Genomic DNA, 54,006 nt, shown 5'->3' with positions numbered 1-54,006 from the left:
TGGGTGGCGGCATCCAATTGCTGTGGCTCGCAGCAGCTCTCGTCATCATCGCCGTCTGCCTCGTGCTGGCCCGCCGTCTCTCCGGAACCGGCCGCGAACTTCCAGCCGTGGTCCTGTGCGGCCTGACCAGCACCGTCGTCTCCCCGTACAGCTGGATCCACCACTGGGTCTGGCTCGCGCCCCTGCTGATCTACCTGGCCCACCTGGCGAATCGCCACCGCTCCGTCCCCACCGTCGCGGGTCTGCTCTCCGTCTTTCTCGGCTGTTCAGGCGGTCTGTTCATCCTGTTCGGCGTCCATCGCGAGAGTGTCTTCGACTTCCCGAACCGGGGCCCTCTCGCCCTCTTCGACCACAATGCCTTTATCTGGCTCGCCCTGGTCCTGTTCGCTGTCACCGCCGTCGCTCTCCGGCGAAATACTCAGGCGGAGAGCCACGGGTCGGCATAGAGGTCGGCCGATGTCCTTCAGCGCGTGACGGATTCGCGTGCTTCCATCGCCGCGCCGGTCAGCTCGATCGAGCGCACCCGGTCGTCGACGTTCTGGGCGTGATGCGCCGTGATGAGTTCGTCGGCCTGGATGCCTGCCGCGAAATCCTCCAGGTACGCCACGACGTCGGCGGGTGTGCCGACGGCCGTGTACGTGGTCATCCTGGCCAGGTGACGGCCATTGGGCGAGGCCAGGAAGGCGTCGATCTCCTCGTCGGAGAAGTCCATGCCCGCCGCGCCGCGCTTGATGAACGCGCGGGTGCGCGCCCGGTAGGAGATGGTCTTCTGCTCCTCGGCCTGCGCGCGATCCTCGGCCGCGAACACATTGACCCCGGCCATGACATACGGCTCGGCCAGCTGCTCGGAGGGCCGGAATCGATCGCGGTATTCACGGACGGCCTCGTGCAGGGAGTCGGGCGCGAAGTGCGAGGCGAAGGCGTAGGGCAGGCCCAGGTGCGCGGCCAGCTGCGCGCCGAACAGCGACGACCCCAGAATGTAGAGCGGCACAACGCCTTCCGCGCGCGGGACGGCCTGAATGCCCGGAATCCGCGAGTTCCCGGTCAGGTACCCCTGCAACTCCAGCACGTCCTGCGGGAAGGTGTCCGCCGAGGACGGGTTACGCCGCAGCGCCCGCATGGTTTCCTGATCGCTGCCCGGCGCGCGACCCAGCCCCAGGTCGATGCGGCCCGGGTACAGCGATTCGAGGGTGCCGAACTGCTCGGCGATCACCAGCGGCGAGTGGTTCGGCAGCATGATTCCGCCCGCACCGAGCCGGATGGTCTCGGTATGCCCGGCCACGTGGCCGATGAGCACGCTGGTCGCGCTGGACGCGATCGACTTCATATTGTGGTGCTCGGCATACCAGACCCGCCGGTACCCACTGCGTTCCGCCGCCTGCGCCAGCGCAACGCTGTTCTGGAAGCTGTCACGCGCGGTCTGACCGGGCGCGATCACCGCCAGGTCGAGGAGGGACAGTGCGATGGGCATGCTGGCACCGGCTTTCGTGGATGTCGTGTTCTGGACGGCGGGCGCTGTTGTACCCGCACCCCAGTGATAATTCGATTGTCATCGAACTTATGCCCACGCCGCACCGAGCCGCCATCGGGCGACCGGTCGGCTACCGGAATTTCTCCACGTGCTCCGCGGCCCAGTCCCGGACATCCCGCGCCGGCCGCCCGGTGAGGTCGGCCACCGTCGTCGTGACCAGATCCGAGCGTGGCCGGAATTCGGCCATCGACAGCAGTGATTCGATCAGCCGCGCCGGCAGTCCGGCCCCGGTCATCGACTCCCGCGCTACCTCCAGCGGCAGTGCCTCGAACCGCAGCGAACGACCCAGCACCTCGCCGATCGCCGCGACCTGATCCGCCCGCCCGACCACCCGCGGCCCGGTCACCAGGTATTTCCGCCAGGTGTGCGAGTGGTCGGTGAGCAGTCGCGCCGCCACGGCCGCGATATCGCCCTCGTGCACCACCGCGCTCGCCGCGACCTCGGTACCGCGCACCACGTCACCGGCGCGAATCTGCCCCGCCCAGCCCAGCGCGTTGGAGGCGAGGGTGTCCGCGCGCAGTACGGTCCACGGCAGCCCCGAGGCCTCGATGAGCCCCTCCATCTCGGCATGCAACTGCGGAATCAGATCCGATTGCGGCCCTTGGTCGTTCACCGTCGTGGACGACAGATACACGACGCGCTGGGCGTGCCCGGCGAGCACCTTCAGCACCTGCGCCGCGCCCTCCGTCCCATGGAACGGCCACACCAGGAACACCGAGTCGACCCCGTCCGCGGCCGCGACCAGCGATTCCGGCTCGGCCAGATTTCCGCCCACCACCTCGACTCCGGGCGGCAGGCCGGCGGTTTCCGGATCGCGAGCCAGCGCTCGTGTCCAGACCCCCGCCGCGACCAGTTGGGCAACTACCTGCCGGCCGACGTTTCCCGTCGCACCCACCACGAGCACACTGTTCACGTCTTCGGAAACCCACCGTGACCGGGCCGAATTTCCTAAATGCCCGGATATATATGGTGGCTCGGATCACACCCGCCCTCATCGCCCCAGGTCGCGAAGATCAGGTCAGGTGACCCTTACTGGAACGTGGGATGGAATTCCGTCACACTGATGTTGTGAAAACCGTGGGTTTGCGGAACGCGGAACAGGCCGGGCACCAAAACGACGGTGCCCGGTCCGTTGTCGTGCCCGTGCCGGCGGGTGAGGGTCATACCCGGGAAGCTGTCATCAAGCTGCTGCTGGAGGAGGGCCCGATCACCGCGACCGCCATCGGCGAACGCCTGGGCCTGAGCCCGGCGGGCGTGCGCCGGCACCTGGACGCGCTCATCGAATCGGGCGAGGCCCGCGCGATGCGGTCGGCGCCGTGGCAGCAGAAGGGGCGTGGTCGTCCCGCCAAGCAGTTCCAGCTGACGGCCACCGGCCGTGGCCGCCTGGGGCATGCCTACGATGACCTCGCCGGAGCCGCCATGCGGCAGCTGCGGGAGATCGGCGGAGAGCAGGCCATCACCGAGTTCGCGCGCCAGCGGGTGGCGACCATCGTGTCCGGGGTCGGCGCGCTCGCCGAGCACACCCCGGCCGAGACCGAGGCCAAGGCGGAGGAGATCGCGGACGCGTTCACCGACGCCGGATTCGCGGCCTCGACCCGGAAAGTCGGTGCGGGCGTGCAGATCTGCCAGCACCACTGCCCGGTCTCGCATGTCGCCGAGGAGTTCCCGGAGCTGTGCGCGGCCGAACTCGAAGCCTTCCGGGAGATTCTCGGTACGCACGTGCAGCGCCTGGCGACCATCGCCAATGGCGACTGCGCCTGCACCACGCACGTCCCGCTCGTCGCAGTGCCCCCCATATCGAATACCGCCCAAAAGAATTCCGCATCGACCCCCGTTGCACAGCCCGCAACGACTTCTACAGATGACTCCGGAAGGAGTGCCGAATGACGACGACCACCGACCAGGTGCAGCCGCTGTCCCAGGAAGAGACCATCGCGTCCCTGGGCACGTACGAGTACGGCTGGGCCGACAAGGATGTCGCCGGTGCCAGTGCCAAGCGCGGCCTGTCCGAGGACGTCGTACGCGACATCTCGGCGAAGAAGAACGAGCCCGAATGGATGCTCGACTTCCGCCTCAAGGCACTGCGCATCTTCGACAAGAAGCCCATTCCGAGCTGGGGCTCCAACCTCGGGGGCATCGACTTCGACAACATCAAGTACTTCGTGCGCTCGAGCGAGAAGCAGGCCGCGTCCTGGGAAGAGCTGCCCGAGGACATCAAGAACACCTACGACAAGCTGGGCATCCCGGAGGCGGAGAAGCAGCGGCTGGTCGCGGGTGTCGCCGCGCAGTACGAGTCCGAGGTCGTCTACCACTCCATCCGTGAGGACCTGGAGAAGCAGGGCGTCATCTTCCTCGACACCGACACCGGTCTCAGGGAGCACCCGGAGATCTTCCAGAAGTACTTCGGCTCGGTCATTCCGTCGGGCGACAACAAGTTCTCCGCGCTGAATTCGGCGGTGTGGTCGGGTGGCTCGTTCATCTACGTGCCGCCGGGCGTGCAGGTGGACATCCCGCTGCAGGCGTACTTCCGCATCAACACCGAGAACATGGGTCAGTTCGAGCGGACGCTGATCATCGTCGACGAGGACGCCTACGTCCACTACGTCGAGGGCTGCACCGCGCCGATCTACTCCTCGGACTCGCTGCACTCCGCGGTGGTCGAGATCATCGTGAAGAAGGGCGGCCGCTGCCGCTACACCACCATCCAGAACTGGTCGAACAACGTCTACAACCTGGTGACCAAGCGCGCCAAGGCCGAGGCGGGCGCGACCATGGAGTGGGTCGACGGCAATATCGGCTCCAAGGTCACCATGAAGTACCCGGCCGTGTGGATGACCGGTGAGTATGCCAAGGGTGAGGTGCTCTCCATCGCGTTCGCCGGTCCGGACCAGCACCAGGACACCGGCGCGAAGATGCTGCACCTGGCGCCGCACACCTCCTCGACCATCATCTCCAAGTCGGTGGCGCGCGGCGGCGGTCGTGCCTCCTACCGCGGCCTGGTTCAGGTGAACAAGGGTGCGCACGGCTCGAAGTCGACTGTGAAGTGCGATGCGCTGCTGGTGGACAACATCTCTCGCTCCGATACCTACCCCTACGTCGACATCCGTGAGGACGACGTGACCATGGGCCACGAGGCCACGGTGTCGAAGGTGTCCGAGGACCAGCTGTTCTACCTGATGAGCCGCGGCCTCACCGAGGACGAGGCCATGGCCATGATCGTGCGCGGCTTCGTCGAGCCGATCGCCAAGGAGCTCCCGATGGAGTACGCCCTGGAGCTGAACCGCCTGATCGAACTGCAGATGGAAGGAGCCGTCGGCTGATGACGGTCGAGAATGTTGCCGTTGCTGCCGAGGGCCGTGTGCCCGCGATCAACAAGGGTGAGGTTTTTGCGTCCTTCGACGTGAACGCCTTCGAAGTGCCGTCCGCGCATGACGAGGTGTGGCGCTTCACCCCGTTGCGTCGCCTGCGTGGCCTGCACGACGGCACCGCCGTTCGCGACGGCCGGGCCGTCGTCGAGGCGAACGCTGTCGAGGGCGTGACGGTGGAGACCGTCGGCCGTGACGACGCTCGCCTCGGTGTCGCCGGTACCCCCACCGATCGCGTTGCCGCGCAGGCATACTCGGGTTTCGAGCACGCGACCATCGTGTCGATCGGTGCGGAAACCGAAGTGGCCGAACCGGTCGTCGTCACCATCACCGGTCCGGGTGAGGGCAAGACCGCCTACGGGCACACCCAGATCCGACTGGGCAACTTCGCCCACGCGAACGTGGTCGTCGATCAGCGCGGCAGCGGAACCTACGCGGAGAACGTGGAATTCGTGCTCGGCGACAGCGCCAAGCTGAATGTCATCGTCATCCAGGACTGGGCCGACGATGCCGTGCACGCGACCGCGCACCACGCCGAGCTGGGCCGGGACGCCACCCTGCGGCACACCAATGTCACCCTCGGTGGCGATCTGGTGCGTCTGACCGCTACCGTCCGCTACGACGGTCCGGGCGGCGACGCCGAACTGCTCGGCGTGTACTTCGCCGATGACGGCCAGCACTTCGAACAGCGCCTGCTGATCGATCACGGGGTGCCCCACTGCAAGTCGAACGTGCTGTACAAGGGTGCGCTGCAGGGCGATCCGTCCTCCAGCAAGCCGGACGCGCGCACCGTGTGGGTGGGCGACGTGCTCATTCGCGCGGCGGCCGAGGGCACCGACACCTACGAGGCCAACCGCAACCTGGTGCTCACCGATGGCGCGCGCGCCGACTCGGTGCCGAACCTGGAGATCGAGACCGGCGAGATCGTCGGCGCCGGACATGCCTCGGCCACTGGGCGTTTCGATGACGAGCAGCTGTTCTACCTGCGCTCGCGCGGTATCAGCGAGGAGGCGGCGCGGCGTCTGGTCGTGCGCGGCTTCTTCTTCGAGATCATTCAGAAGATCACGGTCCCCGAGGTCCGGGAGCGGCTCGAGGCGGCCATCGAGGCCGAGCTCGCCGCTGTCGGCGCCTGACACCAACTTCCCATCCCTGCAAAGGAATTCGAATTCGATGACCACCCTGGAAATCAAGGACCTGCACGTCGAGGTCGCCAACCCGGACCAGAACGCCGAGCCCATCAAGATCCTCAAGGGCGTCAACCTGACCGTGAAGTCCGGTGAGACCCACGCGATCATGGGCCCCAACGGCTCCGGCAAGTCGACCCTGTCCTACGCCATCGCCGGGCACCCCAAGTACACCGTCACCCAGGGCACCATCACCCTCGACGGCGAGAACGTGCTGGAGATGTCGGTCGACGAGCGTGCGCGTGCCGGTCTGTTCCTGGCCATGCAGTACCCGGTCGAGGTCCCGGGCGTCTCGGTCTCGAACTTCCTGCGCACCGCCGTCACCGCCGTCCGCGGCGAGGCCCCCAAGCTGCGCACCTGGGTGAAGGAAGTCAAGGAGGGCATGTCCGAGCTGGACATCGATCCGGCCTTCGGCGAGCGCTCGGTCAACGAGGGTTTTTCCGGCGGTGAGAAGAAGCGCCAGGAGATCCTGCAGCTGGGCCTGCTCAAGCCGAAGATCGCCATCCTCGACGAGACCGACTCGGGTCTGGACGTGGACGCGCTGCGGATTGTTTCCGAGGGTGTGAACCGTTACAAGGAACGGGAGACCGGCGGCATCCTGCTGATCACCCACTACACCCGCATTCTGCGCTACATCCAGCCGGACTTCGTTCACGTGTTCGTGAACGGCCGCATCGTGGCCGAGGGCGGCTCCGAGCTGGCCGAGGAACTCGACGCCAACGGCTACGTGCGCTTCACCTCATCCGCGGCGAGCCGCGAATCAGATTCTGTCGTAGGAGCCTAAATGACCAGCACCGTGGGGACTCTCGACATCGCCAGGATCCGGGCCGACTTCCCGATCCTGAGCCGGACCGTGCGCGACGGAAAACCGTTGGCGTACTTGGATTCCGGTGCGACGTCGCAACGTCCGCTGCAGGTGCTCGACGCCGAGCGGGAATTCCTGCTCGAACACAACGCGGCCGTGCATCGCAGCGCGCACCAGCTCGCCGAGGAGGCCAATGAGGCCTACGAGGCGGCGCGCGCGGCGATCGCGGCGTTCGTCGGCGTCGGCGCGGACGAGATCGTGTACACCAAGAACGCGACCGAGTCGCTGAACGTGGTGGCCTACGCCTTCTCCGACGACCGATTCCCGCACCGCGTCGGGCCCGGCGACGAGATCGTCATCACCGAGCTCGAACATCACGCGAATCTCGTGCCGTGGCAGGAGCTCGCGCGCCGGACGGGTGCGACGCTGAAGTGGTACGGCATCACCGCCGAGGGTCGCATCGACCTGGACTCGCTGGAGCTGTCGCCCGCCACCAAGGTGGTCGCCTTCACCCACCAGTCGAACGTGACCGGCGCGGTAGCGGATGTCGCCGAATTGGTGCGCCGCGCAAAGGAAGTCGGCGCGATCGTGGTGCTGGACGCCTGCCAGTCTGTGCCGCACATGCCGGTGGACTTCAAGGCGCTGGGCGTCGACTTCGCGGCCTTCTCCGGTCACAAGATGCTGGGCCCCTCGGGTGTCGGCATCCTGTACGGCCGCCGTGAGCTGCTCGAGGACACCCCGCCGTTCATCACCGGTGGTTCCATGATCGAGACCGTGTACATGGATCATTCGACCTTCGCCCCGCCGCCGCTGCGGTTCGAGGCGGGTTCGCAGATGATCTCGCAGGTCGTCGGATTGGGTGCGGCTGTCCGGTATCTGAGCGAAGTCGGCATGGAAGCCGTTGCGGCGCATGAGCACTCGCTCATCGGCGCGGCGCTCGAAGGTCTGGGCGAGATCGACGGCGTCCGCATCATCGGCCCGACCGAGAACGTGAACCGCGGCGGCGCGGTGTCGTTCCTGGTGGACGGTATTCACGCCCACGACGTCGGCCAGATCCTCGACGACCAGGGTGTCGCCGTCCGTGTGGGTCACCACTGCGCGTGGCCGCTGCACCGGCACTTCGGTATCGCCGCGACCGCGCGGGCCTCGTTCGCGGTGTACAACACCCTCGACGAGGTCGATCAGCTGGTGGCCGCGGTGCGGAAGGCCCAGAGCTTCTTCGGAGTTGCATAAGACATGCGCATGGAGCAGATGTACCAGGAAGTCATCCTGGACCACTACAAGCACCCGCACCACCGAGGGCTGCGCGAGCCCTTCGGCGCCGAGGTGCACCACGTCAACCCCACCTGCGGTGACGAGGTGACGCTGCGTGTGCACATCGACGACAACGGCGACGTCAAGGACGTGTCCTACGACGGCCAGGGTTGCTCGATCAGCCAGGCGTCCACCTCGGTGCTCACCGACCAGGTCATCGGCCTGCCGGTGCAGCAGGCGCTGAAGGTGGTCGAGGCGTTCGACGAGATGGTCACCGGCCGCGGCACCGTCGAGGGCGACGAAGAGGTGATCGGCGACGGCATCGCGTTCGTCGGCGTCGCCAAGTACCCCGCCCGCGTGAAGTGCGCGCTGCTGGGCTGGATGGCGTTCAAGGATGCCGTGGTACGGATAGCCTCGGCCGAGGAAGCCAAGAAGACGATGGGCAACGGGGAGTAGAGATGAGCGAAACCGACCAGCAGGCCAAGGAACTCACCCCGGAGGAGATCCAGCACCTGGAGGACATGGAGGAGGCGATGCGCGACGTCGTCGACCCCGAGCTCGGCATCAATGTCGTCGACCTGGGCCTGGTCTACGGCATGGCCTTCGAGGACGGCATCGCCAAACTCGACATGACCCTGACCTCCCCGGCCTGCCCGCTGACCGACGTCATCGAAGACCAGTCCCGCAACGCCCTCGTGCGCTCCGGCCTGGCCGAAGACCTCCAGATCAACTGGGTCTGGATGCCGCCGTGGGGCCCCGACAAGATCACCGACGACGGGCGCGAACAGCTGCGCGCCCTCGGCTTCACGGTCTAGCGGGACCAGCAATCCGCCGACGATGCGGGCCGATCCGATACGGATCGGCCCGCATCGTTGTTTTCGGCTGGAGTCCATATTCATTCGGCTGACCGGAACCACTGTGCGATAGTCGGATCCAGAAAGGAGTGATCCCTGACGAGGCAAAAGGCCTGTGTCCCGCCGCTGGCTTCGACCCGCCGCGCTACCGGGCCGGCCCCGGCCATCCGCCCGCCACATCACCGCCCGCCTCCGCGGTGCGGGCAGCATGGACGACTGAGTCGTCCGGCTACCGAGCCGTGACGCCGAACCGAAAGAACGGTCGGCCCACCGTATTACGGTGGGCCGACGTCTTCACTGGGGGAGGAAGCCTTGTCCTACGGAATCATGCCCCTGTGCCGTTGGCCTGGAAGGGATTCGGCGATTCGGTTCGCACGGCCCTGAATTCGTGGGCGACGCCCTTCCCGATCATTGGTCGAGGCCTCGGTCGAGGGGGTAGCGGTCGGCCAGGGCCGTGCGATCGTTGTAGAAGAAGTTGAGGACGAGATCGTCGGCGACTCGGAACAATTCGTCGCGACCCTCGACGGCGGCAACCCATTCCATGGGCAGGGCCTCGAGGCCGTGGATGGCGCCGATGAGGTTGCCTGCCACCGCGCCCGTGGAGTCGGAGTCGCCGGAGTGGTTGACCGACAGCAGGAGCCCGGTGCGGATGTCGCCGGTGCGGTAGGTGTGCAGTGCGCAGTACACGGCGATGGCCAGGCACTCCTCGGCGCACCACCCCGCGCCGATTTGCTCCAGCCGCTCCGGGTTGGGGTCACCCAGGTGCGCGGTGGTGAGGGCAGCGGCCAGCGCGGTGATCGTTTCCGCGCTCGCGGGCATCGGGGCGAGCCGGGAGATGGTGTCCTGCACCGCGATCGGAAGTTCGGTTCCGGACAGGACGCTGTCGATCAAGATGGCGAGGGCGCCCGCCGCGAGGTAGCCGGTCGGGTGGCCATGGGTTAGCTGAGCGCATCGCATGGCGGTATAGAACGCGCGGTCGGCGCCGAATCCGGCCAGCCCGAACGGCGCCGATCGCATCACGGTCCCGCACCCCTTCGACTTCGGATTCACCGGCCCCGGCTCCCCGAACTCCAACGGCGGCACGAACCCTTCGGCCTGGCGCCGCAGCCCGGTCAGGCAGGCATTGCCCGGAGACCGCATGGCATACAGGAATCGGTGCCCCGCCAGCCACCCGTCCACATCGGCCGCAGGTTTCTCCTGCTGTTGAGTATCCCGCCACCGCAGGTAGGCGCGGCGCAACACCGGCGCGGGGTCCGTACCCGGCGGGCAGCGCAGCAGGCCCTCGGCGGTGAACAGCGTCATCTGAGTGTCGTCGGTGATCTGCTGTGGCGCGGCCGGATCCGGGCCGGGCAGGAATCCGGTGACCCCCGCCGCCCCGTACCGCCCCCGGATCTGCTGCAGCGACAGAAACTCGATCGGCCACCCCAGCGCGTCCCCGATCGCCCCGCCCAGCAGCGCCCCGCGCACCCGGTCGAACAGCCTCTCGTGATCTTGCACGCCACCCACCCTATGCGCGTCGCCTGCAGAGCCGTCACGATGCGTCGTATCCATCGGGGGCAGGACCTGGCAACGGTGGCCTGGCAAGCACGTCTATCGCGCTCGTATCCCGCTGCCGGACAGCCTTTCCGAGTCTGTGGCCGTCGGATGTCCTGACCGACGGTAGTGTCGACTACGCCTGCCGCACCGTCCAGACCCTCGGCGCGAAGGCGTGGCCGCGCTTGTCCCGGCCGGTGTTGCCGCAGACCCGCCGCTACCGTGGAGGTCGGCGTGGGCGGCTCGCGGCTACGCGTCGGTGCGGAAGCGGAGGGGCCCATGGCATTACGCAGTGCGTTCACCGAGCTGCTCGGGGTGCGGTATCCGATCGTGTCGGCGCCGATGGGTGGGTCGGCCGGTGGGGCTCTCGCCGCAGCGGTGTCCGAAGGCGGCGGGCTCGGGATGGTCGGGGGCGGCCGTGGCGATGCCGAGTGGGTCGAGCGGGAGCTGCGGATTGTCAGTGAGCGGACCGAAAAACCTTGGGGGATAGGGTTTCTTGCCTGGGGTGCGTCCCGGTCGGTGGTGGAACTGGCGCTGACGTACCGGCCGCGGGCGATGATGCTGTCGTTCGGGGATCCGCGGCCCTTCGTCGAGGCGATCCGGGCGGCGGGCGCGGTCTTGATCGTCCAGGTGACCGATATGGCCGAGGCGGAGCAGGCGGTGGCCGTGGGGGCGGATGTGATTGTGGCGCAGGGGACCGAGGGTGGCGGGCATGGTGCGCGGCGGGGGCGTACGACATTGAGCTTCGTGCCGGCAGTGGTCGATCAGGTCTCGCCGGTTCCCGTGCTCGCGGCGGGCGGTATTGCCGATGGGCGGGGGCTTGCGGCCGCGTTGACCCTGGGGGCGGCGGGGGCTCTGATCGGTACGCGATTCCAGGCCAGCATCGAGACGCTGGCGGATCCCTTCGTCGGCAAGGCCATTATCGAGGGCCGGGGCGAGAACACCGAGCGCAGTAGCGTGCTGGACATCGTGCGCGATGCGAATTGGCCGCCGGAATACACCGCGCGCACGCTGCCGCACCCGATTCTCGACCAGTGGCGCGGACGCGAATCCGAGCTCATCGGTGATGAGGGTGCCCGGCGGGCGTACCGCGAGGCGGTGGCGAGCGGGGAGCTGCCGCCGACCCCGGTGTGGGCGAGCGAGGCGGTCGATCTCATCGACAGTGTGCAACCGGCGGCCGATCTGGTCGGCGCTCTCGCCGCCGAGGCCGAGGCGGCACTCGCGCGGGCCACGGCTGGTCGTCGCCGGGAGTGACGCAGCCGGTAGTTGCCGGGAATGACGCAGCCTGTCGTAACTGGGAGTGACGCAACCGTCGTCGCCGGAATGACGCAGCCTGTCGTGACCGGGAGTGACACGGCCGGTCGTGATCGGGAACAGCCGGTTCGGACCGTAGGATTCTCCGGTGACCTATGACGACTTCGACGGGTTCGAGCATCTCGACACCTCCACATTGCCGGAGCGGCAGCAGCGGATTCTGTGCAGTATTCGCGATTGGGTGCAGCGGCACGGGTATTCGCCGAGTACGCGGGAGATCGGCGATGCGGTCGGGTTGAAGTCGGCTTCGTCTGTTTCGCGGCATTTACGCGAATTGGAGGAGCGGGGGTTTCTCAAGCGCAGTGGATCGGTGACCCGGCCCATGGATGTGCGGCTGTTCCTGCGGGCGGCCGGGCCGCAGCGGCAGCAGGACGAGAATTCGGTGCCGGTGCCCGTGGTGGGCGATATCGCGGCCGGTACGCCGATTCTGGCCGAGGAGCACACCGACGACGTGCTGTCCCTGCCGCGCGAGCTGGTGGGCCGCGGTACCGTCTTCGGCCTGCGGGTTCGTGGTGACTCCATGGTCGATGCCGCCATCTGCGACGGCGACATCGTGGTGGTGCGCAAGCAGCAGGAGGCACACACCGGCGAGATCGTGGCCGCCATGATCGACGGCGAGGCCACGGTCAAGGTCTACCGCCGCGCCAATGGGCATGTGTACCTGGAGCCGCGCAATGCGGCCTACCCGGTGATCGATGGCGACCACGCCCAGGTGCTGGGTAAGGTTGTCTCGGTCATGCGCAGGGTCTGAGCGTCTGGCATGATGACGGCCGTTATCACCTTCCATCCCCGGGGAGTATCGAATGTCGTTGCTGCGCAAGGCCGGTGTAGGCCTCGCCGTTACGTCGATGGCCGCGATCGGCACCGTGGCCGCCGGAACCGCCTCCGCGGCGGACAGTGAACCGGTCTTCGTCGCCACCTCCGGTGATCTGTACGGCGCGCTCGCGCTGTCCAAGAGCACCGGAAACGTCGCCTATGCCGTGAACTACGGCAGTTGGGACAGCGCGGACAGCACCGCCGTGGACAAGTGCGGCGGCGGCGACTGCGCGGTCGTCGTGCACTTCGCCAATGCCTGCGGCGCGGTCGCACAGGGCGCCGACACCCGCTTCGGCTGGGCGTGGGCCCCGTCCAAGGTGGAGGCCGAGTCGGCCGCCATCAACGTGCTCGGCAAGAGCGCCCCGGGTTTCCCGGACACGGGGTCGTCCTCGCCGCGCCAGGCCAAGGTCATCCTGTCGGCGTGCACCGACAACGCGAGCTGACCGATCGCGAATCACCCCGGCGCCACACCGGATTCGTCCGGTGTGGCGCTGTTTTGTTTGCCGGAGTCCATTTTCCAGCAATACGCCCGGCCGGACGGAGATGATTTCCCGGTGGACGACATCACCTACGAGGACACCCGGTTCGCAATGCACGCGGCGGCCGAACTGCTGATCGCCGGCCCGCAGTACCGCCGATTCGGCAGTATCCGCATGCGTATCGTGCTGGGCGGCTTCACCGGCATCAAGTGGCCGGTGTCGGTGACGGGCACCGATCTGGTGTGGCCACAGGGCCGCATCCGCCTGCACGGCACCTACAGTGACCTCGCTTCGACCGCCGGGTTCGCGGCCGACGCCCCGCCCGCGGGCCTGTATTCCGATGGCACCCGCATGGATCCGGACGAACCCTTCAGCGTCGACGCCGACGCCGCCACCACGGTGCACGACTGGTTCGCGGTGGGAGACACCGCATTACGGCGCTTCGCCGAGGAACAACCGGTGCTGTGGCCCGAGCACTTCGATCTGTCCGTCGCCGTCGACGAGGTGAATTACGGTGTCTCCCCGGGAGACTGGGACAACCCGCAGCCCTACGCGTACGTCGGGCCGTGGACCCGGCGTGAGGGTGAGTTCTGGAACATGTCCTTCGGGGCGATGCGCCCGCGCGCCGAGGTGGCGACGGTCGAGGGCCTGCTGGAGTTCTTCCGGGAGGGCAGAGCCCGTGCCGCGCAGGACAATTGACGTCAGCGCAGGTGCGCCTTCAGCACATCGCCGCCCTCGGTGCCGAGGATGAAGGTGTGGTCGTCGGACGGGTCGACGGCCACGGAGGTCAGCGGCTGTCCCGACAGCAGCGTGCAGCTGGTGTGGGTGACCGGATCGGCCCGCACGAATTGCCCACTGCCGGTGGCGATGTAGAGCAACCCATCCGCAGCGATCGCCAGATCGTCGGGGAGCAGCGGTGCGGTGAGCGGCGCGGGCGCCAGATCGACGGCGACACCGGCCCGGGCCGGATCGTCGATGGGCAACGCGACGATGCGTGCCGTGGGGCTCTCCAGCAGGGTCACATAGAGGATGTTCCCGGCCGCGGCGATCCCGTCGGCGCCGGATCCCTTGGCCGCCAGCGCGTTCCGGGCCCGCTCGGTCCACTCGGTGTCGAGGGTCCCGTCCGGCCGGATCCGCTCCACGGTATTGGCGGTGGTGTCGGCGACGAACAGATTCCCGGCCGCATCGAAGGCGGCCCCATTGGCCTGGCCGATCCCGGAGACGAAAACTCCAGGCTGCGGAACGGCCGCGCCGGGATCGAATCGGAGTACGCCGCCCTGGCCGGCGAGCCCGGCGAACGGTGAATTGCCGTATGTCACGTACATCAGCCCGTCTGGGCCGAGCCGGACCGCGCCCGGGCTCGACACCGGCACGCTGACGACGAGGTGACCGTCCCGGTCGTACCGCTCCACCGCATTGCGGTAGGTGCGCGCGACCCAGATGTCCCCGGCCGCGTCGAATCCCAGATTCTCCGACCAGTCGCCCACCGGCGTGCGGGTGGGCAGGCCCATCGCCAGTTCGGCGGGGGAACAGGAAACCGGTGTGGCCGTGCCGGGAACGTCGGCGGCAGTCGGACCGGCCATCGCGACGGGGCCGGCCGCGGCGACGGCCAGCAGGAGGGTCACGCCCAGTCCGGCGCGTCGTCCCCTGGGATCCGCTTGCGGCACAGCTACTTCCGATCGCGGTTCCGGCATTGCGGCGTTCCCTTCGCTGGGCGGTGGTCGCGGCCAGCGTATATCGCCTGGTCCAGCCCGGCAATGATCACCGGGCCGACATTCTCTGAGGTCAGGCGGCCGTTACGACGCGGCGGGGTGCGTGGGTAGCTGCTCGGTGGAGCGTTCCGCCAGTGCCGCTTCGACATTCGCGATGCCGGCCCGCACTCCGAGCCCGTAGCCGTCCTCGTCGAGGGCGTCGAGCCGGTTGCGGGCGTCGTCGAGGTGGCGCTGGGCGGTGTCGAACGCGCCCAGGCGCCGGTAATTGTCGGCGAGATTCAGGTGCAGCGACGGATAGAAACCCTGGACACTCAACCCCGCATGGTGGGCCTGGGCCCGCTCGTCGGTCAGCGCGTCGGCGGCATCGAGGGCCCGGATATCCCAGGTGAGCGCGTCCGCCGCATGCGCCTGGAGGTCGGCCAGGAAGTGAGCGAGCGAGACCCGGTGCAGCGGGTCGCCGCCCGCACCGATGGTGTCCCACAGTGCGGTCAGCTGCTTCCGCGCCGTCGCCGCATCACCTTGGCGGCCAAGGGTTACAGCGTTGTTGATGGCGGTCATGGTCTCGTCGACGGCGGTCATGCCCGCGACCGTAGCGTCAGGGTCCGACAACTAGCGGGCGGGCCGCCCGTGCCGCCCGTCCCCGGTGATCCGGCCGCGCCGGATGAGATCGCGCTTGGTGCCGGGTCCGAGGGTGACCTGCTCGTCGGCCCCGGCCACGGCCTCGTCCGGATTGGGCCGCACGAACAGTGTCACCGTGGTGCCCTCGGTGAACCCGTTCCTGCGCATCATGGACGCCGAGGCCGTGTTGTGGTTCTCCACGTCGGTCACGATGCGGGCCGCGCCGTGCCGGAAGAGCAGATCGCAACACGCGGTCATGAGCCGGCCCGCGACACCGCGCCCCTGCATATCGGGCGCCACGGCGATCCACTCCAGGTACGCCCAGTCCTCGCGCAGCTCGAATTCCATGGAGGCCAGCACGAATCCGACGACCCGATCCGAATCCACCGCCACCCAGCAGGACCGTCCGGCACTGTCGAGGTGCTCGGCCACCGAGGTCAGCGACCACGAGGTGTAGGGCTTGGCCTGGGTGTCGAACACCTGGTAGCCGAGGTCGATGACCTGACGCAGATGCCCGAGCCCCATGGGCACGACGGCGATATCCGGATGGCTGGATATGTCGGAATCCATGCCCGACAGTTTGCCAGGTGGGTGCTGGCTACCCGGGCGTCCGCCGGGTGGCGAGGCCGCGCGGGTGGCGTGCTATCAGGCGCCCTTGCGGGTCTGTTTGGCCGGTGCCTTCTTCGCGGCTTTCTTGGCGGGCTTCTTCTCCGCAGTCGCCTTCGCGGCCTTGGTGGCCTTGGCCGGCGCGGCCGGTGCGGTACCCGCCTTGCGTCCGGAGGCTTCGAGGCTGCGCTGCAGGGCCGCGACCAGGTCCACGACCTCGGCATCCATTGCCGGAACCGCCGCCTCGGGCGCCCGGGTGACCTTGCTGGAACCGCTGGCGATCGCCTCGTCGAGCAGTTTCTTCAATTCGATCTGATATTCGTCCACGTACAGGCTGGGATCGAAATCGTCGGACAGCGTGTCGACGAGCGTCTCGGCCATCTGCAATTCCTGGGACTTCGGCTCGGTCACGCCCTCGAGCTTGTCGAACGCCACCGCCCGCACCTCGTCCGGCCACAGCAGCGTCTGCAGCACCAGCACCCCGTCACGCACCCGCAGCGCGCCGAGCCGGGTCTTCTGGCGCAGCGTGAAATGCACCAGCGCCACCCGGTCCACCTGTTCGAGGGTCTTCGCCAGCAGCACATAGGCTTTCGGCGTGGTCGAATCGGGTTCCAGGTAGTAGCTCTTGTCGAAGAGAATCGGATCGATCTGCTCCGACGGCACGAATTGCAACACTGGAATTTCGTGTTTCTCGGCCGCCGGAAGTTTGGCGAAGTCCTCGTCGGTGAGAATCACCCGATCCCCGTCGGGTGATTCGTAGGCCCGGTCGATATCGGAATACTGCACCGGCTGCCCGTCCACCGTGCACAACCGCTCGTAGCGAATGCGCCCGCCATCGGCGGCGTGCACCTGGTGGAACTTGATGTCGTGGTCCTCCGTGGCGGTGTAGACCTTCACGGGGACATTCACCAGTCCGAACGCGATGGAGCCCTTCCAAATGGACCGCATTTGGCCAGAGTACGTCGTCCCAGGTCAGCGTTCTACCGTACCGCGCCGGGACCTGCGTGTTCGCCCTGGTCGTTGATGGTTGTTGGTGGCTGCCAGTGAGCGTCTGACGGCTTGGGCCCGCGGACCCGATGCCTAGTGCCGCTACAACGTGCCGTCCGGCCCGCATGCTCGCAGACTCTCGAGAACGGCTAGGAACCCGGTCCACTACCTGCGGTCATGCAAAGGTTGCCGCTCGAGACACGATGCCCTACATCCTGTACGAAAAATGCGCGACCTCGGCCGTTTCCATCAGCAACAGGAATTCGCGCTGCTCCATATGGATGAGCGCCTCGTGATCGCCGGCCTCGAAATAGACCTCCGGTTCCAGCGCCAGATCCTGCTCGAGGAACGTCTGCATACCGTAAGCCATGCAGACCGGCGGCACCGCGCCCGTGTCGCAGTCCGTGAACAGCCCGCTCAGCTCAACTTCCTTCGCCAGCACCAGATGCCGGCCGGTCCGCGCCCAGAGATCGGACAGGCGCACCGCTTGCGTCGCCGGCAACACGGCTGCGACATAGCCGTTGTCGTCTTCGAGCAGCACGGTTTTCGCGAGGCGATCCGCGGGGATGTCCGCCGCCGCGGCCGTCTGCATGCTCGTATCGCTATGAGGGTGGTTCACGACTTCGTACCGCGAGGACTTCTGACGCAGGCAATCCTGCAGGGTGGGAGACATGGACATGGCACACCTCGTCTCAACGTCTCGGGTGAATATTGTGTTTGTGCCGGTGTCGTTCAGCATAGATCGCATTCGCGCGGATGGAATCACCTTGCACCTCGGATCGCATCGAGCCCTTCGGCCGGAGAATCCAGAGGCGATGAATCGTGTGTGTGTCGTGTGCGCATTTCGCCTCGAAAGCGAGTCGTGTGCGATTGGCTGTCGTATGGTCTCGGTGACACGCGGGGAAGCGCGTTGGCGAGGCATCTTGCAAATCTGCTTATAGGTAGCTGACCATGCCTGATTGGAGTGAATTCATATCGGGACGCCTATGTCCATAGGGAATGCTGCGAATGGCACGAATCAGCATATTTTAGCGGGGCTAATGTTTCTGCACCCCGAGCTCGCCCGCTACACCTCTCCGACTCTGTACCGCACCGATCGTGGTTCATGGGTGGTACAGGGCTGGGTGATCGACGATCCGGCAACGCTGGCGCAGATGGATATTCCTGCCGGCGAATCGTGCGTAGAGATTCCGGACCGGCTGGTTCCGTTCTTCGAACAGGGAGACAGTGACTCCGATAAGCGATGACGACTTCGAGCAACTACTGTTCGAATTCCAGACGGAGTCCATCCATCTGGAGACTCGGGACGCCTACGGCACCGTGGTAGAGCTGCCGCACATGGCGCAGTGGACGGCCGGCGAACCAGACGACCTGGAATGGCTCCAGGGCTGGTGCTCAACGCTGAGAGAACACACTGCCGCGGGGAAGTCGATCCGGCGAGCGCGCATCGTCTCGGAACCGCTCAGCGACTACCAGAGGTGGTCGTACAGCATAGCGTGGCCGATGGTTGATGCCGGCGAGGATATCCGCTGGACGCCGAGGCGTCTGGTCTCGTCGATTGCCATGCCAGGCAACGACTTCTACCTGTTCGATGACCGCCTTGCCGTGTTCCTTCACTACGCAGGCAACGGCCTGGGAACCGGCAAGGCCGCATCGACAGACCCCGCCGATATCCAGCTGTGCCGCACGGCATTCGAGGCGGTGTGGAAGCTGGCGATTCCTCACCATGAATACCAGCCCTTCTAGCTCAGCGCAGGAGGCGCGACGGGCACTCGGAGCCAGGCTGCGGGATATCCGCAGAGATGCTGGTCTCAGTGCCCGCCGCCTCGCTGATGCGACACAGCAGCACTACACACGTGTCTCCAAGATCGAGAACGGTATTCGGGCACCGACCGACCATGACATCAGGGAGTGGTGTCGCGTCTGCGGCGCCGAGGACCAGGTGGCCGATCTCATCGCGACATTGCGGGTAGCCGATTCGGCCTACCTCGAGTTCCGGCGTCAGAGCCGAGCTGGCCTGAAGCGAATTCTCGGCGCTCACACCCAGCAGCGATATGAGGCGACGAAGGTGTTCCGGATCTATGAGCACAACGTGATCCCGGGCCTGTTCCAAACTGCCGAGTACTCCGCCGCCATGCTGTCGTTCTGGATTCGGTTCCTGGGCACACCAAACGACATCGATGCCGCGGTCGCCGTCAGGATGGAGCGTCAGCGCATTCTGCAGCGAGGTGGCAAGCGGTTCGTGACGGTGCTCGAGGAACAAGCGCTGCGAACGTGGTTCGGTGACGCCGAAGTTCAGGCGGGGCAGCTCGGACGGCTACTCGAGTTGATGTCGCTACCGAACATTTCGCTCGGCATCATTCCGCTCATGCGAGAACGCGAGGCGGTCGCATCAGCAGGGTTCTGGATCTTCGATGATGACCTCGTCGCTCTTGAAACGCCGACCGCGAGCATTCAGGTCACACAGCCGACGGAGTGCAACCTATATGTGCGCATGTTCGAGGTACTGAAACAGGCTGCGGTCTACGGGCGGGATGCGCGCGCGCTGATCCTGAAAGTGCTCGCTGAGCTTGACGATTGACTCATGGCCGAGCAAGTCCAATCAGTAGCGGTCGTCAACGTCGGCGAACGACGTTCCGATTATGGTAGACGCCGAGGCCCCTACGCACGAGCAATCTGGAATATCGGACCGCCTCTATGGCCTTTGGGCTGATTGTTTGTCGGTCCTGGTGTGGGCCTTCGGTATTCGCGATTTCGAGCTACCGAAAGCCCTTCCAAATGGACCGCATTTCCCGATCGTACTTCGGACGGGTGATTCCGATGGGTATCCCCGGGGTCAGGCGGCCCGGCGCTCGGGCTCGCTGCGGTAGCGGGATTGGTCGCCGTCGATGTGCAGGAGCTTCCACAGCCGCTTGGTGACCGGATTCATCAGGCCCAGGTCGTCGGCGAGGGAGCGCATGTCGCCGAAGTATCCGGAGAGGATTTTCGACGCGGTGGGGGAGCGCCAGAACGCTTCCTTGATGACCTCGCGGGGGATGTCGAAGGTGCGGGCGAATTCCGGTGGGGGAGCCATGATCTCGCCGGCCAGCCATCGCATGGCGAGCGGGAAGGCGATACCGCAGACATTGCGATACAGCGGATTGAAACCCGGCACATGCTCTTTCAGGAACTCATTGGCAAAGGAGATGTGCCGGGCCTCCTCGGCGATATGGATCTCCATGCAGCGCACCACCGCGGGCGGCAGCTTCGCGCCATTGCGGATGACCGCCTTCTGATAGTGGTCGATCGGTTCCTCGCCGCCGAGAATGCCGATGAACAGAATCGGCCAGGCATAACCGCCGGCCACGCCGATGAACGGCGACAGTCTCCGGAAGATGGGCCGCATCCCCGGGACGTCCACGCCGATCCGGTTGACCAGCTCCTGGAACATCTGGATGTGGTTGCACTCCTCGGTCATCTCGTGGAGGCAGTAGCGGAACTCCGGCGACCCGTTGGGCAGCTTCATGATGTACTGCATCATGCCGCGGATCAGGATGCTCTCGAAGGCCGCGCCGACCTTGATGGCATTGGCGATCCGCCACCGCCCGATCTCGATCTGCCGGTCCAGGGGCAGGTCCTGATACCACTGCGTCGCGCCGAGCGGATCGATGTCCGGCTGCAGCACCCATCGCGGGTCCTGGGGGTCGATCGCGAATTCGGGTGAGTCCCAGGCGATATCGAGATACGGATCGAATCGGCGGTACACCGATCCCTCCGACAGGGTGTGCAGCACATCCGCATAGTCTCGTGCCGCCGGAACGGAGCCCGACATCGTCGTCAGAGCCATCATTGCCTCCTCGTCTCTGCGCCGCGCCGCCCGGAAGCCGAAGCCGAGGCCGCTCCTGTGCGGTGCAACACACTCCAAGGTAAGTGCTAACTAGGGTTACAGACAACCCCGAAATGCCCGCGTGCCCCAGGATTCGCCCGGTGCCCCGCCCGTCACCAGCGCTGCCAGTGCAGGACCCGGTCGCGGGGGACGCGGACCGCGGGCTTGAACTCGGTGCCGAGCGTGAAGGCCAGCGGCAGGAACGCGGCGAGCATGACCTCGTCGTAGGGCACGCCCAGGATTGCCGACAGTTCGCGCTCGAGTGGAGCCTGGGCTGTGGTCCACACGGTCCCGAGACCGCGGGCGCGGGCGGCGAGCATGAAACTCCAGACCGCGGGAAGGATCGATCCCCAGGTGCCGGACTGGATTTGGACCGAGGCGGCGTCGGTGCGGCCTTCGACGGCGGGGATCACGAACGCGGGCACGCGGTGAATGTTGTCGGCCAGATGGCGCACGCCGTCGAACACCCGCGCCATGCTGCCCGGCCGGATGTGCATGCGCGCCAGGTCGTCCCGCGACAGCGGCGCGGCCTCGCTGAGCGCGAGCGCCCGCCGGAAGATCTCGGCCACCTCCCGGCGCTGCGCGGCCTCGGTGACCACCAGGAAGTGCCAGCGCTGGCGGTTGCGCCCGGTGGGCGCCTGGGTGGCGAGATCGACGCACTCCTCGATGAGGTCGCGCGGCACCGGCCGGTCGAAGTCCAGGCGGCGACGCACGGCCCGGGTGGTCGACAGCAGTTCATCGGGGGAGAGATCAAGCGTCATGGCAGCTCCTGAGGCCCAACGGGTTCCGAATTCGTCTGCGCGAAAATCATCTGCGCACAGACGATTAGACCGTAGGCGCGAGAATCGTCTGCTGTCAAACGATCTGTGCGCAGACGGTTTTGGTAGGCTGGCCGTGATCGAACGAGGAGACCATGCCTGCCGCCAGACCGTCCTACTTCCCGGCTCTCGCCGCCGAACGCCCCGATATCGCCCTCTGCCGCGCCTCCGCCGCAGTGGCCAAGGCCGGTGAAGCCCATGCCGCCGCAACGGAACTGGGGGTTGGACAGCATTTGGTGCTGAAGATGCTGGACGCGGTCGGCGACTGCGCCCAGCAGACGCTGGCCGCCGAACTCCGCATCGATCGCAGCGTCATGGTGACCGTCTGTGACGACCTGGAGCGATCGGGCTACATCCGCCGGGAACGCAACCCGAAGGACCGGCGCTCGTACGCGGTCACCATCACCGCGGCCGGACGGGAGCGGTTGCGGACCGCCGAGGTCGCGATCCCGGGCTTCCTGGCCGGCGCCTTCGCCGCGCTCACTCCCGAGGAACGGGTCCAGCTGACCACCTTGCTCGGGAAGCTCCTCGCTACCGGAGGGGTATCCGAGTAGTAAACGTTCCACCGGTGCGCGCGTGCGTGATTCGCGCGTGGAGGGATATCCGTCGAGCCGGGTTGCCCGAGGCGCTGAATTTCCCTGTCCCGGACCGTCTTACGAGGTAGGTGGCGCGAGCACCGTGCCCTCGGAACAGGAGGAAGCCGACCATGTCGATCCGGAAATCGTTGCAGCAAGCACGGCGCGTGCACTCGAAACTGGTGCAGGCCCATCGGGGTCGGGATGACGAGCGCAGCGCCCTGCACCGCCGTCGGGTGGCGCAGGACGCGTGGCGTGGCGCTCGGTGAGAGCGGGCCGGTCGGCTCAGTTCCGACCGGCGGCCGCGAGGGTCGGCTCCGGCTCCGGGGTGGGCGGGGTGGGGCGGGGTCGCAGGGTGAGGGCCAGGACGACGGCTCCCGCGAGCGCGAAGACCATGGTCCAGACACTGCCGACGTGCATGGCGTGGATGAAGGCGTCGTCGGCGGCGTGGGACAGGTCGGGGCGGTTGAGGGCGGCGGCCACATGGCGCGCCTGTTCGGCGGATACCTGGGCGGGTTCCCGGGCGGCGTCGGGCAGGCCGGTGAGCGCGGCCTGGATGCCGGTGCGGTAGGTGATGGCCATGATGGTGCCGCCGAGCGCGATACCCAGGACACTGCCGGTTTGCCGGACGGTATTGGTGACGGCCGATCCCGCGCCGGCGCGGTCGAGCGGGAGAGTGCTCATGAGGGCGCTGGTGACCGAACCGATCACCATGCCGATCGAGAAGCCCTGTGCCGCAGCCAGTGCCACGTTCCAGATGATGGGCGTGTGCAGTCCGAAGAAGACCGCGCTGCCCATGCAGAGCGCGCCGACGGTGAGGGCGGTCGCGGTCACCGCGCGCAGGGAGAAGCGACGGACCAGGCGGACGCCGAGCGGACCGCCGATGATGACGCCGACGGCGGCGGGGGAGTTGATCAGACCCGCGGCGAGCGGTGAGAAGCCGCGGGCGCCCTGGAGGTAGAACGCGCCGTAGAAGCCGGCCGCGGTCATGGCCAGGAACAGCAGGCCCAGGGCCGCGTTGCCGCCGCCGAAGACCCGCTGCGCCAGCAGTCGTGGATCGAAACTCGGCTGCCCGGAACGCAATTCGACGACCACGAACGCGGCCAGCAAGGCCAGCCCGGCGGCGATGGGCGCCCACACCTGCACCGGCGTCCACGCGGCGACCTGGCCCGCCCGGATGAGCCCGTAGGCGAGGGCCGCCAATCCGCTCACCGACAGCGCGAGTCCGCCGAGGTCCAGCGGCCGCGGCGTCGGGCTGTGGAAATTCGGGACCAGTACCGCGATCCCGATCAGTGCGACCGCGACGACGGGCACGTTCACGAGAAACACCGAGCCCCACCAGAAGTGGTCGAGCAGCACCCCGGCCAGCAGCGGCCCGGCCGCCAGTCCGACCCCGGCGGAGGTCGAGAACAGCCCGATGGCCGATGCCCGCGCCGGACCGGTGAAGGTCCAGGTCACCGTCGCCATGGTGGCGGGCATGATGAGCGCGCTGCCCACGCCCATGACCGCACGGGCGGCGATGAGCCCGGCGGGATCACCGGCGTAGGCCGCCCAGACCGAGGCGGCGGCGAAGACGATCAATCCGGTGACGAGCACGGTCCGGTGCCCGTAGCGGTCGCCGAGCGCCCCGGCGGTGAACATGAGCGCGGCGAACACGAGCGTGTAGGACCCCGAGGCCCATTGCAGCTGAGCGGGATTCGCGCCCAGCCCGCGCACCGGATCGGCGAGGGTCTCGAGCGCGGTGGCGAGGATGGTGTTGTCCAGCCAGATCAGCAGGGAGGACAGCAGGAGAACGGCGAGGATGAGCCGCTGCCGGGATCTCGGCAGCGTCGCGGGCACGGTCATGGATGCCTTCGATAAGATTGGTAGGAACCTGACGATTGCCAGTGTGCGTGATTGTCAGGAACCTGTCAATCTTTGGAAAGGGTTGTCGCGGTGAGCTGTTCCGGATCGCAGGATGGATCCCTGACCTTCATGGTCCGCACGGTGTGGTTGAGCATGCGTTCCGCCATCGGTGAGGAACTCAAGGATTTCGGCCTCACGACCTCGCAGTACGCGACGCTGATGATGACGCAGAGGCAGCCCGGGAAGTCGGTCACCGATATCGCCCGCGATGTCGGCAGCACCCGGCAGGCCGCGAACGAGATGCTCGGCGGGCTGGAGAAGGCGGGCCTGATCGAGCGCCGCCCGCACCCCACCGACCGCCGGACCCACCAGATCTACGTGACCGACGCGGGCCGCGCCATCTACACCGAGGCCCACGCGGCGGTCGGACGCCGCGAAGCCGAACTGGAAGCCGGATTCACCCCCGAGCAGCGCGCCGCGGTGCGGGAGTGGCTCAGCGGCATGGCCGAAGCCTGCCGCTGACCCGCGCCGATCCCGCCGCGAGACGCAAGCGGCTTTCCACGATATGGAAAATTTCGCCGCCAAAGGATCGTCCTGATTCGAACCCTTCGGTGAGTACGACCGGCCGCCTTACCGTTCCGGACACCAACTCTCCCGGGAGGAACGTGCCGATGAGCGAACCATGGCAGATCAGTACCGACGTGCTGGTGATCGGCGGCGGGCCCGCCGCGTGCTGGGCGGCGGTGCACGCCCGGGAAGCGGGCGCGGAGGTGGTGCTGGTGGACAAGGGCTACTGCGGAACCAGCGGCGCCACAGCGCCTTCCGGCACCGGCGTCTGGTACGTCGCGCCCGAGGCCACAGCCCGCGCCAATGCCAAGGCCGCCCGGGAGGCGCTGGGCGGGCATCTGGCCGACCACTACTGGATGGATCGGGTCCTCGACCAGACCTACGCGAACATGAACCGGCTGGCCGTCGAGGGCCGGTACCCGTTCCCAGTGGATCCCGGCACCGGCGAGCCGGTGCGCACCGGCGTGCAGGGGCCCGAATACATGCGCCGGATGCGGGCCTGGGTGAAACGGCTCGGCGTGCGGATCCTCGACCATTCACCCGCGCTGGAACTCCTCGTCGATGCCGAGGGGGTGGTGCGCGGGGCGGCCGGCTATCGGCGGCAGGCCGAGGAGGACTACCGGATCACCGCCGGCGCGGTGGTGCTGGCCACGGGCGGGTGCGCCTTCCTGTCGCGGGCGCTGGGCACCAATGTCGACACCGGCGACGGCGCGCTCATGGCGGCCGAGGCCGGCGCCCGCTTCTCGGGCATGGAGTTCTCCAATGCCTACGCCATCGTGCCCAAGGGCTCGACCATCACCAAGACCGCCTACTACGGCTATGCCACCTTCTTCCACGCCGACGGTCGGGTGCTCGAGGGTGCGGGCTCCGCCAAGGGCCGGTCGGTCATCGCGCGAACCCTGTTGTCGGAGACCGTGTTCGCGCAGCTGGACCGCGCCGACGCCGAGGTGCAGGCACGGATGCGGCTGGGCCAGCCCAACTTCTTCCTCCAGTTCGACCGGCGCGGGATCGACCCGTTCACCGACCGCTTCGAGGTGGATCTGCTCGCCGAGGGCACGGTGCGCGGAACCGGGGGCATCGATATCGTCGACGATGACTGCGCGACAACGGTTCCCGGTCTCTACGCGGCGGGCGACGCCGCGACCCGGGAACGAATCTGCGGTGGATTCACCGGCGGCGGCAGCCACAACTCGGCCTGGGCCATGTCCTCGGGAAGCTGGGCGGGCCGGGGCGCGGCGGCCTTCGCCCGGCGATCGGGGCGCGTCGATCCCTCCGCTGTCCACGGAGCCGGACAGGTCGGATTGCGGCCGGAGACAACGGAATCGGTGTCCGCCGACGAGGTCGTGTCGGCCGCGCAGTGCGAACTCATCCCGTTCGAGAAGAACTATCTGCGTCACGGTGACCGCATCCGCCCCGCCCTGGCCGAACTGGACGAGCTCTGGGAGCGGGCCGCGCGGGGGCTCGGCGGCGGAACCGGTGCCGAGCGGATCCGGGCCCGGCAGGCCGCCGCTATTACCGCGGTTGGCCGGCTGATGTACCGATCCACGCTGGCGCGGAAGGAAACTCGCGGTATGAGCAAGCGTGCCGACCATCCGGACCTGGATCCGGCGCAGCACCACCACATCCTGTCCGGCGGCCTGGACCGGGTATGGACCTCGACCGCCGCGGCCACCGGTCTCACCTCGGCGGTGGCGTCGTGATCGAACTGGTCCGCGCCGACGACTGCATCGCCTGCGACAAGTGCGTCGACGTCTGCCCGACCGATGTCTTCGACCGCACCGACAGCGGAATACCGCTCATCGCACGGCAATCCGACTGCCAGACCTGCTTCATGTGCGAGGCGTACTGCCCGGCCGACGCCCTCTACGTCTCACCCGAGGCAGCGCCGCTCGCGGACCGCAGCGCGATCCCCGAATCCCACATCGGTCGCTACCGTGAGCAACTCGGTTGGGGCCGGGGCCGCACACCGGGCAGCCTCGTCGCCCTCGGCCCGGCCCTGCCGCACGGCGCTCTGCCACCGCGGCTGATCGAGCCCGGTCGACTGGTTCGATGAGTGGCCGCCGCGCACACTCGACGCGCTGCTGCCCGCACTATCTCCGGCCGAGATGTACCCAGACGAGCTGATGTGCCGATTACGGTGTCCGGCACAGTGATCGGAGATCGCGCCCGTTGATCCGGGCATGCGGTCACCGCAGGGCGAGGGCGAGGAAGAAGTCGACGCGGTCCTCGAGCCTGGACAGGTCGCGGTTGGTGAGTTCCTCGATGCGCTGAATGCGGTAGCGCAGCGTATTCACGTGCAGATGCAGCAGATCCGCGCACTTGGTCCAGGAGCCTGACACCTCGAGGAAGGTCTCGAGGGTGTGCACGAGATCGGCGCGATTGTCCTGGTCGTAGACCCGCAGCGGATCCAGCAGCCGCACCCGGAACATGCGCCGGACCTCGTCCGGGACGCTGGCCAGCAGCAGCATGTGGGTGGCGAGTTCGTCGTGGCGGACCACGCTGGTGGGCTGCTGCCGTTCGGCGGCCATGCGCCGGGCGTAGCGGGCCTCCTCGACCGCGCCGCGCAGCCCCTCGCCGTCGACCGCGCCGCTGATGCCGACCGAGAGCCGGCTCAGTTGCAGCCCGGGTTCGAGGGCTTCGATGGCCCGGTGGATGCGATCGTCCAGGGCCTTGTCGTCACCGAGGGCGACCAGCAGGATGACCTCGCCGTCGACCACACCGACGGCAGGGCTTCGGCCGTAGAGGATTTCGCGCAACACGGCGCGCAACTCACCGGGCCGCACGGCCCCGGAGTCCGCGGTCGCGGCGACCGCGAGGTACCGGTCAGACAGTCCCAGCCCGGTCAACTCCAGCCGGGAGATGATGTCGGCGGATTTGGCGTCGGACATGATCAGCTCGATCAGTTCCTGGGCCAGCCGCCCCTCGGCGCTGTGCCGATCGTCCTGCCGGGTTCGTTCGAGGGACACCACCGCGGCCAGTTCCCCGATGAGGGCCCGCCGCTCCTCGGGCCAATCCTTGTAGTCGCTCTCGAACACGAGGAACCAATCCGCGATGCGCGAGGTTCCGTCGGCGTCCACCGCGAACAGCGAGTACCGCACCTGATCGTGGGAAAGCACATGCGGCAGCCGCCGCGCGCCCAGGAACGCCGACCGCACCTGTTCGGGGAGGTCCCGGGTCGGCCCGGCCACCACGCGGCCGAGTGCGGACACCACCCAGCAGCGCGTGCCCAGCGTGCGATGCACCAGGTCGAGCACCGAATCCAGCCCGCCGCCGGACACCAGCTGCCGGTGCCGGTCCAGGATCGCGCTGAGGTCGGCGGCCCGTCCGGACGACAGTTTCCGGTTGATCTGCTCGGTGACGGTGGCGAAGGCGATATGCTCCTCGACCCGGAACAGCGGGATTCGGTGTTTCTTACAAGCCGCGACGAGATCGTCGGGCGCTTCGCCGTACAGCGCGTCACCCGCGGCGAGCGCGGCCACCCGGGCGCGGGCGAGCGCGCCCACGAAGGTCTCGCTGTCCTCGGGGGAATGCCGCCATTGCAGCCCGGTCAGGACGAATTCGCCGCCGGAGAGGTATCGACCGGGATCGAGCATGTCGGTGGTTACCACCCAGCGTACGAAGCGGTCCAGCTCGTCCTCTCCGGTGACGAGCCGCAAACCCAGATCGTGCATGGTGAGCAGGGAACGTAACCGCATGATGCCCGAGGCTAACAGTCGGTGACGGCCCGGTTACCGAACTTGGATGTAACTACGAACGCGCCCCTGTGAAGCAGGCCACAGGTTCGGAGGTCTCGTCCTTTCGGGCATGACCACCCGCCGGGTTAAGTGGTTGACACACGCCAACGACGGATGGAGGTCGGATGTCGAGTCGCCTGGAATGGCTCGGTTCGCTGCCCCTGGAAGAGGCCGAGACGCACCTGCTGACCTGCAATGCGTCGCGGACCTGGGCACGCAAGATGGTGGCGAACAGGCCATACGCGGACGAGTCGAGTCTGATCGCCGCGGCGGTGACCGGGGTCACCGAGCTGAGTTGGACCGATGTCGAGGAGGCGCTGTCGGCGCACCCCCGCATCGGCGAGCGCACCGCCGCCGCCCACCAGTCCGAGCGTGAGGCGAAATGGTCCGCCGACGAACAGTCCGGAGCCTCCGCCGCCGACGATCAGGTGAAGGCCGACCTGGCCTCCTGGAACGTGACCTACGAGGAACACTTCGGCCACGTCTTCCTGATCCGGGCCGCCGGGCGCAGCGCCACCGAGATGCTCTCGGAGCTCCAGCGCCGTCTCGGCAACTCTGTCGCCGACGAGCAGCTGACGGTCCGCCGCGAGCTCGCCGACATCACCGGCCTGCGGATTCGGAAACTCCTGGAGGCCAAATGAGTCTGTCCACCCACGTGCTCAATGCCGCGACCGGACGCCCGGCCGCGGGCATGGCGGTGCGGCTGGAGAACGCGGCGGGGGAGATCCTCGCCGCGCGCCACACCGATGACGACGGCCGGGTCAAGGATCTGCCCGCCCCGAGCGCCGGTGCCCACCGCCTGATCTTCGACACCTCCGGTGTCAGCCCGTTCTATCCCACGGTGACCATCGATTTCCTGGTCACCGATCCGGATGAGCACTACCACGTACCCCTGCTGTTGAGCCCCTACTCCTTCTCTACGTACCGGGGCAGCTGAGTGCTGTCGTACCTGCGTCGAACCGATATCTAGAGGATTGCAATGGATTTCCTACAACCGGGAAGCTGGGCCGAAGCGCTCCAGCTGAAAGCGGAACGCCCCGAGGCGGTTCCGATTCAGGGCGGCACCGACGTGATGGTCGAGCTGAACTTCGACCGGCACCGTCCGGCCGCCATTCTGGACCTGAACCCGTGCCGTGAGGTCTTCACCGTCGACGAGCAGCAGGACGGCCGGATCCGGCTGGGCTCCGGCGTCCCGTTCGTGAAGATCATCAACCGCTATCAGGACCGCCTGCCCGGTCTGGCCCAGGCGTCGCGCACTGTGGGTTCTCCGCAGATCCGCAATCGCGGCACCGTCGGCGGCAATCTGGGCGGCGCCTCGCCCGCCGGTGACGCCCACCCGGCCCTGCTGGCCGGCAATGCCGTGGTCGAGGTCGAGTCGGCCGCCCGCGGCACCCGCATGATCGACATCGACGACTTCTACGTCTGGGTCAAGAAGAACGCGCTCGAGCCGGACGAGCTGATTCGCGCTGTGTGGCTGAAGCCCGCCAGCGGCCCGCAGTACTTCTCGAAGGTCGGCACCCGCAACGCCATGGTGATCGCGGTGTGCTCGTTCTCCGTTGCGCTGCACGCGGATTCGCAAACTGTCGGCGCGGGCATCGGCTCGGCCGGTCCGACCCCGATCCGTCCGGTGGAGGCACAGGACTTCCTGGCCGCCAACCTGGACTGGGACAACGGCGGCGCGCTGAACGACGAGCTGGCCCGCGAGTTCGGCCGTCTGGTCGGCGCCGCGGCCAAGCCCATCGACGATGTGCGCGGCACCGCCGACTACCGCCGGCACGCGCTGTCGGTGATGGCCCGCCGGACCCTCGGCTGGGCGTGGAACGACTACACCGCGGAGAGGAGGGCGGCCTGATGCGTATCAACTTCACCGTCAACGGATCCCAGGAAACCGCCGACGACGTCTGGGAAGGCGAGAGCCTGCTGTACCTGCTGCGTGAGCGGGTCGGCCTCCCCGGTTCCAAGAACGCCTGTGAGCAGGGCGAATGTGGTTCCTGCACCGTCTATCTGGACGGCACCCCGGTCTGCTCGTGCCTGGTGGCCGCCGGTCAGGTGGAGGGCCGCTCGGTCCGCACCGTCGAGGGCCTGGCCGACGGCGACAAGCTGGACCCCATGCAGCAGGCCTTCGTGGAGGCCGGCGCGGTCCAGTGTGGTTTCTGCACACCGGGTCTGATCGTGCAGGCGCACGACCTGATCGATCGGGTGCCGAACCCGTCGGATGTCGAGATCCGTGAGGCGCTCGCCGGAAACCTGTGCCGCTGTACGGGTTACGAGAAGATTCTGGATGCCGTTCGCCTGGCGGCCGAGCGGAAGGCTGCCGCCAAATGAGCAAGCTGGTCATCGAAAACGCCTATATCGCACCGGTTGTCGGTGCCGAGATCCCGAATGGCTATCTGGTCGTCGGCGACGACGGCCGGATCGAAGCTCTCGGTGCAGGACCTGCGCCGATGGTGGTGGGTGCTGAACGCCTCTCCGGCACCGGCTGCCTGGTGACCCCGGGCCTGGTGAATACCCACCACCACCTCTACCAGTGGGCCACCCAGGGCCTGTTCCAGGACGCCACCCTGTTCGAGTGGCTGACCGGCCTGTACCGCCTGTGGGCCACCATGGACGCCGAGATCGTCTACGGCGCAGCGTCCGCCGGTCTGGGCTGGCTCGCGCTGACCGGCACCACCACCTCCACCGATCACCACTACGTGTTCCCGAAGGGCCGTGGCGATCTGTTCGAGGCCGAGGTCCGTGCCGCGCGCGAGCTGGGTATCCGCTTCCACCCGTGCCGTGGGTCCATGGACCGCGGTCAGTCGCACGGTGGCCTGCCGCCGGACGAGGTGGTCGAGAACCGCGAAGAGATCCTCCTCAACACCGAGGAGATCATCCACACGTACCACGACCCGTCCTTCGACTCCATGCTGCGCGTGGCCGTCGCCCCCTGCTCGCCGTTCTCGGTGTCCGAGGGCCTGATGGTCGATTCGGCCGCGCTGGCCCGCCGGCACGGCGTGCGCCTGCACACCCACCTCGCCGAGACCCTCGACGAGGAAGAGCACTGCATCGAGCAGATGGGTTGCACCCCGGTCGAATACATGGAGAAGCTGGGCTGGCTCGGCGACGACGTGTGGTTCGCCCACGCGGTGCACCTGCACGACAAGGACATCGCGGCGTTCGCCAAGACCGGCACCGGTTCCGCCCACTGCCCGACCTCCAATGCCCGCCTGGGCGCGGGCATCGCGCGAGTGATGGACCTGCTGGCCGCCGGTGCGCCCGTCGGTCTCGGCGTGGACGGCGCGGCCTCCTCCGAGCTCACCTCCATGGCCGGGGAGATGCGGCAGGCCATGCTGTTCCAGCGCGCCGTGCACGGCCCCCGCGCCATGACCGCGCGGCAGGCCCTCGAGGTCGGCACCCTGGGCGGCGCCCGGAACCTGGGCCGCCAGAACGAGATCGGTTCGCTCGAGGTCGGCAAGCTCGCCGATATCGCGGTCTGGAAGGTGGACGGCTTCCGTGCCGCCATCGAGGACCCGGTGTGCTCGCTGGTGTTCGGCCCGCAGCCGCCGCTGGCGCGCCTGCTCGTGGGCGGCAACACCGTCGTCGAGAACGACGAGCTCAAGACCATGCCGCACGACGCCGTCGGCCAGGCCGGCGTCGCCGCACGGCAGCGAATCATGAAGCAGGAGAACCGATGACCATCACACGCACCACTCGGTTCCCCACGGATGTGGCGGTCCCGGGCAAGGGCGGGATCGGCGAGAGCCCGCTCCGCCCGGACGGCACCCTCAAGGTGAAGGGCGAATTCGCCTACTCCTCCGACCTGTGGATGGACGGCATGCTGTGGGGCGCGACCCTGCGCAGCCCGCACGCCCGCGCCAAACTCGTCAGCGTCGACACCAGCAAGGCCCTCGCCATGACCGGCGTGCACGCCGTGCTCACCCACGAGGACGTGCCGGGCCGCAAGGTCTACGGCCTCGACCACACCTGGGACCAGCCGGTGCTGGCCTTCGACGAGGTGCGCCACCACGGCGAGGCCATCGCCCTGGTCGCCGCCGACCACCCCGAGATCGCCCGGCGCGCCGTCGCCGCCATCGAGGTGGAATACGAAGTGCTGGAACCGATCACGGACCCGATGGCCGTGGTCGAGGACCCGGTCGGGCTGGCCGTGCAGTCGCGCGGCGGCATCGCGCGCTACCAGCCGGTGCGCTCCGGCGACATCGAGATCGGCAAGACCCTCGCCACCGTCGTCGTCTCCGAGGAGTTCGAGGTCGGCATGCAGGACCAGGCCTTCCTGGGCCCGGAGTCCGGCATGGTCATCCCGAACGAGGACGGCTCGCTCGACTTCTATGTCGCGACGCAGTGGCTGCACTGGGACCTCACCCAGATCGGCCCGTGCCTGGGGCTGGACGAGGACCAGATCCGCATGACCATGTCCGGCGTCGGCGGCGCGTTCGGCGGCCGCGAGGACCTGTCCATGCAGATCCACGCCGGCATGCTGGCCATGCGCACCGGCAAGCCGATCAAGATGATGTACAACCGCGAGGAGTCGTTCTTCGGGCACGTCCATCGCCACCCGGCGAAGATGCGCTACGAATTCGGCGCCACCGCGACCGGAAAGATCACCTACGCCAAGGTTCTCATCGTTCTCGACGGCGGCGCGTACACCTCGGCCACCCAGAACGTGATCGGCAATGCCGCCTCGCTGGCGCTGGGCCCCTACGAGGTCCCGCACCTGGAGATCGACGCCTACGGCGTCTACACCAACAACCCGGTCTGCGGCGCCATGCGCGGATTCGGTGTCGTGCAGGCGTGTTTCGCCCACGAGTCCATGATGGACAAGCTCGCCGAGGCCCTCGACATGGATCCGGTCACGGTCCGTCAGGTCAATGCCGTCTCCCAGGGCTCCACGCTCGCCACCGGCCAGGTCGTGCACGCGGAGACCCCGCTGAAGGAGATGCTCGACAGCCTGCGCGACATGGAACTGCCGGAGTCCGTGGATACCTCGGACATCCGCAACCTGCCCGGCGGTGCGTCGCAGACCACCCACGGCGAGGGCGTGTACCGCGGCGTCGGTTACGGCGTCGGCATCAAGAACATCTGCTTCTCCGAGGGTTTCGACGACTACTCGACAGCCCGGGTGCGCCTGGAGCTGATCGGCGGCGAGCCGGTCGCGCTGGTGCACACTGCCGGCGCGGAGGTCGGCCAGGGTCTGATCACCCTCGAGGCGCAGATCGCGCGCACCGAGCTCGCCATCGAGCGGGTGGTCAGCCACCCCTCCGACAATAATGTCGGCAGCTCGGGTTCCTCGTCCGCGTCGCGTCAGTCGTACATGACCGGCGGCGCGGTGATGACCGCCTGCCGCGCGGTGGCCGACGAGCTGTTCGTGCTGGCGCGCAAGAAGTTCGACGTGCACGGCTTCATGCGGCTCGAGGGCGGCAAGGTCGTCAAGAACAACGGTGAAGTGGTCGCGACCATCGAGGATGTGCTCGGCGACGACGTCATCGATCTGACCCGTGAATACCACCACCAGCCGACCACCGGTATGGACAAGGTGACCGGTCAGGGCTCCAGCCACACCCAGCTCGCGGTCTGCGTGCACCGGGCCGTGGTGGATGTCGACGTCGAACTCGGACTGGTCAAAGTCGTTGCCCTGGACGCCGTTCAGGACGTCGGCAAGATCATGAACCGGCTTTCGCTGGAAGGCCAGATCCACGGCGGCTCCATTCAGGGCCTGGGTCTGGCGGTTATGGAGGAAATTCAGGTCACCAACGGCAAGGTGCGGAACCCGTCCTTCACGGACTATCTGATTCCCACCATTCTCGATACACCCCCGCAGAAGCTGGAGATCCTGGAGAACCCGGACCCGCACGCCCCCTACGGCCTGCGCGGCGCGGGTGAACCGCCCACTCTCTCCTCCACGCCTGCGATCGCCGCAGCGATTCGCGATGCCTGCCGCAAGCGGGGCGGCACCGGAAACATCAACCGCGTGCCCGTGCGTCCGGAAGACATCATCCGGAACAGTTGATTAACAGGGGCAGATCGCGCTGCTCGAAATGGTGGAGCGCGATAGGGACCCCACAACAAGCATCACCGAATCCGCGGCCCGGGATACCCCAGCACCCCGGGCCGCTGGTCGGCTACGCCCATAGGAGGGCAGCCATGACCCAGACTCAGTCACCGATCACCACCCCGGAAACGCGGGGTTCTGCGCTCGAAAAGTTCTTCAGGCTATCGGAGCGCAAGACCACCATATCGCGTGAAATCCGTGGCGGCATCACCACATTCGTCGCTATGGCGTATGTCATATTGCTGGTTCCGCTAATTCTCGGCGGCGTCACCGACGCGCACGGGGACAAGCTCAGTATCGCTCAGCTGACCACCACGACCGCCTTCTCCGCCGGCCTGACCACCGTCCTCATGGGCGTGGTCGGCAATGTGCCCCTCGCATTGGCCGCCGGCCTCGGCCTGGTCCCCGTCGTCGCCTATCAGGCCGCACCCCATATGACCTGGCCGCAGGCCATGGGCCTGGTGGTGCTGATGGGCATCGTCATCGTCATCCTGGCCGCCACCGGCCTGCGGACGATGATCATCAATGCCATTCCCCTGGCCATGAAGAACGCCATCGGCGTCGGCATCGGCATGTTCATCGCCATGATCGGCCTGGTCTCCTCCGGCGTGGTGGGACACGGTGCGCCCGGCGGGCCACCGGTAACTTTGGGTGTCGAAGGGCATCTGGCCGGTTGGCCCACGGTGATCTTCGCGGTCGGCCTGCTGCTCATGCTCGCCCTGTTCATCCGCAAGGTGCCGGGCGCGATCCTGATCAGCATCGCCATCTCGACCGTGCTGGCGATCATCGTCAACGCCATGGCGACCATCGACCCCAAGGCGTGGGGCACCGTCGTCCCCGAGAAGCCGAAATCGCTGTTCGCTTCCCCGGATTTCGGTCTGATCGGCCACATCGACCTGTTCGGCGGCTTCGCCACCGCGGGTGCGGTGACCGCCACGGTGGTGCTGTTCACCCTGGTGCTGACCGGCTTCTTCGATGCCATGGGAACGGTTTTCGGCGTCTGCGACGAGGCGGGCCTGGTGGACGAGAAGGGTCAGGTGCCCGGCATGGGCAAGATCCTCACCACCGACGGTGTCGCCCAGATCGTCGGCGGCCTGTCCGGCGGCGCGGGATCCACGGTGTACGTCGAGTCGGCGACGGGTGTCGGTGAGGGCGCCCGTACCGGTCTGGCCAGCGTCATCTCCGGCGGATTGTTCTGTGCCGCCATCTTCTTCACCCCGATCGCGGCCGTGGTGCCGATTCAGGCCGCCGCTCCCGCCCTGGTGCTGGTCGGTGCGCTCATGATGACGCAGGCCCGCAAGATCGACTGGAACGATCTCGAGGTCGCCGTGCCGGCCTTCATCACGATCGTGCTCATGCCGTTCACCTACTCGATCACGAACGGTGTCGGTGCGGGCCTGATCGCCTACACGGTGATCAAGCTCGCTCGCGGTAAGTACCGCGAAATCCATTGGCTGGTGGCCGTGGTGAGCGTCGTCTTCGTCGCCTACTTCGGTATCAACGGCATCGAATTGGCCCTGGGAGGCTAGTCATGCGCGACATCGCGGCACAACTCTTGGAATGGCATGCGGCGGGCAAGGATTACGCCGTGGCCTCCATCATCGGGATCGGCGGCTCCGCGCCCCGTCCGATCGGCGCGGCCCTGGCCGTGGATGCCGACGGCACCGTCATCGGAAGCATTTCCGGCGGCTGTGTCGAGGGTGCGGTCTACGAGTTGTGCCGCGAGTCGCTGCGAACGGGAGAACCGCTCCGGGAGACCTTCGGCTACAGCGATACCGACGCTTTCGCGGTCGGATTGACCTGTGGCGGAACGATTCAGGTGTTCGTCCAGTCGGTGACCGAGTCCAATCGCGATGCGGTGGAGAAGGTCCTGCGAGCTGAGGGGGAGGCCGTGGCCATGGTCCGCGACCTCGACAGCGGCGCTGTGATGGCGCTGGGCACCTGGTGGACCTCCGGAGCCGAATTCGACGAGCGGGTGGTGGCCGAAGCCCAGGCCATGCTCGACGCCGGCACGACCGCGGTGCGCACCATCGGGTGCGGCGATGCCGAGGTCACGGTGTTCGTGGAATCCCATGTGCCGCCGCCGCGGATGATCGTCTTCGGGGCGATCGACTTCGCGGCCGCGGTCGCCAGAATCGGCAAGTTCCTCGGCTATCACGTCACCGTCTGCGACGCGCGGGAAGTCTTCGCCACCCGCGCCCGCTTCCCCGACGCGGACGAGGTGGTCGTGGAATGGCCGAACAAGTATTTGGCGCGGACCCGGGTGGATGCCCGGACCGTGCTGTGTGTGCTCACCCACGACGCCAAATTCGATGTGCCGCTACTGGAGGTGGCGCTTCGTCTGCCGGTGGCGTTCGTGGGTGCGATGGGATCCCGGCGGACGCACGAGGACCGTCTCCAGCGGCTTCGTGCAATCGGGATGACGAATGCCGAACTGGCGCGGCTGAAGTCGCCCATCGGACTCGATCTCGGCGGGCGGACTCCGGAGGAGACAGCCGTCTCCATCGCTGCCGAGATCGTGGCGGTCCGCCGTGGGGGCACCGGAATGCCTCTGGGCACCTACGGCGGACCGATCCATCGCGATGCGATCGCGGTGCCGGAGGTGACCGTCCCGGACTCGCCGGACGCCCTCCGGCTCACCGCCTGAATCCGCTGTCGACCGGGAAGGAACCACGGCAATGCCTTTGATCTTCCTGAATGGGGGTGCCATGCGCGGCGGACCCCTGAACCACCTGCTCGAGGGCGCGCCCTGCGCCGGGGAGGTCAGGACGGCGCCGCACTACCGGTTCTACTCGGTCGACGACCGCTTCCCCGGCCTGCACCCCGTGGCCTACGGCGGCGCGCCCATCGCGGGCGAGCTGTTCGAGGTGCCGATGCAGGTGCTGCGCACCCGCCTGCTCCCGGCCGAACCACCGGAGCTGGAACTGGGTGTGATTGCCTTGGACGACAACCGCTCGGTGCTGTCCATGCTGTTGCGCCGCCCGATCATTTCCTACCCGCAGCTTATCGACATCACCGATTTTGGTAGCTGGCATACCTACAGGGAGGAAACGACCCGATGAAGTACACCGCCGACGGTGCTCTGCGGAAGTTCGACGTGCACTGCTCGATCCTGTTCACCGATCTGCCGCTGCTGGAGCGTCCGGCGGCGGCGAAGGCGGCCGGGTTCGACGCGGTCGAGTTCTGGTGGCCCTTCGGCGAGAATCCGGTGCCCGGGGACAAGGAGGTCGACGCGTTCGTCTCCGCGGTGTCCGACGCCGGGGTGCAGCTGGTCGGGTTGAACTTCATCGATCTGGTGCCCGCCGGGCGGGGATTGGTGTCCGTGCCCGGGCGGGAGGCCGAATTCCGGGACAATATCGACGTCACCGTGGGGATCGCCGAGCGGCTGGGATGCCGGTCGTTGAATGCCCTGTACGGGAACCGGATTCCCGGTGTGGACCCGGCGGTGCAGGACGAGCTGGCTTTGGAGAACCTGCGACTGGCCGCCCGCGCCGCCGCGGGCATCGAGGCACAGGTGGTGCTCGAGGCACTGAATTCCATCGAGTCGCCGGACTATCCGATCGTCTCGGCGGCGCGCGCCGTACAGGTGATCGATGCGGTCGGCGAACCCAATCTCCGGTTCCTCTGCGACCTCTACCATCTCGCGCGCATGGGTGCGGATCTTTTCGGCGTGATCGCCGAGTACACGCCCCGGATCGGGCACGTGCAGATCGCGGATGCGCCCGCGCGTAGCCGGCCCGGCACCGGAACCCTCGATTTCGAGGCACTCTTCGCCGCCCTGGACGCCGCCGGATACGACGGCTGGATCGGGCTGGAATACCAGGACCCCGACCGTGATTGGAGCTGGATCGAGTGAGCGTCGTGCTGGGTCGGCCGGGATCGTGGACACCGCAGGGGCACTGTGCGTCGGCGCTGCTGCCCGGCTGGGTGGTGGAGCGGTTCACCGTGCAGCTGCCGGTAGTCGGACGCACGCGGCATCGCCACGAGCGAGTGGGACCGACGGCCACGAGCGAGTGGGGCTGACCCCCGTTTCACGGCCCAGGAGCCGCTGACCGATGAGGGGCCGGCGGCTCCCGCGCTTCACTGCGTCAACGCCCGATCGATGACCACGGCGTACATCGCTGTCTCCCAGGGCTCCGGCTCGGCACCCATGAGGATCTCGTCCAGGAGTGGCGCTCGCGCGAGGCTTCCTGCGCCGTAGTGGCCGGAGGCGCGCGCACTGGCGATGACCGCGTAGATGACGGTGGCATATACCTCGGACCGCTCCGCGAGCACGACACCGTCCTTCGCCTCGAAACGCCGCAACCGATCTTCGACTGCGTCGATCACATCCTGCAGCGCTCGAATCTCGATGTCACTCTGGTCGTCCACGTCCCACCCCCTTCGGTCTGCGGTGCGATTCACCGAAAAGAAATGTCCTGGCCTGCAATTTGATCGGGCAGATGGTGATCGGGCACTCGGCGTGCGCTTTCTGCGCGGCGAGCGCATCAGAAACGGTCATCCTCGGCAGTACACGGTGGCTGGATCGTGGAAGGTCGAACATTGTTGGAACCTCCCCATATTCGGGATTGCGACCCCACCAGCAGACCATTAGCGACTGCTTCAGACCGGCAATTCGGGAGAATTCGGGTAGATGAATACCGAACCCGCTACCGATAACCGTCGACCCACTGCGCTACACGGGGCCCTCGGCGGATAAGGGCGTGGCTCGGGAGGAGTCGGGTGTGCGGCGGGGCGGTCGGGCCACGGCAACGGCGAGTGTGCGCTGTATTCGCCAGGGGAGCGCCACGAACAGCGACATCATGGCGGCGGCGGTGCCGCGGAGGTCGTCGCGGCCGGAGAGGTAGGCGCGCTGGGATTCGGCGGGCAGTGCGAAGAAAGCCTCGAAGAAGAGCGGCAGGTCGGCGGGCGGCAGCGCCAGCAGAGCGCGTAATCCGGCCTGGCGCAACAGGTGCACGACGCGCGCCGGACCCGGCCACAAGGGGTCCCCGGCTACGACGGCATCGGCCATCCGCAGGGAAGTCGCGACGCTGTATCCCGTTGCCGGATGCGTGAAAGCGCCCGCGGAGCCGAACGTGCGGGCGTTCGGCCGGCCGCCGTGCACCGGGAACCGGATGCGTTCGACCGGTTCGGTGCCGGTGAGAGTGATTCCCCGGGAACGCAATCGGTGCGTCAGCCGGTCGTGCAGCGTCCGCTGATCCAGCGCCGGGAGCCCGGCCAGGCACGTCTCCTCCAGCAGGACCCGCTCGTCGTCCAGTGGCACCGTATACAGAAACGACCGGGGCGCATCGGTTTCCGCGCCGTTGTCCGCACGCCAGTCCATGAAATACGTCTCCGGCTCCGGCAGGCGGGCCCGCTCCACGATCACCCCGAATGCCGTCTGCTCGGCCAGCCCGGGGGAGCGGGCCACCCCGCGCGCGTCGATGACCCGTTCGGCCGCGAGCACCGAACCCGACGCGAGCCGCACCGACGGCAGATCCAGTCCGTCGTGCCGGTGGCGGGCCGCGGGCGCGATGTCGGTCACGCTGTCCTGTAGGAGCCGCGCACCCAGGAGGTCCAGCGAATCCTGTAGGCGCGCCGTATCGAAGACGACGTAGCGGCGATCCAGTTCGATGCGGTGCTGCGCCCACGCGATCGGGCGGTCGACCGTGGCCCCGACCGCCTCCGGGGCGATCCACTGCGGCAGCTCATCCGCCCAGGCCGCATAGGTGGCCGTCCATCGCCGCCGGGGGTGCGGATCGACGATGGTGACCGAGAGTCCGTGCGCCAGCGCGCGGTGGGCGAGGGCTCGCCCCGCTGGGCCCGCACCGCAGATGAGGAGATCATCGGTCACCACGTGATTGGATCATGCCGGGTCGCCCGCCTACGCTTCGGGAATGATGCCGGGCCGGGGAGGGCTCGGGCAGGCCGCGAAAGGTGAGCAGATGACGTATCCACCCGCCGGATTCGGCGGCGACCCCACCGTGCACGGGCAGCCGCCGCAGGATCCGGATCCGGCGTGGTGGGACCACCCCACTCAGCAGACCGGCAGCCAGCAGCAGGCGCCGCAGCCCGGCTGGCCGGGACAGCAGCAGGCCGACCCGGCGGGCTGGCAGCCGACGCAGACGAATTGGATTGGGCAGCAGGGATATCCGCAGCAGCCGGGGTATCCGCAGGACGCGGGTTACGCGCAGCAGCCGGGGTTCCAGCAGAACCCGGGCTTTCCGCAGCAGCCGGGCTTCCCGCCGCCGCAGCCGCCGAAGTCGAACACCGGCTTGATCATCGGCGTGGTGCTGGGCGCGATCGTGGTGCTCGCGGTCGCGGTCGGCGCGATCGTCCTGGTCTCCAAGAAGGACGACTCCTCGCAGGCCGACGCTACGACGACGACCACCACGTCGTTCGCCACCAGCGCCCCGGCCACCACCCGCAGTGCGCCCACCACCTCCAAGTCCGCGCCCGGCGGCAGCCGCTTCAGCTACACCGAATACGGCAAGGACTGGAACTTCAAACTGGGCGATGTCGCGCTGCAGGCCACCTACGTGTCCGGCCGCGACTACGACTCCTGCGCCCCGATCGAGGAGTCGGGCACGCTGACCGGCCTCGGGTGCACGCGCGCCTCGGAGATGGCGTGGAAATCCGAGAACGGCGCACTCATGCTGACTCAGTTGGTGCTCACCATGTCCGACGCCGGCAAGGCCTCCAGCGCCGACGGCCAGTTCGACGACCAGGACGTGGTGCTCCCCGACGGCAGCTATATCAAGAACTTCGAAACCGGCAAATGGAAGGACGGCAACCAGGACAAGTTCCTGGTCATCACCGTCGGCACCGCCACCCCGGCCGTCGACGAGGCCACCGTTGAGAAGTACGTGAAGTACCGCCACAGCGACACCCTGGGTGCGCTCGCCTTCCGCTGAGTACTGCGCAACTCGCGCCCGGCACCCAATCCTGGTGCCGGGCGCGAGTTTTCGGTGTGGTCAGTGTCAGATGCCGCCGGTGGCCAGCAGGCCGCCATCCACCCGCACGGTCGTGCCGGTGATCCACGACGACTCGTTCGAGGCCAGGAATCCGATCAGCGCCGCCACATCCTCCGGCGACCCCAGCCGCTTCATCGGATAGATGCCCGCCGCGGCCTCCTCGTCGGCCGAGTACAGCGCGTCCGCGAACTTGGTCTTGATCACGCCCGGGGCCACCGCGTTCACCCGGATCTTCGGACCCAGCTGCCACGACAGCTCCTCGGTGAGCCGGATGAGCGCGGCCTTGGACGCCCCGTATGCGGCGATCACGCCGGTGGACCGCAGCCCCGCGACGCTGGCCACATTCACCACCGCGCCCCCGTGCTCACCCATCCACGCCCGGTACGCCTCCTGCACATACCCCAGCGCCGCAACGACATTCACATCGAAGATCTTGCGCACGGCATCCAGATCGGCATCCATCAGCGCCCCGTACACCGGATTGATCCCGGTATTGTTGATCAGCACATCCAGCGACCCGAACTGCGCCACCGCGGTGGCGACCTGCTCGGCCCGAGCCGCCGCATCGCCCGAATTGCCGGCGACCGCGACCACCTTCCCCGGATACCCCAGCCCGCGCAGCCGTTCGGCCGCCTCCTCCAGCGGCTCCGGCTTCCGAGCCGAAATCACCACATTGGCGCCTCGCCTGAGCAGCTCCGCAGCCACCGCGAACCCGATACCCCGGCTGGCCCCGGTGACCAGCGCGCTCTTACCCGACAAGTCATCACTCATGTGACGGCACGTTACTCAGTCACGCTTTCGTGCCAGATCTGCCCCATGTTGGGAGGTTCATGCCCGTCCAGGCGACGAGGGCCGGGCCGAGTTGTTCGACAAGCGGTTATTTCACTGCCCCGCGCAAGCAGTGATCCTGCACATGCGTCGAGCCGATTCGCCGTTCGCGGAATTCGTTGTGCTGGTTCGTGACTGGTTGCATCCTCATCCCGACGAGGCGGAACGCTACGCCATACACAAGCGGACCCTCGCCGCGCAACGCGCGGCCGATCCGGACTACGACGACTACGCCCGCGCGAAGTCCGCGTCCTACACCGAGATCGAGCCGCTCGAGCGGCAATGGGCGCACGACCAGGCCAGGTAGTGAATTTAGTGTCCGCTCGGCGCGGTGAGCTCGAGGATGTCGTGGAAACTTTCGCCCCACATGGCCCATCGTCGAACTCCGTGCTCGTCGATCAAGCGGATCTCGTGATCAGCGGCGAATTCGGTTGCCTTGGCCGAGAACGTGCTGTTGGTGATGACGACGGGAATATCGGCGCGGTGGACCGGACGCGCGGTGCCGTTGACCTCGTAGAGGACCGCCGGCCTGATCGGGCCACGCTGGCGCAGCTTGCACTGGACGACAACGCGGGCGCCCGTCGGGCATCACCGCAATGACATCGGCACCTTGATCGCGGGAGCCACCGCCACGGCGCAACACGGTCAATCCGTCCCGGGCGAGCAAGTCGGCGGTGAGCGTTTCCAGCCCGCCGGCATCGCAGCGTTGGAGGTCGCGTTGGCGTTGGGTACTTCGGTGTGTTGCCCGGTGACCGGCGGGCTAAACGTTCGCTGATCATGGGGTCAGGTCAGTCCCACCTGCACCCCGGCCGCAACGGCGCATTCCAGCAGGCCACACCCGACACCTGCCACAACGACCACCCCCTCACCGTCGGCCACGTCATCGTCGGCCACCAGCCCTGCATCGTCACCGACCGCAGTGGCCACATGACCTGGCGATGCACCACCTGCGGCGAGATCGTCTACTGGCCGCCCTGCCTGCCACCTGCGACCACCCCCGCGCCGACACGAACCGGTAGGTATGCGTACGGACCCCGCCACCGCGCGTACCGTGACCCGCCATGGCGATCACGGCACTCATCATCTCGATCATCGCGGCCACCACCGCAATCGGCAGCCTCGGCCTCTCCATCTGGCAAACCCGCCTCGCCCGCCGCGCCATGACCGCTGCCGAACAATCCGCCACCGCCGCCACCCAATCGGCAGCCGTCGCCGAACAACAACTCACCCTCGAATGCCAGCAATGGGCCGCACAACGCGCACCCCGCTGGACCGCGCGAATCGACAAAGCTCCCAGCTCCGACACCCACCAGCTACGACTGACACTCGAAACCGGCACCATCGACCACACCGAAGTCGAAATCCGCTCCCCCGGAATCGGATTCACCGCCAGCCAGAACGGCGTCGCCCCCGAAGCCACATGGCCGATCAAACACGCCCGCCACAACGGCCTGCACGCCGGCCAAACCGCCACCTGGCGAGTCCAACTCGACGACACCACCATCCCACCCGAAATCGAACTCCACGTCACCTCCGCACACGGCGACGACACATGGACAACCACCGTCCACGCCACCAGACCCCGCACCGCACGCGTGTACTGACCACACCCCACGCACGCACGCGCAAGGCATTCACCAGGGAACGCAGTCGGGAGTCGGGCCCGAACTCAGCGGACAAGAAAGGACCACGACCATGGAATCCTCGCTCGACTCGATGCAGCCCGGCGGCTCGGCCGGGACCACCGCGCACATGACGACCTCGCCGGACGGTCCTCTCGTCCCGGTTCCGCCGTATCTTCAACGCCCGATACCGGCGGCGGAGCAGCTGTGGGAAGTAGCGGTGTGGATGCAAGGCACGTGGTCGACGGTGGCGTGGACGCTGGATCGCGGTGGCGCCGGGGCCGCCGCCGAGGCGTACCTGCCGCAGTGGCCGCTCGCGCAGATCTGGCATCACAACACGCTCTACTACGAGTACACCGTCGACGCCGACGGCGCGATCACGCTCATGCAGGCGAACTGGGCGGGCAACGGTTGGGAGAAGGGCCGGACCCAGGCCCAGTACTTCGGCGGCCAGAGCTGAGCCCATCATCCATCACGACAGTCATGACCGACGCCGCGATGCCCGCGTTACTGGCCAAGATGCCCAGCCCGCCGAACGGTGGGTGCTCCCGACGCCGATCTTCTGCTCGGGCCCACAACGCCTCGTACTCGCAGCGAGCCGGTCGACGCTCGGATGGACCGCGTGCCGCCTCGCGGGATGTTCCCGCGGTCATCTCGTCCACACCTGCGGTCCGGTGCGGTGCGCATGTGTATCAGCCGGAACTCGGCGCGGGCTGTAGTCCGTTGGTGTTCGACGGCGCGATCTCCTGCGCGCGGCCCGGCCTGCGGTCGACTCGGTGCCGGGTCTGGACGAGGTTGACGAGGTGCTCGCGTTGCTTGCGTTGCTCGGCGGTGTCGTCGCGGTGTGCGACGGGTGTATCGGACCGGTGCGGCGGCCGAGATCGTGGTCGCGCGGTTGCGGTGGCTCGCCGAGGCTGTGCGCGTGGTCGACGATGAGGATCTCGCCGACCCGATCTAGCCGGCGCGTCGGCTCTCTAGTGCAGCGTTGACCAGTGCGCGCGCCGCGCCGCCGTAGACCGCTTGCGCCTGTAGTGCCTTCCAGACGCGTTCGTACAAGCTCAGTTCGGCCGCCGTGACGACGGTCAGTTCGGCGCTGATGGTTTCGATCAGAGCGAGGCGGTTGTCGAATAGGTCGAATGATGTTGTGATGTAGGTGAATTCGGCGTCTTTGGGGACGATGCCGAACAGCACGCGAGGCATGTCGAATGCCGAATCGAGCAGGAATCGCAGTTGGTCGGCCATCACGGCGGAGTTTCCGACCGTGGTGTACAGGGCCGACTCGTCGGCAAGCAGGATGAATCGGTGCCGCGGCTTGCGCAGGACTTGTTGCCGTTGCATCCGCGCCGCGAGGGCCTCGTCGAGATCGTCAGGGGTACCTGAGCCAGAACGGCACGTGCGTAGCTGCCGGTTTGGAGCAGGCCCGGCAACACGATCGGTGCGTAGGCGTTGCAGTGACGCGCGGTGTTCGATATCGACTTGCCGGCGTTGTCGACGACTGTGGCCGGCCGCGGCGATCCGTTTCCACTCCGACCATTGCGCCTGGACGTTGCGCAGGCTGGCGAGCAGATCGGGCAGGGCCAGGCGCGCGTCGCAGATCTCACACCAGGTTTCGAGGTCGGCATCGCTGGGCGCCTGCCTGCCGAGCTCGATGCGGCTTGTCTTGGATTTGTGCCATCCTGCGGCAGCGCTGAGCTGGACGGCGTCGAGGCGAGCATCCTTGCGGAGCTCGCGCAGACGCGCGCCCAGCGCAGCACGTGCACGCAATACCTCGGTCACGTCGTGCAGTGTCCCAGGTATTCGGTGTATGGAGTTGCGCGCGGCCAGACACGGTCTCGGATCTGGACTGTATTCGCGACGATCGCCGGGTCCTCGGTGGCTGCTGCGCCGATCCAGATTCCGCGGGCATCGAAGAGGCTGTAGGCGACCGTGCGGTCGTCGAGTAGCCAGAAGTCCTCGGTGTTCGCGTCGATGGGTGCGGCGTTGTTGCGTGCCAGGCAGCGCACGTCCTCAACCTCGGCGAGACGGACGCCGTGCTCGATGCGGTCGATGCTTTCGTCGACCCCTTCGCTGGCCGAGAGGGCCGGTGGGATTGCCGGACGACGCGTCGGCCCCGCACCTGCGGGTGTGGTCCGTCAAAGCAGCGACCGGTGAGCGTGCGCATGTGTCCCGGATGCCCTGAACGGAAGGTTTGTCACGCAACCGATTACCGACCGAAGAGACCGGGTGCGCTCTGGAGGTTCAGATCGAGGGGCTCGGTTCGCGTCGTGTGCTGCGCGGGTTCGGATGGCTACGGGTGCCACTGGACCGGCCCCTGCACGGCCTGCCACCGGTATTGCTGCAAGGAGCCACTCCGCGGCGTCAGCGAGATCGTGCCGAATTCACTTGGGGCGCAGGGGATTCCCGTCGCATCCCAACTGTCGCACCGACAGGTGTACGCACGACGCCCACCTGCGCCACGAACTCGAGTTCCCTGACTACGCCACTGCCGCCATCCGCAACAGCGGCCAAGTCCCCGAATATTTGCGCGCCTGCCAACTCGACGAAGAAGCGACCTAGGACACGATCTGGTGCGACTCCGATGGAGGGGCGCGACTTCGCGCGGTGGATGCAGTTGGCGGACTCATTGTGTGTCATCGGACTTCAGACGATGGGCGTCACGTCGGATGCCAGTGCACAGGCGGCGTCGGCGAAGTACTGCTCGTCGGCACCGTCGGCGAGGCCGAGAATGACGCCCTGGCTCAGGCCGACGAACAGCGCCCTGAGAGCGATGGCCAGGCGTTGCGCCTGGTGCAACGTCACGACGATCCCGTTGTGCGACCTTCCGGCGAACAGTTCGATCAGGTGGTTCTCCTGTGTCCGGATGGATGCGGCGAGCTGGGTCCGCAAGTCCGGGTCATGTATGGCCATGTCCAGCAGGGTGATCTGGAGCGAAAGGCCGGCCAGCGCGTCGGGGCCGTCACAGCTACGCCGGTAGTACCGGGCAAAGGCGTCGACCGCTTCCAGCAGATCCAGTCCCGTGGGAACCGCCTGTTCGATCTCTTCGTAGTGCGGTCGCAGGTAGTCAGTGACCAGGGCGACCACCAGGCCGTTCTTACTGCCGAACAGCGAGTAGATGGCACCGGTGGTCACCTCGGCCAGCTCGGCGATCTCATCGAGCCTGGCGCGATGCCCGTCTCGGGAAACGACCTGAAACGCAGCATCCAGCAGGGCTCGCCGGTTGCGCTCCTTCGCCACTGCTCTAGTCATCCTCATAGAGAAATTATTACCGTAATCTGATTACGGAAGTAGAAGCCCACACCGGCATCCGGAGGACCCATGCCTCAGACCCAGGCCATGACAACGACAGCTACGCGCCGGACGGTGGGAATCATCGCCGACGGCTCTGTCAAGGTGTTGCTCGCTGTCGCCTACACAATCGGCGCCGCGCCACTCGGTCATCGGCTCGGCGTAGAAGCCTGGCTGATGGTTGTCTGCGGCGTGGCGCTGCTGATCGGTGGCGGGATCGAGATCGGATACGTGCGCAGCCGTCCGGTGCGCACCTATACGCGGCTCATGGTTGCCTACGACAGTGGCTGGGTGTTGGCGACACTTGCCGGCCTGCTGCTGGCATGGCAGGGCAACAGCGCGGCCGGTGAGGTATGGATCGGATACCAGGCAGCAGCTCCCCTTGTGCTCGCCGCACTGCTGGTAGCCGCCACCCCCATGCCGGCTGATTCGAGCACTCCCGCTGAGGACTCCGCACACTGACACCGACCGGGAAACCCGGGACGCCGGTCCGGAAAGCAGCGCCACCGGATAGTGCGAGAACACCGCCACATATCGCTGCGAGTCAGATCAGCTGGTCGACCTCATGACCGCCGAACAGGCAGCAGGCCGGCGGACCGTCTAACCAGCACCCCGACTTCGCAACACGCTTTTCGGCACGGCATCCTAACCACAATCCTGCCGATTCATGTTCGGGCGCTGTGGTGTTGAGCCCGCCATCGTTTTCCGAACACGCCCGATCCGCAGTCAGTCGCCTGCAGCTGCGGTCACGATCCCGGCCGGGGTGTTCGTGCGCCTCGATCTTGGGCGTAGTGGTGCGCGCTGCGGGTGTGGAGCAGTCTCCAGACGGTTTTGCCGTGCCAGCGGATTGCTCGCATGGATTCAGTGCGCCAGGCTGCGTCCACCGGGTTCGATTTCGGGGTGTAGGCCCCGGCAATCGGCTCGGACGTAGCCTGCCGTTGACCTTGAACGCCTACAATGGCGCAGGTCGGCCCACTCTGCGGTGGCGCAGACCCCTCGGCATTGGCCCCTGGGCCTTCGTGGCTTTCCTCGCGCGCGGTCGACCTCGGCGTACACCGCCGCCGCGAGTTGAGAATCCAGCCCGCCCGGTGAGACCGGGCGTCGGGCAGGGATTCGGAGGTGCGCCATGACAGCAACCCCACGCGAACCGCGCGGTGACAGGCCCGCTCGCCGGCCGGGAAAGCGGTATACGACGGCACCCGCCATCACCAGCGGTTCCGATGAGGATGTGCCGGTGGTGCGCTGGCCGGATCCGAGTCGGCTCGAATCGTGGTGGCACGACGTCATGCACCCCGCCGCCGAGCCACCCACACCCACATGACCAGAACTGGCTCGATCGGCACACAACGGTAGTTCCCAGCACGGACCGTACGACGAATTTCCGCCAGCAGTGCGGGATTCCGGAGCATCACGATGATGCGACCGTTCGATCATCAGAAGGATCAGCAATGTTCGCAATAACCAGGCAAGCGGTGGCCCGGGCCGTCCTCGCCGGTGCGATTTCGGTGGCTCCGGTCACCGCCGTGACCGTGCCGGCCCAGGCCGATGTGGTCACCAACTACACCCCCACCCCTGTCGATCAGCACTGGGACCACGGCTGGGACAGTAAGCACTTCTTCCCTCCAGGCTGGGGATTCTTCCCTCCGGGCTGGGGAATCCCTCCGGGATGGTTCCACCATCTACTACCGTTCGAGTTCTTCGATTGGGACTAGTAGAGCGTTCGATACGACCGCCGGCGCCTTCGTAGGCCGGTTTCTCTCCGACGCTGCCTCCGACGCTCGCAGGGCGATGTGGCCGAAGCTCGAGGACTGGTTGTAATCGCGCTCGATCTGTGGTCGGCCCCCGCTGGTGCGCCGGGGCCGACCGCGCCCTGTGGCGGATCGATTCTCAACACCTACGCAGGCGGGCAGGGCGGTGCTGGCCCCGCCCGGGGCCAAACGTCATCCTCCGCGAGGCGGACACCTTCATCGTCACCGAGACCGAAGAGCGGGCTTCTGGGCGTTCGTGGTGGTGATGACGTGTTCGTGGCCCAACTTCCGGCTCATACGGATGGCTTGAACAAGCAGCGTCGTGCCGACGAGCGCGCCCGCAAGAGCCATGAGGCAGTGCTGCGACAGGAGATCAACAGGCCCAGCCAAGACCGCCACTCTCCCGATCCGAGCCAGCAGGCCATCGATCACCTGATCCTGCAGCACTACCTCGCCCAGCTGCCCCAGCGGGACCGAAACATCGTGTGGGGCAAGGCGTGCGGGTACTCGAATCGGCAGATCGCCGAGATCTACGGCGAGCCGTCACCACGTGCCGTAGAACAACGATGGCCAACGCTGACCAAGACCGTGGGCTGGATCGGACGACTGGCTGGTAAGGAGTCGAAATGACCGACCACAAATTCGATTTCACGTTCCCGCACGGGAGGGTGAAGGCCGACATCTACCTCGATCGCGATATCGACGAACTGATCGCGCAGTCCTCGCTGGGAAGCGATCGTGCACTGGCCGTCCGATACAAGGTTGCGCCGGGGCGCGCAAACAGGATCGTCTGCGAGCTGACCCCCGAACAGCCCAACGGAGAGCAGGCGCACGACGGGACGGAACTCGACGAAATGCCTCTCGCCGACCGGGCGTGACTATCAGCCCTGAATCAGGGTCATGTCCTGCCCTAGCTAGCTAATGGTGGTGGACGGATTCGACGGTGTACAGATGCGGATCATACGAGGCGATCGCAGCGGCCGCGCTGGTGTGCCTCTGGGCGGCGGGATCGGCCAGCATCGCTTGCAATGCCTCGGCGCTTTCCCACTGGGCGTAGTTGACCACCCGCGTGCCGTCGGTGCTGGCGTGAATGTTCGCCGAGATAAAGCCGGGTACATGCTGGATGACCTGCTCCGTCGCTTCAATCAGCAAGTCGACAAGTTCACGCTGATGCTCGGGGACTACGGTGAACACGTTGATCAGCGTGACATGTGGGAGGTGCGGGCTGATCGTCGTCGGTGACATGGATTTCTCCTTCGACGGGCGGCGCGTTTTCCGCAGGTTAGCGGTCGCGTTCGTCACTCTACGGCGAACTCAGGGGCCGGTTTTCGTACTCACGGCCCGGCCTCGTGCAGCCACAGCGCCCCGTTGGCGTCGTCTTCGAGATCAACATCGTGTAACCAACGTCAAGAGACACAACACCTAGTCGACGAACGGGTTTCCGAGCACCGTTACTTGCGGATACGCTTCGCTGATGACGTGGGCGCGCCGCCGCCGCAGGCACGCGCGATCGCCGACGAAGCGATCCAGAAGTGCGACAACGCCGTCGACTCCCAGGTGTCCGCCTCCGCGGCGGCCACATCAGCGGCAATCTCTTCGGCCGCCGCGACAAGTCGGGCGCAGGCGGACCAGTTGGACGAACAGCATCGGCTTGCGGCGTGCACCGCGATCGGAGGCCGCTACGACACCAAGTGGGGCTGGTGCGCCTCGACGGTGCCGGCAACCTGAGCGGTGAGGCTGGAGCGAATTGCGAAAATTCTTCGGTGAAATTCGACGGTGACCACATCACGCCGGGCGCGATCAAGCAGGAACAGGAGTGGTATCCGGGGTGCTTCCGGAATGCATGACGGCTAGGAGGATTCGACTATGAAAACGTCTGAACTGGCAGCCGCCCTGCGCCGTGAACGCGCTGACATGGTGCGCTTCTGCGGCGAACTCGACGAGGCTGAGTGGCGGGTCCCGAGCCGGGCGGCGGGCTGGCGGGTCCAGGACGTGGTGGCGCATATGGGATCCAGCTGCCGGGCAGTCTTCACTCCGGCACTGCTGACCATCATGCGCACTGACGACATCGAGCGGACCAATGACCTATTCGTCGATCAGCGCCGCGAGTGGCCATCTGCGCGTGTGTTCGCCGAGTACAAGACGTGGAGCCGGTGTTTTGCGACCGTCTCGACAGCGCTGGCCCGCACACCCCTGGGCCGGCTGCCGTTGCCTCTCGGCGAACTGGGCCGTTTCCCGGCTGGAATGTTGTTGTCCGTCGCGATGCTGTTCGACCACCACACCCATCTGCGATTCGACATCGCTCCGGCATTGGATCGCCGGATCCCGGCGACCGACCCGGCCCGAATGGCCGGTGTGCTCGACTGGATGTTCGCGGTATTGAGCAACCAACTCGAATCCGCCGAAACCCATTGGCTCTCTTACCCGCTCGATATCGTGCTGGGTGGCCCGGGCGGCGGCATCTGGCGGGTTCATCCCGGTGGTTCGATCAGTGCGGGCCACTCCGACGGTCCAGCGGCCGCGACCATCGAGGGCCGGTCCGGCGAATTCCCGGAATGGGCGACACGCCGCGTCTCCTGGCGTGATCGAGACGTACGGATCCGCGGCGACGCGGATTATGCCGTCCGATTTCTCGACGACGTGAACATCGTGTGAGGGCAGAGCGGCCACATCACGCCGCTCTGCGACGTCAACCGATAGAGGCCGGTGCCTGGTCCAAAACCGTGCCCAGGTCCCAGAAGTCGCGGCGGGTGGTGAGATGTCCGTCGGCATCGTAGGTGCAGACGTCCGCCGGACGTGTTGCAGTGGCATCTCGAGGGATCGAGCTATCGCACTGAACGATTCGCCAGCCCGCTACCGGCGCCACAACTCGTCCTGACGAGCAGCCGACATTCCGTAGTCCCGCACCCAAACCTCCACGCTGACATGATCATTCACGCGGTGATACAGCGATTCCTTGAACCCACCATCGCTTTCCGAACACGGGGTCCCGGTAGTAATCGTGCGGAGAACAACGGCAATGGCTCAACCAGCACCGAGGCCTGGCTTCCGGTTCGGGCTGCGGGACATCGTGTTTGGTGCTTGGCTTGCTGCCGATGAGCTTGGTCGGTGTGCCGGAGGTCTGGTTTCGTGCCCACATCTCGCCCGCGCACAGCGAGAACACCAACTTCTTCGGCGCGATCGAGGCCGATATCGACGCCGAGCTCGCTCAGCTCGGACCGACCGGTTACCGGCCGCCGCGGGTGCGCGACACCCTGTTCTGACCCACATACGGATCGGGGTCAGCCGACGTCGCGGGTGTGGATTTTCAGGCGTTGAACGTCACCGATGGGGTCGTTGACGGCGAAGCTGATGAGCCGGTGCGGGTGGATGCGGATGATCGCGCCGTCGAAGCCGCCGCTGGGGTCGCCGTAGGCGGAGTCGGTCGGAGTGGTGAGGGCTTCGGCGTGGCCGCGGATTTCGAGCATCCGGGGCCGCCAGGGGGTGACCGAGGCCAGGTCGTCGACGACGAAGGCGACGCGCCCGTTGTCGGCGACATTGCGGAATTTTCGGCTGGCGGCCATGTTGTGTCCGGCGATGTCGATGGTGCCGGTGCGGGGGTTGTAGCGGAATCCGACAGGGCTGACCTGCAAGGTGCCGTCAGGTTGAGAGGTGGCGAGCCGTCCGAGGGGCTGGCTGGCCAGGTAGTGCAGCTCGGCGTCGGTGAAAACCATGGCGGGATCACTCCTCGAGGATGTGGATCGGCGGGTGTGCCGGTCCTGGGGTGTCAGTGCCGGGTTGTGAGGCGGATGACGGGCAGTTGCCGGTCGGTTTTGCGCTGGTATTCGGCGAATCGTGGTGCGGCGGTGGTGATCTGCTGCCAGGCGCGGTCACGGTCCGCGCCGTGGAGCTGTTCGGCGGTGACGTCGTGGGTGCGCCCGGCCAGTTCGATGCGGATCTTGTCGGGGTGGGCGGCGATGTTGTAGTACCAGGCAGGGTTCTTCGGTGCGCCGGCGGCGGAGGCGACGATGAGCCAGCTGCCGTCCTCGCCGGGGAACCAGCCCACGGGGGTGCGGCGTTCGGTGCCGGTTTTGCGGCCGACGGTGGTCAGCATGAGAGCGTTCATGCCGCCGAAGAAGGTGCCGCCCTTGCGGATTCGTTTGTCGGCGAAGCGGTTCAGCCATCGCATCAGGGGTCCAGCCGCGGGCTGGCGGGCGCCGGTGGTGCCGTTGGGAGTGTCGAAAGTCATCGCGGTCTCTCAATGGTGGGGTTCGTAGCACCGTCCATGGCCACCCGCTTACGCCGATTCCATTTCATAGCGAACGACTCTAACCAGCCCTGGCGTGCACGAAGCGCTGCGACACCATCGTGCGAACTCAACCGTGCGATCCTCGGCCCGTTCGTTGAGACCAGGCGTCGAGCCCGGTGGTTCGGTTCGTTTCGGTTCCCCGCGAATCTGGACGTGCACAATGCCGGGCAGAACCGGCCGGACCGGTCGGTGAACCGTGATGGGGTGGCATGTTCATGATGGAGCGCTGCCGGTGGCCTTCGTGATGAGGGCGTCGGTGCGGGTGGTGATGGCGATCCTGACCGGGGATGCGCCGGTGCGGGAGCAACGTCTGCGCCGAGGCCCGGCCAACCGGAACCGGAACCAGCCGTCGACCCGCTCCGGATCCCGCAGGCCCACATCCGAATCCGCGCCGAGCGCGTCGACCAGTGCCCTCAGCGCGATGCCACAGTCGCGGCAGGTGCTATCCGAGGTGAGGGTGCCTGCGAAGGCCCGGACCGTATCGGCCAGCCGTACCCCCGGCCGCAGCGCTCGAACCCACTCAGGTCAGACATTCATCACCATCCCGCGCCGCAGCCAGCCTCGCCTCATCCAGGCCATCGGCTATCCCTCGCTCGGATCTCTCGCTATCGCAGAGAAATTACAGAGCTGCCACCACTGCGGCCTGGATGTCACCGGTCCTGATCGATACGGTGCGCGCCTACCAGGGCACCACGCCGTTGCGGCCGATGAACGAGCCGGAAGTGGCATCGACCTTCAGCATCGCGGCCTCGACCACGGGCTCGGCGCCTTGCG

63 protein-coding genes and 4 pseudogenes (1 of these 67 only partly in view) are annotated in these 54,006 nt (G+C 67.1%); 43 read left to right on the top strand and 24 right to left on the bottom strand.

Translation table 11 applies throughout. The annotated features are described in order from the left end of the window. Window positions 1-446, top strand: partial view of a glycosyltransferase 87 family protein gene (locus tag ACFXHE_RS40745; protein WP_379390564.1) — the end only. 823 nt of this gene lie to the left of the window's left edge; the window shows 446 of its 1,269 coding nt (coding positions 824-1,269); its start codon lies off the left edge, out of view; the stop codon is at window positions 444-446. Between the two features lie 17 nt (window positions 447-463). Here the strand turns inward: ACFXHE_RS40745 and ACFXHE_RS40740 are convergent, their stop codons facing one another. After that, window positions 464-1,471 (bottom strand): LLM class flavin-dependent oxidoreductase, encoded by a 1,008-nt coding sequence (locus ACFXHE_RS40740; RefSeq protein WP_379390562.1) that lies wholly within the window; start codon window positions 1,469-1,471, stop codon window positions 464-466. A gap of 130 nt (window positions 1,472-1,601) precedes the next feature. Next, entirely contained in the window at window positions 1,602-2,444 is an 843-nt protein-coding gene (locus ACFXHE_RS40735; protein ID WP_379390560.1) for an NAD(P)H-binding protein, read from the bottom strand. Between the two features lie 131 nt (window positions 2,445-2,575). Here ACFXHE_RS40735 and ACFXHE_RS40730 point away from each other — a divergent pair, with 131 nt between their 5' ends. Genes ACFXHE_RS40730 through ACFXHE_RS40700 form a run of 7 tightly spaced genes read left to right on the top strand, consistent with a single transcriptional unit; the run spans window position 2,576 to window position 8,954 of the window. Next, window positions 2,576-3,418 carry a helix-turn-helix transcriptional regulator gene (locus ACFXHE_RS40730; protein ID WP_379390558.1) on the top strand — a complete coding sequence of 281 codons (843 nt, stop codon included), beginning with the start codon at window positions 2,576-2,578 and terminating at the stop codon, window positions 3,416-3,418. Further along, complete coding sequence (sufB, locus tag ACFXHE_RS40725; RefSeq protein WP_379390556.1) at window positions 3,415-4,851, top strand: Fe-S cluster assembly protein SufB; 1,437 nt, start codon at window positions 3,415-3,417, stop codon at window positions 4,849-4,851. Before ACFXHE_RS40730 ends, sufB begins: the two co-directional genes overlap by 4 nt. Further along, window positions 4,851-6,029, top strand: a complete 1,179-nt coding sequence (sufD, locus tag ACFXHE_RS40720) for a Fe-S cluster assembly protein SufD (protein WP_379390554.1) — start codon at window positions 4,851-4,853, stop codon at window positions 6,027-6,029. Before sufB ends, sufD begins: the two co-directional genes overlap by 1 nt. A 37-nt stretch (window positions 6,030-6,066) precedes the next feature. Continuing rightward, a complete protein-coding gene (gene sufC / locus ACFXHE_RS40715) occupies window positions 6,067-6,864 on the top strand; it encodes a Fe-S cluster assembly ATPase SufC (protein ID WP_379390552.1) in 798 nt (265 codons plus the stop codon). Continuing rightward, window positions 6,865-8,118, top strand: coding sequence for a cysteine desulfurase (locus ACFXHE_RS40710; RefSeq protein WP_379390550.1), 1,254 nt, complete (start codon window positions 6,865-6,867; stop codon window positions 8,116-8,118). A gap of 3 nt (window positions 8,119-8,121) precedes the next feature. Then, window positions 8,122-8,595 (top strand): Fe-S cluster assembly sulfur transfer protein SufU, encoded by a 474-nt coding sequence (gene sufU / locus ACFXHE_RS40705; RefSeq protein ID WP_379390548.1) that lies wholly within the window; start codon window positions 8,122-8,124, stop codon window positions 8,593-8,595. Between the two features lie 2 nt (window positions 8,596-8,597). Continuing rightward, the gene (locus ACFXHE_RS40700) at window positions 8,598-8,954 is read left to right on the top strand and encodes a metal-sulfur cluster assembly factor (RefSeq protein WP_379390547.1); all 357 of its coding nucleotides are present in this window, start codon (window positions 8,598-8,600) and stop codon (window positions 8,952-8,954) included. A gap of 447 nt (window positions 8,955-9,401) precedes the next feature. Here the strand turns inward: ACFXHE_RS40700 and ACFXHE_RS40695 are convergent, their stop codons facing one another. Beyond that, entirely contained in the window at window positions 9,402-10,490 is a 1,089-nt protein-coding gene (locus ACFXHE_RS40695; RefSeq protein ID WP_379390545.1) for an ADP-ribosylglycohydrolase family protein, read from the bottom strand. Between the two features lie 315 nt (window positions 10,491-10,805). On the opposite strand from ACFXHE_RS40695, the gene ACFXHE_RS40690 reads away from it, so the two are divergent. From ACFXHE_RS40690 to ACFXHE_RS40675, 4 genes are all read left to right on the top strand, one after another. Then, entirely contained in the window at window positions 10,806-11,780 is a 975-nt protein-coding gene (locus ACFXHE_RS40690) for an NAD(P)H-dependent flavin oxidoreductase (RefSeq protein ID WP_379390543.1), read from the top strand. Window positions 11,781-11,928: 148 nt separating this feature from the next. Beyond that, window positions 11,929-12,591, top strand: a complete 663-nt coding sequence (gene lexA, locus ACFXHE_RS40685; protein ID WP_379390541.1) for a transcriptional repressor LexA — start codon at window positions 11,929-11,931, stop codon at window positions 12,589-12,591. A 52-nt stretch (window positions 12,592-12,643) separates the two neighbouring features. Beyond that, window positions 12,644-13,099, top strand: a complete 456-nt coding sequence (locus ACFXHE_RS40680) for a DUF4189 domain-containing protein (RefSeq protein WP_354846753.1) — start codon at window positions 12,644-12,646, stop codon at window positions 13,097-13,099. 111 nt (window positions 13,100-13,210) lie between these two features. Then, window positions 13,211-13,834 carry a hypothetical protein gene (locus ACFXHE_RS40675; RefSeq protein ID WP_379390539.1) on the top strand — a complete coding sequence of 208 codons (624 nt, stop codon included), beginning with the start codon at window positions 13,211-13,213 and terminating at the stop codon, window positions 13,832-13,834. 2 nt (window positions 13,835-13,836) lie between these two features. Here ACFXHE_RS40675 and ACFXHE_RS40670 read toward each other — a convergent pair whose 3' ends face one another. The 5 genes from ACFXHE_RS40670 to ACFXHE_RS40650 all read right to left on the bottom strand — a co-directional run bounded on the left by ACFXHE_RS40670 (window position 13,837) and on the right by ACFXHE_RS40650 (window position 17,731). After that, window positions 13,837-14,829, bottom strand: a complete 993-nt coding sequence (locus ACFXHE_RS40670; RefSeq protein ID WP_379390537.1) for a hypothetical protein — start codon at window positions 14,827-14,829, stop codon at window positions 13,837-13,839. Window positions 14,830-14,931: 102 nt separating this feature from the next. Continuing rightward, window positions 14,932-15,426 carry a hypothetical protein gene (locus tag ACFXHE_RS40665; protein WP_379390535.1) on the bottom strand — a complete coding sequence of 165 codons (495 nt, stop codon included), beginning with the start codon at window positions 15,424-15,426 and terminating at the stop codon, window positions 14,932-14,934. A gap of 30 nt (window positions 15,427-15,456) precedes the next feature. Next, window positions 15,457-16,035, bottom strand: coding sequence for a GNAT family N-acetyltransferase (locus ACFXHE_RS40660; RefSeq protein ID WP_379390533.1), 579 nt, complete (start codon window positions 16,033-16,035; stop codon window positions 15,457-15,459). 75 nt (window positions 16,036-16,110) lie between these two features. Continuing rightward, complete coding sequence (locus tag ACFXHE_RS40655; RefSeq protein ID WP_379390531.1) at window positions 16,111-17,019, bottom strand: Ku protein; 909 nt, start codon at window positions 17,017-17,019, stop codon at window positions 16,111-16,113. Window positions 17,020-17,266: 247 nt separating this feature from the next. Next, entirely contained in the window at window positions 17,267-17,731 is a 465-nt protein-coding gene (locus tag ACFXHE_RS40650; RefSeq protein ID WP_379390529.1) for an aminoacyl-tRNA deacylase, read from the bottom strand. A gap of 313 nt (window positions 17,732-18,044) precedes the next feature. On the opposite strand from ACFXHE_RS40650, the gene ACFXHE_RS40645 reads away from it, so the two are divergent. The 4 genes and pseudogenes from ACFXHE_RS40645 (at window position 18,045) to ACFXHE_RS40630 (ending at window position 19,639) form a co-directional block, all read left to right on the top strand. Then, window positions 18,045-18,305, top strand: a complete 261-nt coding sequence (locus tag ACFXHE_RS40645; RefSeq protein WP_379390527.1) for a hypothetical protein — start codon at window positions 18,045-18,047, stop codon at window positions 18,303-18,305. Then, window positions 18,286-18,804: a DUF6879 family protein gene (locus ACFXHE_RS40640; protein ID WP_379390525.1), complete on the top strand. Its 519-nt coding sequence runs from the start codon at window positions 18,286-18,288 to the stop codon at window positions 18,802-18,804. Before ACFXHE_RS40645 ends, ACFXHE_RS40640 begins: the two co-directional genes overlap by 20 nt. Beyond that, window positions 18,785-18,991 (top strand): annotated as a pseudogene (locus ACFXHE_RS40635) (helix-turn-helix domain-containing protein); the annotation flags it as partial. The gene ACFXHE_RS40640 and the pseudogene ACFXHE_RS40635, both read left to right, overlap by 20 nt. A gap of 9 nt (window positions 18,992-19,000) precedes the next feature. Beyond that, a complete protein-coding gene (locus ACFXHE_RS40630; protein ID WP_379390568.1) occupies window positions 19,001-19,639 on the top strand; it encodes a DUF5753 domain-containing protein in 639 nt (212 codons plus the stop codon). Between the two features lie 255 nt (window positions 19,640-19,894). Here ACFXHE_RS40630 and ACFXHE_RS40625 read toward each other — a convergent pair whose 3' ends face one another. Together ACFXHE_RS40625 and ACFXHE_RS40620 are read right to left on the bottom strand one after the other, a co-directional pair. Then, window positions 19,895-20,884 (bottom strand): diiron oxygenase, encoded by a 990-nt coding sequence (locus ACFXHE_RS40625; protein WP_379390523.1) that lies wholly within the window; start codon window positions 20,882-20,884, stop codon window positions 19,895-19,897. A gap of 152 nt (window positions 20,885-21,036) precedes the next feature. Next, on the bottom strand, window positions 21,037-21,684 hold the full coding sequence (locus tag ACFXHE_RS40620) for a nitroreductase family protein (protein ID WP_379390521.1): 648 nt from the start codon (window positions 21,682-21,684) through the stop codon (window positions 21,037-21,039). Window positions 21,685-21,836: 152 nt separating this feature from the next. On the opposite strand from ACFXHE_RS40620, the gene ACFXHE_RS40615 reads away from it, so the two are divergent. Continuing rightward, window positions 21,837-22,295 (top strand): MarR family winged helix-turn-helix transcriptional regulator, encoded by a 459-nt coding sequence (locus ACFXHE_RS40615; RefSeq protein WP_379390519.1) that lies wholly within the window; start codon window positions 21,837-21,839, stop codon window positions 22,293-22,295. Between the two features lie 306 nt (window positions 22,296-22,601). Here ACFXHE_RS40615 and ACFXHE_RS40610 read toward each other — a convergent pair whose 3' ends face one another. Beyond that, window positions 22,602-24,161: an MFS transporter gene (locus ACFXHE_RS40610; protein ID WP_379390517.1), complete on the bottom strand. Its 1,560-nt coding sequence runs from the start codon at window positions 24,159-24,161 to the stop codon at window positions 22,602-22,604. Between the two features lie 90 nt (window positions 24,162-24,251). Here ACFXHE_RS40610 and ACFXHE_RS40605 point away from each other — a divergent pair, with 90 nt between their 5' ends. The 3 genes from ACFXHE_RS40605 to ACFXHE_RS40595 all read left to right on the top strand — a co-directional run bounded on the left by ACFXHE_RS40605 (window position 24,252) and on the right by ACFXHE_RS40595 (window position 26,781). After that, the gene (locus ACFXHE_RS40605; protein ID WP_379390515.1) at window positions 24,252-24,683 is read left to right on the top strand and encodes a MarR family winged helix-turn-helix transcriptional regulator; all 432 of its coding nucleotides are present in this window, start codon (window positions 24,252-24,254) and stop codon (window positions 24,681-24,683) included. Between the two features lie 149 nt (window positions 24,684-24,832). Further along, window positions 24,833-26,428 carry an FAD-binding protein gene (locus tag ACFXHE_RS40600; protein ID WP_379390513.1) on the top strand — a complete coding sequence of 532 codons (1,596 nt, stop codon included), beginning with the start codon at window positions 24,833-24,835 and terminating at the stop codon, window positions 26,426-26,428. After that, complete coding sequence (locus ACFXHE_RS40595) at window positions 26,425-26,781, top strand: 4Fe-4S dicluster domain-containing protein (RefSeq protein WP_379390511.1); 357 nt, start codon at window positions 26,425-26,427, stop codon at window positions 26,779-26,781. The genes ACFXHE_RS40600 and ACFXHE_RS40595 overlap by 4 nt, the downstream gene beginning before the upstream one ends. A 133-nt stretch (window positions 26,782-26,914) precedes the next feature. Here the strand turns inward: ACFXHE_RS40595 and ACFXHE_RS40590 are convergent, their stop codons facing one another. After that, window positions 26,915-28,423: a PucR family transcriptional regulator gene (locus ACFXHE_RS40590; protein WP_379390509.1), complete on the bottom strand. Its 1,509-nt coding sequence runs from the start codon at window positions 28,421-28,423 to the stop codon at window positions 26,915-26,917. Window positions 28,424-28,587: 164 nt separating this feature from the next. On the opposite strand from ACFXHE_RS40590, the gene uraD reads away from it, so the two are divergent. From uraD to ACFXHE_RS40535, 11 genes are all read left to right on the top strand, one after another. Then, on the top strand, window positions 28,588-29,103 hold the full coding sequence (gene uraD / locus ACFXHE_RS40585; protein WP_379390507.1) for a 2-oxo-4-hydroxy-4-carboxy-5-ureidoimidazoline decarboxylase: 516 nt from the start codon (window positions 28,588-28,590) through the stop codon (window positions 29,101-29,103). Continuing rightward, window positions 29,100-29,399, top strand: a complete 300-nt coding sequence (gene uraH / locus ACFXHE_RS40580; RefSeq protein WP_379390505.1) for a hydroxyisourate hydrolase — start codon at window positions 29,100-29,102, stop codon at window positions 29,397-29,399. Before uraD ends, uraH begins: the two co-directional genes overlap by 4 nt. A 42-nt stretch (window positions 29,400-29,441) precedes the next feature. Further along, window positions 29,442-30,314, top strand: a complete 873-nt coding sequence (locus ACFXHE_RS40575; protein WP_379390503.1) for an FAD binding domain-containing protein — start codon at window positions 29,442-29,444, stop codon at window positions 30,312-30,314. Further along, window positions 30,314-30,787 (top strand): (2Fe-2S)-binding protein, encoded by a 474-nt coding sequence (locus ACFXHE_RS40570; protein WP_354846807.1) that lies wholly within the window; start codon window positions 30,314-30,316, stop codon window positions 30,785-30,787. Before ACFXHE_RS40575 ends, ACFXHE_RS40570 begins: the two co-directional genes overlap by 1 nt. After that, window positions 30,784-32,136, top strand: a complete 1,353-nt coding sequence (locus ACFXHE_RS40565; RefSeq protein WP_379390501.1) for an 8-oxoguanine deaminase — start codon at window positions 30,784-30,786, stop codon at window positions 32,134-32,136. Before ACFXHE_RS40570 ends, ACFXHE_RS40565 begins: the two co-directional genes overlap by 4 nt. Continuing rightward, window positions 32,133-34,466 carry a xanthine dehydrogenase family protein molybdopterin-binding subunit gene (locus tag ACFXHE_RS40560; protein WP_379390499.1) on the top strand — a complete coding sequence of 778 codons (2,334 nt, stop codon included), beginning with the start codon at window positions 32,133-32,135 and terminating at the stop codon, window positions 34,464-34,466. The genes ACFXHE_RS40565 and ACFXHE_RS40560 overlap by 4 nt, the downstream gene beginning before the upstream one ends. 134 nt (window positions 34,467-34,600) lie before the next feature. After that, complete coding sequence (locus tag ACFXHE_RS40555) at window positions 34,601-36,037, top strand: NCS2 family permease (protein WP_379390497.1); 1,437 nt, start codon at window positions 34,601-34,603, stop codon at window positions 36,035-36,037. Window positions 36,038-36,039: 2 nt separating this feature from the next. Next, complete coding sequence (locus tag ACFXHE_RS40550; protein WP_379390495.1) at window positions 36,040-37,155, top strand: XdhC family protein; 1,116 nt, start codon at window positions 36,040-36,042, stop codon at window positions 37,153-37,155. A gap of 31 nt (window positions 37,156-37,186) precedes the next feature. Further along, window positions 37,187-37,570 carry a gamma-glutamylcyclotransferase gene (locus tag ACFXHE_RS40545; protein ID WP_379390494.1) on the top strand — a complete coding sequence of 128 codons (384 nt, stop codon included), beginning with the start codon at window positions 37,187-37,189 and terminating at the stop codon, window positions 37,568-37,570. Further along, a complete protein-coding gene (locus ACFXHE_RS40540) occupies window positions 37,567-38,364 on the top strand; it encodes a TIM barrel protein (protein WP_364612960.1) in 798 nt (265 codons plus the stop codon). Before ACFXHE_RS40545 ends, ACFXHE_RS40540 begins: the two co-directional genes overlap by 4 nt. Next, window positions 38,361-38,531 carry a hypothetical protein gene (locus tag ACFXHE_RS40535; protein ID WP_379390492.1) on the top strand — a complete coding sequence of 57 codons (171 nt, stop codon included), beginning with the start codon at window positions 38,361-38,363 and terminating at the stop codon, window positions 38,529-38,531. The genes ACFXHE_RS40540 and ACFXHE_RS40535 overlap by 4 nt, the downstream gene beginning before the upstream one ends. A 57-nt stretch (window positions 38,532-38,588) precedes the next feature. Here ACFXHE_RS40535 and ACFXHE_RS40530 read toward each other — a convergent pair whose 3' ends face one another. After that, window positions 38,589-38,879, bottom strand: coding sequence for a hypothetical protein (locus tag ACFXHE_RS40530; protein ID WP_379390490.1), 291 nt, complete (start codon window positions 38,877-38,879; stop codon window positions 38,589-38,591). Window positions 38,880-39,183: 304 nt separating this feature from the next. Beyond that, entirely contained in the window at window positions 39,184-40,341 is a 1,158-nt protein-coding gene (locus ACFXHE_RS40525; RefSeq protein ID WP_379390488.1) for a lycopene cyclase family protein, read from the bottom strand. A 91-nt stretch (window positions 40,342-40,432) separates the two neighbouring features. On the opposite strand from ACFXHE_RS40525, the gene ACFXHE_RS40520 reads away from it, so the two are divergent. Further along, window positions 40,433-41,401, top strand: coding sequence for a hypothetical protein (locus ACFXHE_RS40520; protein ID WP_379390486.1), 969 nt, complete (start codon window positions 40,433-40,435; stop codon window positions 41,399-41,401). Between the two features lie 66 nt (window positions 41,402-41,467). On the opposite strand, the gene ACFXHE_RS40515 is transcribed toward ACFXHE_RS40520, so the two are convergent. Next, window positions 41,468-42,232, bottom strand: a complete 765-nt coding sequence (locus ACFXHE_RS40515) for an SDR family oxidoreductase (RefSeq protein WP_379390484.1) — start codon at window positions 42,230-42,232, stop codon at window positions 41,468-41,470. Window positions 42,233-42,323: 91 nt separating this feature from the next. Between ACFXHE_RS40515 and ACFXHE_RS40510 the strand changes: the two genes are divergently transcribed. Beyond that, on the top strand, window positions 42,324-42,596 hold the full coding sequence (locus ACFXHE_RS40510) for a GrpB family protein (protein ID WP_379390482.1): 273 nt from the start codon (window positions 42,324-42,326) through the stop codon (window positions 42,594-42,596). A gap of 5 nt (window positions 42,597-42,601) precedes the next feature. On the opposite strand, the gene ACFXHE_RS40505 is transcribed toward ACFXHE_RS40510, so the two are convergent. Both ACFXHE_RS40505 and ACFXHE_RS40500 read right to left on the bottom strand, forming a co-directional pair. Then, window positions 42,602-42,823, bottom strand: a complete 222-nt coding sequence (locus ACFXHE_RS40505) for a restriction endonuclease (protein WP_379390566.1) — start codon at window positions 42,821-42,823, stop codon at window positions 42,602-42,604. Window positions 42,824-43,072: 249 nt separating this feature from the next. Further along, entirely contained in the window at window positions 43,073-43,216 is a 144-nt protein-coding gene (locus ACFXHE_RS40500; RefSeq protein WP_379390480.1) for a hypothetical protein, read from the bottom strand. A gap of 134 nt (window positions 43,217-43,350) precedes the next feature. On the opposite strand from ACFXHE_RS40500, the gene ACFXHE_RS40495 reads away from it, so the two are divergent. Together ACFXHE_RS40495 and ACFXHE_RS40490 are read left to right on the top strand one after the other, a co-directional pair. Beyond that, complete coding sequence (locus ACFXHE_RS40495) at window positions 43,351-43,893, top strand: hypothetical protein (protein ID WP_379390478.1); 543 nt, start codon at window positions 43,351-43,353, stop codon at window positions 43,891-43,893. 91 nt (window positions 43,894-43,984) lie between these two features. Then, complete coding sequence (locus tag ACFXHE_RS40490) at window positions 43,985-44,371, top strand: hypothetical protein (protein WP_379390476.1); 387 nt, start codon at window positions 43,985-43,987, stop codon at window positions 44,369-44,371. Window positions 44,372-44,865: 494 nt separating this feature from the next. On the opposite strand, the pseudogene ACFXHE_RS40485 reads toward ACFXHE_RS40490, so the two are convergent. From ACFXHE_RS40485 to ACFXHE_RS40475, 3 genes and pseudogenes are all read right to left on the bottom strand, one after another. Further along, a pseudogene (locus ACFXHE_RS40485) lies at window positions 44,866-45,533 on the bottom strand (DUF5753 domain-containing protein). Next, window positions 45,505-45,687: pseudogene (locus ACFXHE_RS40480) on the bottom strand (helix-turn-helix domain-containing protein); the annotation flags it as partial. The pseudogenes ACFXHE_RS40480 and ACFXHE_RS40485, both read right to left, overlap by 29 nt. After that, on the bottom strand, window positions 45,684-45,914 hold the full coding sequence (locus ACFXHE_RS40475; protein ID WP_379390474.1) for a DUF6879 family protein: 231 nt from the start codon (window positions 45,912-45,914) through the stop codon (window positions 45,684-45,686). The gene ACFXHE_RS40475 and the pseudogene ACFXHE_RS40480, both read right to left, overlap by 4 nt. A 439-nt stretch (window positions 45,915-46,353) precedes the next feature. On the opposite strand from ACFXHE_RS40475, the pseudogene ACFXHE_RS40470 reads away from it, so the two are divergent. After that, window positions 46,354-46,461: pseudogene (locus tag ACFXHE_RS40470) on the top strand (TetR family transcriptional regulator); the annotation flags it as partial. A gap of 90 nt (window positions 46,462-46,551) precedes the next feature. Here the strand turns inward: ACFXHE_RS40470 and ACFXHE_RS40465 are convergent. After that, window positions 46,552-47,145 carry a TetR/AcrR family transcriptional regulator gene (locus ACFXHE_RS40465; protein WP_379390472.1) on the bottom strand — a complete coding sequence of 198 codons (594 nt, stop codon included), beginning with the start codon at window positions 47,143-47,145 and terminating at the stop codon, window positions 46,552-46,554. Between the two features lie 81 nt (window positions 47,146-47,226). Here ACFXHE_RS40465 and ACFXHE_RS40460 point away from each other — a divergent pair, with 81 nt between their 5' ends. The 4 genes from ACFXHE_RS40460 to ACFXHE_RS40445 all read left to right on the top strand — a co-directional run bounded on the left by ACFXHE_RS40460 (window position 47,227) and on the right by ACFXHE_RS40445 (window position 49,822). Next, window positions 47,227-47,658, top strand: a complete 432-nt coding sequence (locus ACFXHE_RS40460; protein WP_379390470.1) for a hypothetical protein — start codon at window positions 47,227-47,229, stop codon at window positions 47,656-47,658. Between the two features lie 986 nt (window positions 47,659-48,644). Then, window positions 48,645-48,908: a hypothetical protein gene (locus tag ACFXHE_RS40455; RefSeq protein WP_379390468.1), complete on the top strand. Its 264-nt coding sequence runs from the start codon at window positions 48,645-48,647 to the stop codon at window positions 48,906-48,908. 342 nt (window positions 48,909-49,250) lie between these two features. Next, window positions 49,251-49,574, top strand: coding sequence for a hypothetical protein (locus ACFXHE_RS40450; RefSeq protein WP_379390466.1), 324 nt, complete (start codon window positions 49,251-49,253; stop codon window positions 49,572-49,574). Then, window positions 49,571-49,822 (top strand): hypothetical protein, encoded by a 252-nt coding sequence (locus ACFXHE_RS40445; protein ID WP_379390465.1) that lies wholly within the window; start codon window positions 49,571-49,573, stop codon window positions 49,820-49,822. Before ACFXHE_RS40450 ends, ACFXHE_RS40445 begins: the two co-directional genes overlap by 4 nt. Before the next feature lie 40 nt (window positions 49,823-49,862). On the opposite strand, the gene ACFXHE_RS40440 is transcribed toward ACFXHE_RS40445, so the two are convergent. Then, window positions 49,863-50,189, bottom strand: a complete 327-nt coding sequence (locus ACFXHE_RS40440; RefSeq protein ID WP_379390463.1) for an antibiotic biosynthesis monooxygenase family protein — start codon at window positions 50,187-50,189, stop codon at window positions 49,863-49,865. A gap of 234 nt (window positions 50,190-50,423) precedes the next feature. Here ACFXHE_RS40440 and ACFXHE_RS40435 point away from each other — a divergent pair, with 234 nt between their 5' ends. The 3 genes from ACFXHE_RS40435 (at window position 50,424) to ACFXHE_RS40425 (ending at window position 52,207) form a co-directional block, all read left to right on the top strand. Beyond that, window positions 50,424-50,672 carry a hypothetical protein gene (locus ACFXHE_RS40435; RefSeq protein ID WP_379390461.1) on the top strand — a complete coding sequence of 83 codons (249 nt, stop codon included), beginning with the start codon at window positions 50,424-50,426 and terminating at the stop codon, window positions 50,670-50,672. Between the two features lie 138 nt (window positions 50,673-50,810). Beyond that, window positions 50,811-51,599, top strand: coding sequence for a maleylpyruvate isomerase N-terminal domain-containing protein (locus ACFXHE_RS40430; protein WP_379390459.1), 789 nt, complete (start codon window positions 50,811-50,813; stop codon window positions 51,597-51,599). A gap of 440 nt (window positions 51,600-52,039) precedes the next feature. Next, on the top strand, window positions 52,040-52,207 hold the full coding sequence (locus ACFXHE_RS40425) for a hypothetical protein (RefSeq protein ID WP_379390572.1): 168 nt from the start codon (window positions 52,040-52,042) through the stop codon (window positions 52,205-52,207). Between the two features lie 18 nt (window positions 52,208-52,225). Here the strand turns inward: ACFXHE_RS40425 and ACFXHE_RS40420 are convergent, their stop codons facing one another. Then, a complete protein-coding gene (locus ACFXHE_RS40420) occupies window positions 52,226-52,657 on the bottom strand; it encodes a PPOX class F420-dependent oxidoreductase (protein ID WP_379390457.1) in 432 nt (143 codons plus the stop codon). Between the two features lie 53 nt (window positions 52,658-52,710). Continuing rightward, on the bottom strand, window positions 52,711-53,172 hold the full coding sequence (locus ACFXHE_RS40415; RefSeq protein ID WP_379390455.1) for a nitroreductase/quinone reductase family protein: 462 nt from the start codon (window positions 53,170-53,172) through the stop codon (window positions 52,711-52,713). Window positions 53,173-54,006 lie beyond the last annotated feature (834 nt).

The sequence above is a fragment of the Nocardia sp. NPDC059229 genome (genome assembly GCF_042754165.1).
Taxonomy (GTDB): Bacteria; Actinomycetota; Actinomycetes; order Mycobacteriales; family Mycobacteriaceae; genus Nocardia.
Note: the sequence above shows the minus strand (reverse complement) of the source record. Positions and strands in the feature narration are given on the sequence as shown.

Coding starts and splice junctions, on each gene's coding strand:
- ACFXHE_RS40710 (WP_379390550.1), top strand. CDS start 6,865: ATGACCAGCACCGTGGGGACTCTCGACATCGCCAGGATCCGGGCCGAC.
- ACFXHE_RS40515 (WP_379390484.1), bottom strand. CDS start 42,232: ATGAGTGATGACTTGTCGGGTAAGAGCGCGCTGGTCACCGGGGCCAGC.
- ACFXHE_RS40730 (WP_379390558.1), top strand. CDS start 2,576: ATGGAATTCCGTCACACTGATGTTGTGAAAACCGTGGGTTTGCGGAAC.
- ACFXHE_RS40650 (WP_379390529.1), bottom strand. CDS start 17,731: ATGTCTCCCACCCTGCAGGATTGCCTGCGTCAGAAGTCCTCGCGGTAC.
- ACFXHE_RS40520 (WP_379390486.1), top strand. CDS start 40,433: ATGACGTATCCACCCGCCGGATTCGGCGGCGACCCCACCGTGCACGGG.
- uraH (WP_379390505.1), top strand. CDS start 29,100: ATGAGTCTGTCCACCCACGTGCTCAATGCCGCGACCGGACGCCCGGCC.
- ACFXHE_RS40620 (WP_379390521.1), bottom strand. CDS start 21,684: ATGACGCTTGATCTCTCCCCCGATGAACTGCTGTCGACCACCCGGGCC.
- ACFXHE_RS40415 (WP_379390455.1), bottom strand. CDS start 53,172: ATGACTTTCGACACTCCCAACGGCACCACCGGCGCCCGCCAGCCCGCG.
- ACFXHE_RS40590 (WP_379390509.1), bottom strand. CDS start 28,423: ATGCGGTTACGTTCCCTGCTCACCATGCACGATCTGGGTTTGCGGCTC.
- ACFXHE_RS40420 (WP_379390457.1), bottom strand. CDS start 52,657: ATGGTTTTCACCGACGCCGAGCTGCACTACCTGGCCAGCCAGCCCCTC.
- ACFXHE_RS40575 (WP_379390503.1), top strand. CDS start 29,442: ATGGATTTCCTACAACCGGGAAGCTGGGCCGAAGCGCTCCAGCTGAAA.
- ACFXHE_RS40665 (WP_379390535.1), bottom strand. CDS start 15,426: ATGACCGCCGTCGACGAGACCATGACCGCCATCAACAACGCTGTAACC.
- ACFXHE_RS40455 (WP_379390468.1), top strand. CDS start 48,645: ATGTTCGCAATAACCAGGCAAGCGGTGGCCCGGGCCGTCCTCGCCGGT.
- ACFXHE_RS40495 (WP_379390478.1), top strand. CDS start 43,351: ATGGCGATCACGGCACTCATCATCTCGATCATCGCGGCCACCACCGCA.
- ACFXHE_RS40615 (WP_379390519.1), top strand. CDS start 21,837: ATGCCTGCCGCCAGACCGTCCTACTTCCCGGCTCTCGCCGCCGAACGC.
- ACFXHE_RS40545 (WP_379390494.1), top strand. CDS start 37,187: ATGCCTTTGATCTTCCTGAATGGGGGTGCCATGCGCGGCGGACCCCTG.
- sufD (WP_379390554.1), top strand. CDS start 4,851: ATGACGGTCGAGAATGTTGCCGTTGCTGCCGAGGGCCGTGTGCCCGCG.
- ACFXHE_RS40445 (WP_379390465.1), top strand. CDS start 49,571: ATGACCGACCACAAATTCGATTTCACGTTCCCGCACGGGAGGGTGAAG.
- ACFXHE_RS40660 (WP_379390533.1), bottom strand. CDS start 16,035: ATGGATTCCGACATATCCAGCCATCCGGATATCGCCGTCGTGCCCATG.
- ACFXHE_RS40550 (WP_379390495.1), top strand. CDS start 36,040: ATGCGCGACATCGCGGCACAACTCTTGGAATGGCATGCGGCGGGCAAG.
- ACFXHE_RS40560 (WP_379390499.1), top strand. CDS start 32,133: ATGACCATCACACGCACCACTCGGTTCCCCACGGATGTGGCGGTCCCG.
- ACFXHE_RS40490 (WP_379390476.1), top strand. CDS start 43,985: ATGGAATCCTCGCTCGACTCGATGCAGCCCGGCGGCTCGGCCGGGACC.
- ACFXHE_RS40690 (WP_379390543.1), top strand. CDS start 10,806: ATGGCATTACGCAGTGCGTTCACCGAGCTGCTCGGGGTGCGGTATCCG.
- ACFXHE_RS40740 (WP_379390562.1), bottom strand. CDS start 1,471: ATGCCCATCGCACTGTCCCTCCTCGACCTGGCGGTGATCGCGCCCGGT.
- ACFXHE_RS40645 (WP_379390527.1), top strand. CDS start 18,045: ATGTCCATAGGGAATGCTGCGAATGGCACGAATCAGCATATTTTAGCG.
- ACFXHE_RS40655 (WP_379390531.1), bottom strand. CDS start 17,019: ATGCGGTCCATTTGGAAGGGCTCCATCGCGTTCGGACTGGTGAATGTC.
- sufC (WP_379390552.1), top strand. CDS start 6,067: ATGACCACCCTGGAAATCAAGGACCTGCACGTCGAGGTCGCCAACCCG.
- sufU (WP_379390548.1), top strand. CDS start 8,122: ATGCGCATGGAGCAGATGTACCAGGAAGTCATCCTGGACCACTACAAG.
- ACFXHE_RS40680 (WP_354846753.1), top strand. CDS start 12,644: ATGTCGTTGCTGCGCAAGGCCGGTGTAGGCCTCGCCGTTACGTCGATG.
- ACFXHE_RS40670 (WP_379390537.1), bottom strand. CDS start 14,829: ATGCCGGAACCGCGATCGGAAGTAGCTGTGCCGCAAGCGGATCCCAGG.
- uraD (WP_379390507.1), top strand. CDS start 28,588: ATGTCGAGTCGCCTGGAATGGCTCGGTTCGCTGCCCCTGGAAGAGGCC.
- ACFXHE_RS40625 (WP_379390523.1), bottom strand. CDS start 20,884: ATGGCTCTGACGACGATGTCGGGCTCCGTTCCGGCGGCACGAGACTAT.
- ACFXHE_RS40610 (WP_379390517.1), bottom strand. CDS start 24,161: ATGACCGTGCCCGCGACGCTGCCGAGATCCCGGCAGCGGCTCATCCTC.
- ACFXHE_RS40425 (WP_379390572.1), top strand. CDS start 52,040: ATGAGCTTGGTCGGTGTGCCGGAGGTCTGGTTTCGTGCCCACATCTCG.
- ACFXHE_RS40440 (WP_379390463.1), bottom strand. CDS start 50,189: ATGTCACCGACGACGATCAGCCCGCACCTCCCACATGTCACGCTGATC.
- ACFXHE_RS40460 (WP_379390470.1), top strand. CDS start 47,227: ATGCCTCAGACCCAGGCCATGACAACGACAGCTACGCGCCGGACGGTG.
- ACFXHE_RS40555 (WP_379390497.1), top strand. CDS start 34,601: ATGACCCAGACTCAGTCACCGATCACCACCCCGGAAACGCGGGGTTCT.
- ACFXHE_RS40600 (WP_379390513.1), top strand. CDS start 24,833: ATGAGCGAACCATGGCAGATCAGTACCGACGTGCTGGTGATCGGCGGC.
- sufB (WP_379390556.1), top strand. CDS start 3,415: ATGACGACGACCACCGACCAGGTGCAGCCGCTGTCCCAGGAAGAGACC.
- ACFXHE_RS40540 (WP_364612960.1), top strand. CDS start 37,567: ATGAAGTACACCGCCGACGGTGCTCTGCGGAAGTTCGACGTGCACTGC.
- ACFXHE_RS40430 (WP_379390459.1), top strand. CDS start 50,811: ATGAAAACGTCTGAACTGGCAGCCGCCCTGCGCCGTGAACGCGCTGAC.
- ACFXHE_RS40570 (WP_354846807.1), top strand. CDS start 30,314: ATGCGTATCAACTTCACCGTCAACGGATCCCAGGAAACCGCCGACGAC.
- ACFXHE_RS40700 (WP_379390547.1), top strand. CDS start 8,598: ATGAGCGAAACCGACCAGCAGGCCAAGGAACTCACCCCGGAGGAGATC.
- ACFXHE_RS40565 (WP_379390501.1), top strand. CDS start 30,784: ATGAGCAAGCTGGTCATCGAAAACGCCTATATCGCACCGGTTGTCGGT.